The organism is Hadarchaeum sp. (SeqCode) (assembly GCF_049969415.1).
Classification (GTDB): Archaea; Hadarchaeota; Hadarchaeia; order Hadarchaeales; family Hadarchaeaceae; genus Hadarchaeum.
The window spans coordinates 1-55,177 of the sequence record NZ_JBMFOX010000002.1; the positions used below are offsets into that span (position 1 = coordinate 1).

General features: G+C 52.0%; 60 protein-coding genes, 2 tRNA genes and 1 pseudogene (1 of these 63 cut by a window edge). 36 read left to right on the forward strand and 27 right to left on the reverse strand.

The window, feature by feature from the left end; translation table 11 throughout:
- Positions 1 to 208 precede the first annotated feature (208 nt).
- Positions 209 to 1,105, reverse strand: a complete 897-nt coding sequence (locus ACP5PX_RS00695; RefSeq protein ID WP_428082974.1) for a DDE-type integrase/transposase/recombinase — start codon at positions 1,103 to 1,105, stop codon at positions 209 to 211.
- Positions 1,106 to 1,213: 108 nt separating this feature from the next.
- On the opposite strand from ACP5PX_RS00695, the gene ACP5PX_RS00700 reads away from it, so the two are divergent.
- Positions 1,214 to 1,948, forward strand: a complete 735-nt coding sequence (locus tag ACP5PX_RS00700) for an ABC transporter ATP-binding protein (RefSeq protein WP_428082976.1) — start codon at positions 1,214 to 1,216, stop codon at positions 1,946 to 1,948.
- Between the two features lie 22 nt (positions 1,949 to 1,970).
- Positions 1,971 to 2,678: an ABC transporter permease gene (locus ACP5PX_RS00705; protein ID WP_428082978.1), complete on the forward strand. Its 708-nt coding sequence runs from the start codon at positions 1,971 to 1,973 to the stop codon at positions 2,676 to 2,678.
- 68 nt (positions 2,679 to 2,746) lie between these two features.
- On the opposite strand, the gene ACP5PX_RS00710 is transcribed toward ACP5PX_RS00705, so the two are convergent.
- Positions 2,747 to 2,992, reverse strand: coding sequence for a glutaredoxin family protein (locus ACP5PX_RS00710; RefSeq protein WP_428082980.1), 246 nt, complete (start codon positions 2,990 to 2,992; stop codon positions 2,747 to 2,749).
- A gap of 248 nt (positions 2,993 to 3,240) precedes the next feature.
- Here ACP5PX_RS00710 and ACP5PX_RS00715 point away from each other — a divergent pair, with 248 nt between their 5' ends.
- The 4 genes from ACP5PX_RS00715 (at position 3,241) to ACP5PX_RS00730 (ending at position 6,291) form a co-directional block, all read left to right on the forward strand.
- Complete coding sequence (locus ACP5PX_RS00715; RefSeq protein WP_428082982.1) at positions 3,241 to 3,483, forward strand: ferredoxin; 243 nt, start codon at positions 3,241 to 3,243, stop codon at positions 3,481 to 3,483.
- A gap of 113 nt (positions 3,484 to 3,596) precedes the next feature.
- Entirely contained in the window at positions 3,597 to 5,108 is a 1,512-nt protein-coding gene (locus ACP5PX_RS00720; protein ID WP_428082984.1) for a homocysteine biosynthesis protein, read from the forward strand.
- Position 5,109: 1 nt separating this feature from the next.
- Positions 5,110 to 5,511 (forward strand): 4Fe-4S binding protein, encoded by a 402-nt coding sequence (locus ACP5PX_RS00725; RefSeq protein ID WP_428082985.1) that lies wholly within the window; start codon positions 5,110 to 5,112, stop codon positions 5,509 to 5,511.
- Positions 5,512 to 6,291, forward strand: coding sequence for a UPF0280 family protein (locus tag ACP5PX_RS00730; protein WP_428082987.1), 780 nt, complete (start codon positions 5,512 to 5,514; stop codon positions 6,289 to 6,291).
- 86 nt (positions 6,292 to 6,377) lie between these two features.
- On the opposite strand, the gene ACP5PX_RS00735 is transcribed toward ACP5PX_RS00730, so the two are convergent.
- Positions 6,378 to 6,974, reverse strand: coding sequence for a DUF169 domain-containing protein (locus ACP5PX_RS00735; RefSeq protein ID WP_428082989.1), 597 nt, complete (start codon positions 6,972 to 6,974; stop codon positions 6,378 to 6,380).
- A gap of 201 nt (positions 6,975 to 7,175) precedes the next feature.
- On the opposite strand from ACP5PX_RS00735, the gene ACP5PX_RS00740 reads away from it, so the two are divergent.
- From ACP5PX_RS00740 to ACP5PX_RS00755, 4 genes are all read left to right on the forward strand, one after another.
- A tRNA-Cys gene (locus ACP5PX_RS00740) sits at positions 7,176 to 7,249 on the forward strand.
- Positions 7,250 to 7,354: 105 nt separating this feature from the next.
- Positions 7,355 to 8,563 carry an O-phospho-L-seryl-tRNA:Cys-tRNA synthase gene (gene pscS, locus ACP5PX_RS00745; RefSeq protein ID WP_428082991.1) on the forward strand — a complete coding sequence of 403 codons (1,209 nt, stop codon included), beginning with the start codon at positions 7,355 to 7,357 and terminating at the stop codon, positions 8,561 to 8,563.
- Positions 8,564 to 8,617: 54 nt separating this feature from the next.
- Positions 8,618 to 9,493 (forward strand): HesA/MoeB/ThiF family protein, encoded by an 876-nt coding sequence (locus tag ACP5PX_RS00750; RefSeq protein WP_428082993.1) that lies wholly within the window; start codon positions 8,618 to 8,620, stop codon positions 9,491 to 9,493.
- Positions 9,474 to 9,719, forward strand: a complete 246-nt coding sequence (locus ACP5PX_RS00755; RefSeq protein WP_428082995.1) for a sulfurtransferase TusA family protein — start codon at positions 9,474 to 9,476, stop codon at positions 9,717 to 9,719. The genes ACP5PX_RS00750 and ACP5PX_RS00755 overlap by 20 nt, the downstream gene beginning before the upstream one ends.
- Here the strand turns inward: ACP5PX_RS00755 and ACP5PX_RS00760 are convergent.
- A complete protein-coding gene (locus ACP5PX_RS00760; RefSeq protein ID WP_428082998.1) occupies positions 9,697 to 10,128 on the reverse strand; it encodes a Mov34/MPN/PAD-1 family protein in 432 nt (143 codons plus the stop codon). The genes ACP5PX_RS00755 and ACP5PX_RS00760 overlap by 23 nt on opposite strands.
- A gap of 4 nt (positions 10,129 to 10,132) precedes the next feature.
- Positions 10,133 to 10,777 carry a PD-(D/E)XK nuclease family protein gene (locus ACP5PX_RS00765; protein WP_428083000.1) on the reverse strand — a complete coding sequence of 215 codons (645 nt, stop codon included), beginning with the start codon at positions 10,775 to 10,777 and terminating at the stop codon, positions 10,133 to 10,135.
- A 116-nt stretch (positions 10,778 to 10,893) separates the two neighbouring features.
- Here ACP5PX_RS00765 and ACP5PX_RS00770 point away from each other — a divergent pair, with 116 nt between their 5' ends.
- On the forward strand, positions 10,894 to 11,022 hold the full coding sequence (locus tag ACP5PX_RS00770) for a hypothetical protein (protein ID WP_428083002.1): 129 nt from the start codon (positions 10,894 to 10,896) through the stop codon (positions 11,020 to 11,022).
- A 247-nt stretch (positions 11,023 to 11,269) separates the two neighbouring features.
- On the opposite strand, the gene ACP5PX_RS00775 is transcribed toward ACP5PX_RS00770, so the two are convergent.
- On the reverse strand, positions 11,270 to 11,563 hold the full coding sequence (locus ACP5PX_RS00775) for a Dam-replacing domain protein (RefSeq protein WP_428083198.1): 294 nt from the start codon (positions 11,561 to 11,563) through the stop codon (positions 11,270 to 11,272).
- A 21-nt stretch (positions 11,564 to 11,584) separates the two neighbouring features.
- Positions 11,585 to 12,069 (reverse strand): annotated as a pseudogene (locus ACP5PX_RS00780) (DpnI domain-containing protein); the annotation flags it as partial.
- 143 nt (positions 12,070 to 12,212) lie between these two features.
- Between ACP5PX_RS00780 and ACP5PX_RS00785 the strand changes: the two are divergent.
- Positions 12,213 to 13,877 carry an ATP-dependent DNA ligase gene (locus tag ACP5PX_RS00785; RefSeq protein ID WP_428083004.1) on the forward strand — a complete coding sequence of 555 codons (1,665 nt, stop codon included), beginning with the start codon at positions 12,213 to 12,215 and terminating at the stop codon, positions 13,875 to 13,877.
- 3 nt (positions 13,878 to 13,880) lie between these two features.
- Here ACP5PX_RS00785 and udp read toward each other — a convergent pair whose 3' ends face one another.
- Entirely contained in the window at positions 13,881 to 14,642 is a 762-nt protein-coding gene (udp, locus tag ACP5PX_RS00790; RefSeq protein ID WP_428083006.1) for a uridine phosphorylase, read from the reverse strand.
- Between the two features lie 51 nt (positions 14,643 to 14,693).
- Complete coding sequence (locus ACP5PX_RS00795; RefSeq protein WP_428083008.1) at positions 14,694 to 15,524, reverse strand: DMT family transporter; 831 nt, start codon at positions 15,522 to 15,524, stop codon at positions 14,694 to 14,696.
- A gap of 742 nt (positions 15,525 to 16,266) precedes the next feature.
- Here ACP5PX_RS00795 and ACP5PX_RS00800 point away from each other — a divergent pair.
- The 8 genes from ACP5PX_RS00800 to ACP5PX_RS00835 all read left to right on the forward strand — a co-directional run bounded on the left by ACP5PX_RS00800 (position 16,267) and on the right by ACP5PX_RS00835 (position 23,830).
- Positions 16,267 to 16,674: a hypothetical protein gene (locus ACP5PX_RS00800; protein ID WP_428083010.1), complete on the forward strand. Its 408-nt coding sequence runs from the start codon at positions 16,267 to 16,269 to the stop codon at positions 16,672 to 16,674.
- Positions 16,675 to 16,789: 115 nt separating this feature from the next.
- Entirely contained in the window at positions 16,790 to 17,974 is a 1,185-nt protein-coding gene (locus ACP5PX_RS00805) for an NEW3 domain-containing protein (RefSeq protein WP_428083012.1), read from the forward strand.
- A 4-nt stretch (positions 17,975 to 17,978) separates the two neighbouring features.
- Entirely contained in the window at positions 17,979 to 18,911 is a 933-nt protein-coding gene (locus tag ACP5PX_RS00810) for an ABC transporter ATP-binding protein (protein WP_428083014.1), read from the forward strand.
- On the forward strand, positions 18,908 to 19,783 hold the full coding sequence (locus ACP5PX_RS00815; RefSeq protein ID WP_428083016.1) for an ABC transporter permease: 876 nt from the start codon (positions 18,908 to 18,910) through the stop codon (positions 19,781 to 19,783). Before ACP5PX_RS00810 ends, ACP5PX_RS00815 begins: the two co-directional genes overlap by 4 nt.
- A gap of 157 nt (positions 19,784 to 19,940) precedes the next feature.
- The gene (locus ACP5PX_RS00820) at positions 19,941 to 22,286 is read left to right on the forward strand and encodes a xanthine dehydrogenase family protein molybdopterin-binding subunit (RefSeq protein WP_428083018.1); all 2,346 of its coding nucleotides are present in this window, start codon (positions 19,941 to 19,943) and stop codon (positions 22,284 to 22,286) included.
- A 1-nt stretch (position 22,287) separates the two neighbouring features.
- The gene (locus tag ACP5PX_RS00825; protein ID WP_428083020.1) at positions 22,288 to 23,124 is read left to right on the forward strand and encodes an FAD binding domain-containing protein; all 837 of its coding nucleotides are present in this window, start codon (positions 22,288 to 22,290) and stop codon (positions 23,122 to 23,124) included.
- A gap of 5 nt (positions 23,125 to 23,129) precedes the next feature.
- Positions 23,130 to 23,606: a (2Fe-2S)-binding protein gene (locus ACP5PX_RS00830; protein WP_428083022.1), complete on the forward strand. Its 477-nt coding sequence runs from the start codon at positions 23,130 to 23,132 to the stop codon at positions 23,604 to 23,606.
- 5 nt (positions 23,607 to 23,611) lie between these two features.
- Positions 23,612 to 23,830 carry a hypothetical protein gene (locus ACP5PX_RS00835; RefSeq protein ID WP_428083024.1) on the forward strand — a complete coding sequence of 73 codons (219 nt, stop codon included), beginning with the start codon at positions 23,612 to 23,614 and terminating at the stop codon, positions 23,828 to 23,830.
- A gap of 13 nt (positions 23,831 to 23,843) precedes the next feature.
- On the opposite strand, the gene ACP5PX_RS00840 is transcribed toward ACP5PX_RS00835, so the two are convergent.
- On the reverse strand, positions 23,844 to 24,896 hold the full coding sequence (locus ACP5PX_RS00840) for an ornithine carbamoyltransferase (RefSeq protein ID WP_428083026.1): 1,053 nt from the start codon (positions 24,894 to 24,896) through the stop codon (positions 23,844 to 23,846).
- A 105-nt stretch (positions 24,897 to 25,001) separates the two neighbouring features.
- On the opposite strand from ACP5PX_RS00840, the gene ACP5PX_RS00845 reads away from it, so the two are divergent.
- Entirely contained in the window at positions 25,002 to 27,431 is a 2,430-nt protein-coding gene (locus ACP5PX_RS00845) for a DNA-directed DNA polymerase (RefSeq protein WP_428083028.1), read from the forward strand.
- Here the strand turns inward: ACP5PX_RS00845 and ACP5PX_RS00850 are convergent.
- The gene (locus ACP5PX_RS00850) at positions 27,421 to 27,825 is read right to left on the reverse strand and encodes a Tfx family DNA-binding protein (RefSeq protein WP_428083029.1); all 405 of its coding nucleotides are present in this window, start codon (positions 27,823 to 27,825) and stop codon (positions 27,421 to 27,423) included. The two genes, ACP5PX_RS00845 and ACP5PX_RS00850, sit on opposite strands and share 11 nt — an antisense overlap.
- Before the next feature lie 55 nt (positions 27,826 to 27,880).
- On the opposite strand from ACP5PX_RS00850, the gene map reads away from it, so the two are divergent.
- Positions 27,881 to 28,774, forward strand: a complete 894-nt coding sequence (gene map, locus ACP5PX_RS00855) for a type II methionyl aminopeptidase (RefSeq protein ID WP_428083031.1) — start codon at positions 27,881 to 27,883, stop codon at positions 28,772 to 28,774.
- A gap of 11 nt (positions 28,775 to 28,785) precedes the next feature.
- On the opposite strand, the gene ACP5PX_RS00860 is transcribed toward map, so the two are convergent.
- From ACP5PX_RS00860 to ACP5PX_RS00870, 3 genes are read right to left on the reverse strand one after another with little or no spacing between them, the layout of a single operon-like run.
- On the reverse strand, positions 28,786 to 29,367 hold the full coding sequence (locus ACP5PX_RS00860; protein ID WP_428083033.1) for a DUF116 domain-containing protein: 582 nt from the start codon (positions 29,365 to 29,367) through the stop codon (positions 28,786 to 28,788).
- 42 nt (positions 29,368 to 29,409) lie between these two features.
- The gene (locus ACP5PX_RS00865) at positions 29,410 to 30,090 is read right to left on the reverse strand and encodes a fibrillarin-like rRNA/tRNA 2'-O-methyltransferase (RefSeq protein ID WP_428083035.1); all 681 of its coding nucleotides are present in this window, start codon (positions 30,088 to 30,090) and stop codon (positions 29,410 to 29,412) included.
- Entirely contained in the window at positions 30,087 to 31,238 is a 1,152-nt protein-coding gene (locus ACP5PX_RS00870; RefSeq protein WP_428083037.1) for a C/D box methylation guide ribonucleoprotein complex aNOP56 subunit, read from the reverse strand. The genes ACP5PX_RS00865 and ACP5PX_RS00870 overlap by 4 nt, the downstream gene beginning before the upstream one ends.
- Before the next feature lie 257 nt (positions 31,239 to 31,495).
- On the opposite strand from ACP5PX_RS00870, the gene gap reads away from it, so the two are divergent.
- The gene (gene gap, locus ACP5PX_RS00875; RefSeq protein WP_428083039.1) at positions 31,496 to 32,518 is read left to right on the forward strand and encodes a type I glyceraldehyde-3-phosphate dehydrogenase; all 1,023 of its coding nucleotides are present in this window, start codon (positions 31,496 to 31,498) and stop codon (positions 32,516 to 32,518) included.
- A gap of 53 nt (positions 32,519 to 32,571) precedes the next feature.
- Entirely contained in the window at positions 32,572 to 33,459 is an 888-nt protein-coding gene (gene pdxS, locus ACP5PX_RS00880; protein WP_428083041.1) for a pyridoxal 5'-phosphate synthase lyase subunit PdxS, read from the forward strand.
- Between the two features lie 18 nt (positions 33,460 to 33,477).
- On the opposite strand, the gene ACP5PX_RS00885 is transcribed toward pdxS, so the two are convergent.
- The 3 genes from ACP5PX_RS00885 to ACP5PX_RS00895 form a co-directional block, all read right to left on the reverse strand.
- Entirely contained in the window at positions 33,478 to 34,725 is a 1,248-nt protein-coding gene (locus tag ACP5PX_RS00885; RefSeq protein WP_428083043.1) for an SLC13 family permease, read from the reverse strand.
- Between the two features lie 99 nt (positions 34,726 to 34,824).
- Positions 34,825 to 35,349, reverse strand: coding sequence for an adenine phosphoribosyltransferase (gene apt, locus ACP5PX_RS00890; protein WP_428083200.1), 525 nt, complete (start codon positions 35,347 to 35,349; stop codon positions 34,825 to 34,827).
- A gap of 13 nt (positions 35,350 to 35,362) precedes the next feature.
- Positions 35,363 to 36,148: an S-methyl-5'-thioadenosine phosphorylase gene (locus tag ACP5PX_RS00895; RefSeq protein WP_428083045.1), complete on the reverse strand. Its 786-nt coding sequence runs from the start codon at positions 36,146 to 36,148 to the stop codon at positions 35,363 to 35,365.
- Positions 36,149 to 36,368: 220 nt separating this feature from the next.
- Here ACP5PX_RS00895 and ACP5PX_RS00900 point away from each other — a divergent pair, with 220 nt between their 5' ends.
- Genes ACP5PX_RS00900 through ACP5PX_RS00910 form a run of 3 tightly spaced genes read left to right on the forward strand, consistent with a single transcriptional unit; the run spans position 36,369 to position 38,753 of the window.
- A complete protein-coding gene (locus ACP5PX_RS00900; protein WP_428083047.1) occupies positions 36,369 to 36,950 on the forward strand; it encodes a PadR family transcriptional regulator in 582 nt (193 codons plus the stop codon).
- Positions 36,925 to 37,926, forward strand: coding sequence for an ATP-binding cassette domain-containing protein (locus ACP5PX_RS00905; protein WP_428083049.1), 1,002 nt, complete (start codon positions 36,925 to 36,927; stop codon positions 37,924 to 37,926). Before ACP5PX_RS00900 ends, ACP5PX_RS00905 begins: the two co-directional genes overlap by 26 nt.
- Positions 37,923 to 38,753 carry an ABC transporter permease gene (locus ACP5PX_RS00910; protein ID WP_428083051.1) on the forward strand — a complete coding sequence of 277 codons (831 nt, stop codon included), beginning with the start codon at positions 37,923 to 37,925 and terminating at the stop codon, positions 38,751 to 38,753. The genes ACP5PX_RS00905 and ACP5PX_RS00910 overlap by 4 nt, the downstream gene beginning before the upstream one ends.
- 170 nt (positions 38,754 to 38,923) lie before the next feature.
- Here the strand turns inward: ACP5PX_RS00910 and ACP5PX_RS00915 are convergent.
- A tRNA-Arg gene (locus ACP5PX_RS00915) sits at positions 38,924 to 39,000 on the reverse strand.
- Between the two features lie 85 nt (positions 39,001 to 39,085).
- Here ACP5PX_RS00915 and ACP5PX_RS00920 point away from each other — a divergent pair.
- From ACP5PX_RS00920 to ACP5PX_RS00935, 4 genes are all read left to right on the forward strand, one after another.
- A complete protein-coding gene (locus ACP5PX_RS00920) occupies positions 39,086 to 40,012 on the forward strand; it encodes a S1C family serine protease (protein ID WP_428083052.1) in 927 nt (308 codons plus the stop codon).
- 5 nt (positions 40,013 to 40,017) lie between these two features.
- The gene (locus tag ACP5PX_RS00925; RefSeq protein WP_428083054.1) at positions 40,018 to 40,227 is read left to right on the forward strand and encodes a zinc finger domain-containing protein; all 210 of its coding nucleotides are present in this window, start codon (positions 40,018 to 40,020) and stop codon (positions 40,225 to 40,227) included.
- A gap of 10 nt (positions 40,228 to 40,237) precedes the next feature.
- On the forward strand, positions 40,238 to 40,495 hold the full coding sequence (locus tag ACP5PX_RS00930) for an elongation factor 1-beta (RefSeq protein ID WP_428083056.1): 258 nt from the start codon (positions 40,238 to 40,240) through the stop codon (positions 40,493 to 40,495).
- An 88-nt stretch (positions 40,496 to 40,583) separates the two neighbouring features.
- The gene (locus tag ACP5PX_RS00935; RefSeq protein ID WP_428083058.1) at positions 40,584 to 41,792 is read left to right on the forward strand and encodes an aminotransferase class V-fold PLP-dependent enzyme; all 1,209 of its coding nucleotides are present in this window, start codon (positions 40,584 to 40,586) and stop codon (positions 41,790 to 41,792) included.
- Here ACP5PX_RS00935 and ACP5PX_RS00940 read toward each other — a convergent pair.
- Together ACP5PX_RS00940 and ACP5PX_RS00945 are read right to left on the reverse strand one after the other, a co-directional pair.
- Complete coding sequence (locus tag ACP5PX_RS00940) at positions 41,787 to 42,815, reverse strand: histone deacetylase family protein (protein WP_428083060.1); 1,029 nt, start codon at positions 42,813 to 42,815, stop codon at positions 41,787 to 41,789. The two genes, ACP5PX_RS00935 and ACP5PX_RS00940, sit on opposite strands and share 6 nt — an antisense overlap.
- A gap of 3 nt (positions 42,816 to 42,818) precedes the next feature.
- Positions 42,819 to 43,496 carry a diphthine--ammonia ligase gene (locus ACP5PX_RS00945; protein ID WP_428083062.1) on the reverse strand — a complete coding sequence of 226 codons (678 nt, stop codon included), beginning with the start codon at positions 43,494 to 43,496 and terminating at the stop codon, positions 42,819 to 42,821.
- A gap of 73 nt (positions 43,497 to 43,569) precedes the next feature.
- Here ACP5PX_RS00945 and ACP5PX_RS00950 point away from each other — a divergent pair, with 73 nt between their 5' ends.
- Positions 43,570 to 43,926, forward strand: a complete 357-nt coding sequence (locus ACP5PX_RS00950) for a hypothetical protein (RefSeq protein WP_428083064.1) — start codon at positions 43,570 to 43,572, stop codon at positions 43,924 to 43,926.
- A 15-nt stretch (positions 43,927 to 43,941) separates the two neighbouring features.
- Here the strand turns inward: ACP5PX_RS00950 and ACP5PX_RS00955 are convergent, their stop codons facing one another.
- On the reverse strand, positions 43,942 to 45,852 hold the full coding sequence (locus ACP5PX_RS00955; RefSeq protein ID WP_428083066.1) for a U32 family peptidase: 1,911 nt from the start codon (positions 45,850 to 45,852) through the stop codon (positions 43,942 to 43,944).
- Positions 45,853 to 45,887: 35 nt separating this feature from the next.
- Between ACP5PX_RS00955 and ACP5PX_RS00960 the strand changes: the two genes are divergently transcribed.
- Entirely contained in the window at positions 45,888 to 46,808 is a 921-nt protein-coding gene (locus ACP5PX_RS00960; RefSeq protein WP_428083068.1) for an EamA family transporter, read from the forward strand.
- 3 nt (positions 46,809 to 46,811) lie between these two features.
- Here ACP5PX_RS00960 and ACP5PX_RS00965 read toward each other — a convergent pair whose 3' ends face one another.
- On the reverse strand, positions 46,812 to 47,465 hold the full coding sequence (locus tag ACP5PX_RS00965; protein ID WP_428083202.1) for an adenylate kinase: 654 nt from the start codon (positions 47,463 to 47,465) through the stop codon (positions 46,812 to 46,814).
- 64 nt (positions 47,466 to 47,529) lie between these two features.
- On the opposite strand from ACP5PX_RS00965, the gene ACP5PX_RS00970 reads away from it, so the two are divergent.
- Entirely contained in the window at positions 47,530 to 48,006 is a 477-nt protein-coding gene (locus ACP5PX_RS00970) for a Holliday junction resolvase-like protein (RefSeq protein WP_428083070.1), read from the forward strand.
- 14 nt (positions 48,007 to 48,020) lie between these two features.
- Here the strand turns inward: ACP5PX_RS00970 and ACP5PX_RS00975 are convergent, their stop codons facing one another.
- Both ACP5PX_RS00975 and ACP5PX_RS00980 read right to left on the reverse strand, forming a co-directional pair.
- On the reverse strand, positions 48,021 to 49,247 hold the full coding sequence (locus tag ACP5PX_RS00975) for a tripartite tricarboxylate transporter permease (protein ID WP_428083072.1): 1,227 nt from the start codon (positions 49,245 to 49,247) through the stop codon (positions 48,021 to 48,023).
- A complete protein-coding gene (locus tag ACP5PX_RS00980; RefSeq protein ID WP_428083074.1) occupies positions 49,248 to 49,913 on the reverse strand; it encodes an OB-fold nucleic acid binding domain-containing protein in 666 nt (221 codons plus the stop codon).
- A gap of 107 nt (positions 49,914 to 50,020) precedes the next feature.
- Between ACP5PX_RS00980 and ACP5PX_RS00985 the strand changes: the two genes are divergently transcribed.
- Entirely contained in the window at positions 50,021 to 50,632 is a 612-nt protein-coding gene (locus ACP5PX_RS00985) for a proteasome subunit beta (RefSeq protein WP_428083075.1), read from the forward strand.
- Between the two features lie 17 nt (positions 50,633 to 50,649).
- On the opposite strand, the gene ACP5PX_RS00990 is transcribed toward ACP5PX_RS00985, so the two are convergent.
- Positions 50,650 to 51,621 (reverse strand): sugar phosphate isomerase/epimerase family protein, encoded by a 972-nt coding sequence (locus tag ACP5PX_RS00990; protein ID WP_428083077.1) that lies wholly within the window; start codon positions 51,619 to 51,621, stop codon positions 50,650 to 50,652.
- 74 nt (positions 51,622 to 51,695) lie between these two features.
- Entirely contained in the window at positions 51,696 to 52,277 is a 582-nt protein-coding gene (locus ACP5PX_RS00995) for a hypothetical protein (protein ID WP_428083079.1), read from the reverse strand.
- A 90-nt stretch (positions 52,278 to 52,367) separates the two neighbouring features.
- Between ACP5PX_RS00995 and ACP5PX_RS01000 the strand changes: the two genes are divergently transcribed.
- Positions 52,368 to 53,606: a threonine synthase gene (locus ACP5PX_RS01000; protein WP_428083081.1), complete on the forward strand. Its 1,239-nt coding sequence runs from the start codon at positions 52,368 to 52,370 to the stop codon at positions 53,604 to 53,606.
- 121 nt (positions 53,607 to 53,727) lie between these two features.
- On the opposite strand, the gene ACP5PX_RS01005 is transcribed toward ACP5PX_RS01000, so the two are convergent.
- Positions 53,728 to 55,177, reverse strand: the 3' portion of a protein-coding gene (locus tag ACP5PX_RS01005) for a DEAD/DEAH box helicase (protein WP_428083083.1). It continues 1,388 nt past the right edge of the window; 1,450 of the gene's 2,838 nt are visible here — the last part of the coding sequence; its start codon lies beyond the right edge, outside the window; its stop codon occupies positions 53,728 to 53,730.

Genomic DNA, 55,177 nt, shown 5'->3' on the forward strand with positions numbered 1-55,177 from the left:
GGATTAAAATGGAAAAGGGTCAGGCGGATCTCCTTCGAAATTTTGACTTCGCCGAGATTTTCACGTTGAAAGAGCCCCTCACCTCACGACCGTCGTGAGAAGTAGACCCCCGATTTCTGTACCCCAAAAACTCGTCTGAGGGGTAGGACAAGCCTCGTGAGATACTCACAGCTAGGGCTGGCGGGCAGCTCTGTGCTATCGCTGGCGCTTACCGTGCGGCGATGGAGATCAAGTCCGCGAGCCTGTCCCTGCCCAGCCCCGGCCAAACGCCGGCCCGGTGGGCTGGAGTTTCCCTGTTTCCGTGGCGCACGAAGTTCACTATCGCCCGGTAAAGGCGGACGAAAGCTTGGGCCGAGCGGAAGCTCTTGAAGCTGCGCATGACCTTGTACCGCTGCTTGAGGTCTCCGTTTCGGCGCTCGATCGGGTTGTTGTTGAACCGAAGGCCGAACTGTTTGCACGCAATCGGCACGCCGTGCACGAGCCTTGCTATCCGGTAGAAATATCGGTTGAAGGCGCACTTGATCGCGCCCCACTTGTCGCTGACGAAGGTCACGAGCCTTCGTTCCTTGGGCGGCTTTTCGCGCTCGCGCTCGAAAACCCCGCGTATCTGGCCCCCGAGGCGCTTTTTCAGGCGCGCGAAGAACCCGTCGTAGGCTTCAAGGTCCCTCCTCTCCGACAGCACGGCCTCCGGGCAGTAGCCCGTCCGGGAGTCGACCGTGTGTATGACGCAGTGCCTGCGCCCGCGGACCTCGACGAAGACCTCATCCACGTGCATGCGCCCCTTGATCTCAGGCTTCTGCTTGCGCTCGAACCGCTCGATGAGCTCCGAGTACTCCTTCACCCAGCTGAGCATCGCGTGGTCGCTTGGCCGATACCCGAAGTGCTGCCAGAGGAAGTCCCTGATCTTGCTGAGCGACAGCCCCTCCACGTACAGGTGCAGTGCCTGCACGATCACTTCCTTAGGGTAGTGCTTGCCCTCGAAGCCGTCGCGCTCGACGAAATACCGATTGCAGTCCTTGCACCGGTATCCCTGGCTGGTTCTGTACTTGCCTTTGTACTTGCCCGCCTTCTTCACCCGCTCCGAACCACAGTCTGGACACTTCAATTCGCTTCACTCCTGACCCCCCTCCTCAGTCCAGCCCCGAAGATAATTGGCCCTGTCAGGTCAAAAATTTGAAGGAAAACCTTAAACGGAAAAAAATAGCATATTAGTATGTACTATCTCGAAGTGAAAAATTTAACGAAGAAATACGGTAATGTTACAGCGTTATCCAATTTTTCCTTAGAGATAAAAAAAGGCGAGCTGGTTTGTGTTATAGGACAATCCGGATGTGGTAAGTCCACATTATTAGGGTGTATATCGGGGATAAAAAGTATCGACGGGGGGTCAATAAAATTTGAGGGCGGACTTAAAAAACCAAAAATAGCGGCCGTGTTTCAAGAGGACCGGTTACTCCCTTGGTACACGGCAGAAAAAAATATTGAGCTGGCTGTGGAACAGTTTTATACCGACCCTGAAGAAAAAAGGAAGAGAATTGAAAAGGTATTGGATTTGGTGCGTTTGAAGGGCGCCAAACATAAGTATCCTTTGGAGCTATCCGGTGGTATGAGACAACGTATTTCAATAGCTAGGGCGTTGGCAATAGATCCCGATTTGCTTCTTATGGATGAACCATTTAGTAGTTTGGACGAGATAACCGCAGAACATCTGAGAATTGAACTCGAAAGGATATGGCGGGAAACCAAGAAGACCATTATCTTCATAACGCATGATATAAGCGAGGCCGTTTGTTTGGGCGACAGAATAATCGTAATGACAGGAGCGCCGGGGAGAAACTTCGGTGAAATTAAGGTCAATCTCAGACGTCCCCGCAACAAAACTTCAGAAGCATTTTTCTCGGTCTTAAAAAAGGCCACGAGGATGCTTGCCGATGCCTCCAAAGCTTAAAGGTACAGAAATTTTTAAGAGGTTGTTAATCGGGCTGGCCATCGTGGTGGCAGTATGGTACCTACTTTCTTTTTTGAACCCAGTGGTGCCACCACCTCACACTATTTTGAGTTATATGCTTGAAATTGAAAAAATTGGAACTCACTTCTTTACCACTCTTTATCGCATAGGATCTGCCTTTGCGCTTTCAGTTTTAATTGGCTTGTTTCTTGGAATGGCTATGGGGAGGTTTAAGACGGTTGAAGCCTTGCTGGGATCCTTTGTGGGCTTTGTTTTAACAATCCCAGCGACAATCTGGGCTTTTTTAGCTTTTATCTTGTTTGGGGTAACAACGTGGTCGGTGATTTTCGTCGCCATGATAACCACTTTTCCAATAGTGGCTTTTAGCATTACCGAGGGTATCAAAAGCAGGGACGTGCGCTACGATGAAATGGCCGATGTTTTTGGATTCAGCAGATGGAAGAAAATCAGGCGGGTCTTTTTGCCCTACCTGTTTCCCTACATCATCGGTTCGGCAAGATCGGCTTTCGGAGTAGGCGTGAAGTTGATCATAATCGCGGAATTGATAGGTACAACAGTTGGTGCGGGCCTACAGCTCCTTTATTACTACGGTATGGGAATGTTTGTTTATGTATACAGCTATGCAATACTTTTGATAGCCATCTACGTTGTTTTCGATTTAGTTATTTTCGGTGCCATTGAACGTTACGCTACGCGATGGAAAAGATAAGTTTGTGCTACCAATCTTATATCCATTAAATGACATCGGCCTGTGGAGCATCAATTGATTTTAAAAGGTTAGAGTTTAAGCATCCTTCTAATCGCCTCTCGGTTGAACCCGACGATTATTTCTCCGTTGATATCCAGCACCGGTACACCCATTTGACCTGATTTCTCCACCATTTCCACCGCAGCGGCTCTGTCGCTAGCGACGTTTTTCTCGATAAATTCAACGCCGTGTTCTCGCAGGAAATTTTTGGCCATAGTACAGTAGGGACAGGTCGGAGTGGTATAGATTTTAACCACAGTTTTTTTCTCCACCATGTTATACCCCAATATCAAATTTCATTTCAGCTATATTAACACTTTGCAACATCGGAGTTCAGACGGATGCCTCCAACTGTAGGTCAATTGGCGTGCAACCCGAGCCGTTGATTTTTAGCCGTGCGTTTCAAGTTCTGGTGATTTAAACTAAAATTTGATGGCTTGTTTCGAGATGAGCTTTCTCCGGTGGAATTGGCGGCAGGAAAGGGTAAAATTATTGGGATAGAAGAATTGAATGGTGACGGTTGATGTCAGCATTAGCGGTTCGCGTGGATCGGGATAGCTGCATTGGTTGTGGTGCATGTTGGATCTCTTGTCCGGATGTGTTCGAGCAAAACCAAGAAGACGGTCACAGCCAGATAGTTAAGCAGTATCGAGTGGGAAACCACCTCAGTGAAGGAATAATCCCCCCTGATTTGGAGGGTTGTGCTAGAAGCGCTGAGGAATCATGTCCCGTGCAGATTATTCACCTGACTCAAAGTGAGCGGTAAAAGAGCAAGAACTCATGCCCTCTGCTCGGCCGCTGCTCTATTATTCCTAGTAGTAATTATCTAACAGAAAGATATAAATACCAGTAATTATTAATTTCTTTCAATTTAAGGTGATGAATCTGGAGAAAACGGTGGTCAGAAAATCGGTGGCGGAAATAAACGAAAAAATCAAGCGTGGTGGTGCCGTTGTAGTGACCGCCGAGGAGATGGTTGAGATCGTTAGGGAAAAGGGACCCATCGATGCCGCCAAGGAGGTCGATGTTGTCACTACAGGTACCTTCGGGGCCATGTGCAGTTCAGGCGCTTGGTTGAACTTCGGCCACTCCGACCCGCCGATAAAAATGCAGCGCGTCTGGATAAACGATGTTGAGGCCTACACGGGCGTCGCTGCCGTTGATGCCTACATCGGGGCCACGCAGCTGAGTGAGACCAAAGGCATGGACTACGGCGGTGGTCATGTCATTGAGGATTTAGTCCGAGGAAAAGAGGTCGAGGTTAGGGCCACCGCTTACGGCACCGACTGCTACCCGCGGACCCAAATCGAGACCCAAGTTACCATAGAGGATTTGAATCAGGCGGTGCTCTGTAACCCCAGAAACGCTTATCAGAAGTACACAGCTGCCACCAACTCCAGAAGTGAGACCATTTACACCTATATGGGCACGCTTCTCCCGAGATACGGTAATGTTACCTATTCCGGGGCGGGGGAGCTAAGCCCGCTGAATAAAGATCCCAATTATGAGACCATCGGAATCGGCACGCGTATCTTTCTTTGCGGTGCCCAGGGGTACATTTTCTGGGAAGGCACCCAGCACAACCCCACCAAGGCTCTAGGCACGATCATGACGGTTGGTAACCTTAGGGAGATGAACGCGCGCTACCTGCGCGGCGCAAGTATCAACAGATATGGGACCTCCCTCTACGTGGGGCTTGGCATTCCGATTCCGATAATAAATGAACGCGTGGCTAAAACCGCAGGAACTGGTGACGACGAGATTAAGACCAATATCGTCGATTACGGCGTCCCTAGGCGAGACCGCCCCGTGGTCAGGGAAGTTACCTATGCCGAACTGAAATCGGGTAAGGTAAGGATTGGGGATCGAGATGTTCCGGTTAGCCCGCTGAGCAGCCTCAAGCGCGCGAGGGAAATTGCCAACGTTTTGAAAAAGTGGATTGTCGAGAAGAGATTTTTCCTCTCGGAGCCGGTTGAGAGATTGTCCACCGACAGGATATTTAAGCCGATGAAACAGTTGGCTGTGGTCTCCTTCGCCAAGGATCTAATGGTGAAAACCGTGGTGACGGCCAAACCCAGCGACACAATTGTCAGCGCAGCCAAGTTAATTGCTGAAAGAGGGTTTGATCATCTACCCATAGTTGACGATGAAGGGAAGCTCGTGGGAATAGTGACATCCTGGGACATTGCCGTGGCCGTGGCTACAAAGAAAAAGAAACTTTCCGAGATCATGACGACGAAGGTCATCACAGCTAGGGAAGACGAACCCGTAGAGCTAGTGGCCAGAAAACTGGAGAAGTACGGCATCTCAGGAGTCCCGGTTGTCGGATCAAAGGGTGAGCTTAAAGGGATAATCACCAGCGATGATTTATCCAAGTTGCTGAGGCGATAGAATGGCGCGAAAAATTTTGTTGAACTATTCGGTGGAAAAAGTCAAGGAGCCGATTTTGTCTGAGGTAATCAGGGAAACAGGTTTGGCCCTTAACATCCTTTACGCCGAGTTCGGGGCAAAGGGCGGAGAAATCCTCATTTCCGTCGAGGCTCCGGATCCGGACGTGGAACGGGCCGTTGAACTCTTCAGAAAGAAGGGTTTGGAAGTAAAGGAGATCAAACGCGCGATTCGCCTCGACCGTGAATCCTGCATCGACTGTGGGGCCTGCTTGTCCCTCTGTCCAAGCGGAGCGCTCTACCAAGACAAGGACAACACCGTCCTGCTTGATGAGGACAAATGCGTTTACTGCGAACTCTGCGTACCGGCCTGCCCGGTAAGGGCGCTGGAGCTGTCGAAGTTCTAGGTGGTCCTCACGTTTGAACGGACGTGGTCCTTCAAGGAGACCCACCTACGGATAAAGTGTGACTTCGATCAGGCAATAGATGCCGCCATTTCCGCCGCGCTCAGGGCCCGCATAGAAATCGAGCGTTTGATTCTGACATGTCCTGAGTTCCGCTGGTCTCTTGAACCCGTGAAACTGGAAGGAAACCATCCACGAGTCATCGAGCTGATGTTGCTGGCTAGCGAGTTGGCTAGTGTTGGGCCTTTTGCAGCCGTTGCTGGGGCGATTTCGCAGGTCGCGGCCGAGGCAGCTCTGGCCGCCGGCGCTAAAAATGTGCTGGTCGACAACGGCGGTGATATCTCGATCTTTGGCGACAAGGAATTTCGCGTCGGGATTTTTGCAGGTGCAGCGGCCGGGTCGGGAAAGCTGGGTTTTCTGGTCAAAAAAGAGGAGCTGCCTATAGGGATATGCGCCAGTTCCGGCACCGTGGGGCATTCGCTGAGCTTCGGTTGGGCCGACGTGGCCGTCGCCGTCGCCGATGACGCCGCCTTGGCCGACGCCGCCGCGACCTCGATAGGCAATGCGGTCTGCGGTGACGATGTTGAGCAATCCATTAAATCGGGTTTGGAAAGGGCCAAGAATATACCGGAAATTAGGGGATGCTTGATAATTAGGGATAAGCATGTTGGAGCTTGGGGAAAATTGCCCGAACTCATAAGCATTGGCGAATCGCGCGAGCTCCTAACCACCCTGCAAAAATACCGGGTTTATAGAAGCGACGTTGAACAGATTGTTGGATGAAGTTCGGATGGTTTAGCTGAATTTAGAAAGAGTTACCAAATGATGGTGAGAAAAAAGTTAGCCTGCATTGGCCTAACCCTTCTTGATTAAACCGGTATAGCCAAACTATCTACCAGCTTTAAAAAGTCGGCAAAGGGCAAACCTAGCGCCAGCTCGTTTGGCGAATAACCGGCCAGTTCCCTAGCGCCACCGCAGAGGAGCGTCAGATTGGGCCTGTGCTCCATAAACGGTATGGCCACGGCCTCTCCAGCAATTGCCCCGCCGTGGCAGGTCATGCTCGCCTCAAGAGGCTTCTTCAGGCTTTTAGTGAGCGCCTGCACCACCAGCATGGCATGGGCAGGATCGGTTATGACAACAACGACGTCGGGTTCGATTTCGATTTTCTCCAGCGGCGCGACCACGATGGACTTCGTCTTTGCTGGTTTGACGCGGGGATAAAGATCCACATATTGAGGCTCCCTGTAACCGAGGATTACCCGTGTGCTAAAGTTGCTGAGGTCGTCCGCGCCAATGACATGGATTTCACCGGTGTAGGCGGTTTTTCTCACCAGTTCACAGAAAAGAGAAGGGACGGAGGGCCTGTTGCCTGCGATCGGCCTTTCCGAGATGTGTATGGCAACGGGGCTGGTATTGATCTGAAACGCCTCTTTAAAATTCCGGGACAGCGAGGCATAATTCCTCAACTTTAATCACCTCACTGATTTTGTTGGGCGAGCATTTATACAACACCGGTTTTGATATCAAAATCTATAAATATAACGATGTTATAATAATTTAAAAACCAGCGGTAAAGGTTTACCAGCGAAACGGCTTCCATGGAAAATCAAAAACCGCTGGACGATGGGCGGTACAGAAAATTGGAAAAGCTTGGCTTGAACCGGCGGGCCAGGGTGGCCGATTGGCTAGGCAGTGGGCTGCAGACCCACCTAAGCAGGTTCAATTCCTGCCCCTGGCTCCACGAAGTTGGCTGAGCAGGAACAATGCTGATGGGTGAACGTTAATATTTGCTGAGTTGATATGATAAAGAAGAGCAGGTAGATCAGAGGGATGGTGAAAATAAATTATGCCCAAGATACCAAAGGACCGGCTTGAAATTTACCGGGAGCTGAAGCGCGATTTCAGCGAGGATAAATTCATCAATTTGCATCCGATTCAGCGCGGCGGCGTGCTGTCTCCGGAGGCCAGAAGAGCCATCATTGAATTTGCCGACGGTTATTCCACCTGCGACTGGTGCCCGCCCAAGACGGCGAGGCTCGACATGATTCAGCGGCCGCCGATTGCCCAGTTCATGCAGGATCTCGCCGAATTTTTGGGAATGGACGTGGCCCGTGTCGTGACCCGGTGCCGCGAGGCGCAGTTCATCGCCTTCACCATGCTCGGCAATCCTGGAGACTATGTGATCTTGGACAGCCTCGCCCACTATTCCACCTACACCGCCGCCGAGCTGGCGCGGCTCCGGATAAAGGAGGTACCTCACGGTGGTTATCCTGAATTTAGGCTTAAGCTAGACGCATATGCGGACAAGATTGAGGAGGTCAGGAGGGAGACAGGGAAGTTGCCGGCGGCAGTTTTGCTCACGCATGTGGATTACCTTTACGGCAACCTCAATGATGCCGCGGTGGTCGGAAAAATTTGCAAGGAATATGGCGTCCCCTTCATCCTGAATGCCGCCTACAGCGCCGGAGTGATGAATGTCGACGGGAAAAAGTTAGGCGCCGACATCATCACCTCCAGCGGACACAAGTCTTGGGCGGCCAGCGCCCCGACGGGAATTCTAGCCGCGACAGAGGAGATGGGCGAGAAACTGTTCGCCCGCTCCAGAATAGTTGGTGATTGGAGCCAGCGGAAGTTCAGCTTCAAGGAGTACGCGCTGCTTGGCTGCACGGTGATGGGTGCTCCACTGATGACCCTGATCGCCTCGTTCCCCCACGTGGTCGAGCGCGTGGAGAGGTGGCCCCAAGAGGTGGAGAACACCAGATACTTGGTCGAACAGCTGGAGAGGATCGAGGGCACCCGCCAGATTGGTGTCAGGCCGAAGGAGCACACGCTGACGCATATGGAGTCGGATGGATTTTACCGGGTTTCACAGACCCACAAGCGGAAGGGCTACTTCCTCTATGAGGAGCTCAGACGCCGTGGCATCGTCGGCATCCAGCCCGGTCTGACCAGGCACTTCAAGTTCAACACCTACGGGCTTCCGCGGGAAAAGGTGGAGAGAGTTGCTCAGGCCTTTCTAGAGATAGCCGAGGAACAGAAACTGAAGGCCAGTTGAGAACTGGTCTTGAAGGTTAAATATACCCGTCGTGATGGGTAATTGGTGTCTTGTGTGGAGAAGACCAACCGTGATTCGAAACAGCCCGGTGGAAGAATTTTCTTTGGATTGACGCAGGACCAGCTCGTGCGCTACAGCCGTCAGCTGATCCTTAAGGAGGTTGGCGGAAAGGGTCAGAAGAAGCTGATGCATTCCAAGGTGCTTATCATCGGCGCCGGTGGTCTGGGGTCCCCAGCTGCCCTGTACTTGGCCGCGGCTGGTGTGGGCAGGATTGGAATAGTCGATTCCGACAAGGTTGACCTCAGCAACCTGCAGCGACAGATCATCCATTCAAAGGGTTTCATCGGCAAGCCCAAAGCAGCCTCGGCGAAAAATGCCATTCTCGCGCTGAACCCTGAGGTGGAGGTTGTCACCTTTGAACAGCGCCTTACTCCGGAAAACGCCCTCGACATCATAGGCGGCTGGGACTTTGTGGTCGACGGCAGCGATAATTTTCCGACCAAGTTCCTCGTCAACGATGCCTGCGTGCTCAAGGGTGTGCCGTTCTCGCACGCCGGCGTCCTCAGGTTCATCGGGATGACGATGACCGTTCTGCCGCGGAAGGGTCCTTGCTACCGTTGCCTCGTCAAGGAAGCGCCTCCTCCCGGAGCGGTGCCCACCTGTCAGGAGGCCGGAGTGCTGGGGACGGTGCCGGGCGTCATGGGAACTATTCAGGCGACCGAGGCCATCAAATTCCTACTCGGCGTGGGTAGTCTCCTCATCGGCCGGGTTCTCTACTTCGACGCGCTTAGCCTGAGGTTCGACCAATTTGAGCTGAAGAGAAATCCAAAATGCCCGTCCTGCGGGGACAGACCGCTCATCAGAGACCTATCTCAGGTCGACTACGGAACCGCCTGCAGGGTGAGATCAGATGTCCAAGGTGAAGGTTGATCGCACCATCGACATCCGGGGTGAGGTCTGCCCCTACACCTTCGTTAAGTCTAAGCTGGCCCTCGAGGAGCTGAATGGTGGGCAGGTGCTGGAGATATTTTTGGATCATGATCCTGCGGTGGAGAATGTTCCCCGCAGTTTGGAGTCGGACGGGCACAGGATTCTCGCTGTGGAGAAGATTGAAGGAGGCTGGAGGATTCTGGTCAGGAAGGTCCAGTCTCGATAACCTCTAGCTCAACGTCGCAAACCTTACCTTCCTGCATCGTAAACGCCTTTATCTCCGAGATCGCATCCTTGCTCATTCCTATGATTACCCACACTAGGTGGCCCCAGAACTTCATGAACGCAGCGTCCCGGGCGCTGACGTAGGCATGGAGGTTGGGATGGGAGTGATAAACGCCGATGAGCTGCAGCCCGCGTTTTTCTGCGCCCCTATAGACTTCATAGACAAACTGCGGGTCCGCCTCGAAGGCTACTGGAGAGTCGAGCGTGTTCTTGGCCTTGACCACCTCCCTGACATCAAACACCCCCTTTGCCGAAGTCCCGACTAACAGGCCGACGCACTCGTAAGGATAGGCCTCCCGCGCATGGGCCTCGATTTTTTTGAGATCCGATGATTTTATCTTTAGTTTCATCGTCTCACTCAGAAAGAACCCTGCCCACCTGTTCCAGCCAGAGACACATCTCGCAGTCCTCGCTCCGTGGAGGTGGCCTTTCCAGTTCCAAAATTTTCCTTGCCTTGGCCAGTACCGGCAGCACCCGGCTGGAATCGGTTTTCGCCGGGACCGCCGTGATTTTAAAAGGGAAGCAGCTCTCCGAGATATTTCCCGGCTCGGGCGTGAAATAGAGAAGGAAACCACCCATCACCGGCCCGTAGCCGTTGTGCTCGAGCAGATAGGCGTAGCCGTCGAGCTGCATCTGATAGTAGCGCGGTATCTCTCGCGGGGGTCGGCCGGTCTTGTAGTCGATAATGTGATAACCTTTATCCGGACTCTGCACCAGGGCGTCCAATTTTCCTCTCAAGGTGATGCCGCTAGCGGGGTCAGTCGCCGTTAGCGTTTTGTTGATATCCAAGAATTTGCCCTTGACCGGAAACCAGTTGGGCAGATTGGATTTTCCGATGAACTGCTTCATGAAACCCTTGATCACCGAGTCCATCTGGCTGGTTATGCCGGCGACAATTGCCGGTGCCGGACCGATGCGCTCGGCCAGCCAGAAGCAGAGGGGGCAGTCGAGCACAGACTGGAGTTCGGTGACGCTGATTTCCGTTCTCATTAAGATCATAGAACATTTTGGCGGTAGTGCTTAAAAATAAGGACAAGCCCGGGTTAAAATTGAGAAGTTTCCTTGTTTGAGGGCAGCTTGCCCTTTAAACGGATTTTGATCCATAATTTACTGAAGTGCCGACATGCTCCGTCTGCGGCCGGAACTTTCCCGAGGAGAAGATGTGTTACTGCAGCGAATGTGGTAGGAGGTATTGTGAGGACTGCGCTGTTGAGGGGCCGTCGATGTTGGCGCTGGGCGTCTGACCCGACTGTGAGGAGAGCTGGCAGGCAGAAGATGATATGGACGAAGAATGATTGAATTTTACTCCGAAATTTTTAATTTTTATTCGTGCATAAAGTGCTTTATTCCTTGATAGTCCTTCGGTAAAATTCTCCGGAAATTTTGGCCAATTAGGTTGTTTAGTTATTTTCTTATTCTGCTAGGGCGAAATGAGGCTCTGCACGCTTAAAGTTCGGCAGATTTTTGCAGGGCAATAGTATTCTTGACGGGTTAACTTCCTGAAGGCCTATCGGGAGGAAAATCCCTGACCCGGTAAATTCCCTTCCCCAGGAACTCAATTATGCCTTGATCTCGCAGAATCTGCAACTGTTGACGGATTTTTGGCCGGACGTTTTTGTTGGCGGGATGAAGCCTGGCTAGCTTTTCCTCGAACGCGTAGATGTCAGCCAAGGTGAAAATCTCACGATTAAGGTTTCTTATTCCGGCGAGCACGTCTGACAGCCAGCCGCGGGAGCGGACTGGACGGTCCTTCAGAAAGATGAATCTTTTCCAGTTTTCTCTCACGATGATTTTAGGTATTTCAACTCCGTTTTCGATTATAAAAATTCTGGCGTCTGGAGGCAGGTTGTCCAACAAAATGTTGGAGCCGACCCAGCCGTGTCTTCTTGCCCTAGCGCTAAGGGGTTTTCTCTTTTCGATTATTGATTCAGAAATGAAGTGTTTGGGTACAGCGAAGAGGTTGGAAATGACCAAGGCATTGGGATTATAGTGCAGAAATAAGTTCGGGATGGTCCCCGCGTAGATTGCCTTAATTTTGGGGTCATACGCCGAATTCATTACCCGTTGGCCAAAAGGATGGCTCTGGCTCTTCAGCTGGTAGATTCTTCACAACGGGGACAAACAAAATCGATTACTCTTTTTCCCGCCGGTGTGGGTTGTAAATTTTCCGAAGGACAGGCGAGACAATACAGGTTTTCACCCGCCCAACTTTCAGTTAGTATTTTAGCGCGTTGTGAGGGGCTTTTGTAACCCTTGACCAGATCAGATCTTAGTTCTAAGTTCAACCCCATCCCAAAATCAGTGAGCCAGCGGGATCTAAAGATCTTTCGAGTTAGCTACATTATTATTTTTTTTCAAAATGTGGATTGTTGGGTTTTAATGCGGTTGAATCAGGTTGATATATTTTTTCCAGTCTCCAAAATTTAGTTCGATGTTGTTCCTAGCGCTGGCTGAGGTCTGTGAGAAAATTAGCGCCGCCGCCAAGCGCAGCGAGATGATCACACTGGTCACTGATTTCTTGAAAAGTTTGAGTCTCGCGGAGCTGGAGACGGCCTCCTGTATGCTCTTGGGCCGCCCCTTCCCGAACACGAGCCAGTTGCGATTGGATGTGAGCTGGGCAACTCTCGTCGATATCATCCTTCGGATAACAGGTGCTGGCGGCAGCGAGTTAGCCGCTGCTTTCAGCCGGACCGGTGACATCGGTGCCGCGACGGAAATTCTCTTTGAGTCGCGAACTAAGCGCCAGCAGATCTTTGCGCTGAAACCTCTGCATATCGCGGAAGTGAATGAAGTGTTGAAAAAGGTTGCTAGCTTTAGTGGTCCCGGAGCGAGGAAGAAGAAGGAGCGGTTGCTCGAGGGGCTCTTGAATCGATGCAACCCGCTTGAGGCCAAGTACCTCGTCAAGATTGTCACGGGTGAGATGCGCACCGGTTTTAAGGAGGGACTGATGGAGCTGGCCGTGGCTCGGGCCTTCCGGGTCCCCGTCGGCTTGGTGCGGAGGGCAGTGATGTTTGTGGGCGATATTGCGATCGTCGCCGGAATTGCAGCCAAGTCCGGTGAGGATGGTCTGAAAATAGTTGGCCCAACCCCGATGAGACCCATCAGCCCTATGCTTGCCCAAGTCGCCCGAGATATCGATGAAGCGATTGAGATACACGGAGGAACCACAATCCTTGAGTACAAGCTCGATGGTGCCAGGGTCCAAGTGCACAAGCGGGAAAATGAGGTCAGAATATTCAGCCGCCGCGTGAGCGATGTAACCGGCAGCCTTCCGGAGATAAAAAATCTGGTCCATCGGGAGCTTCAAGCCACCGAGGCAATTGTGGAAGGAGAGGTCATCGCGGTGGCCAAAGATGGCTATCCACTACCGTTCCAATCGCTGTTGCAACGCTTCAGGCGAGAAAGGGAAGTGGAGAAGATGTCTAGAGAGATTCCGGTCAGGCTGTATCTTTTTGACTTGCTCTACCTCGACGGACTAAGCTTCGTGGACCAGCCCTGCGAGGAGCGCCGGAGGAGGTTGAGAGAGATAGCCGGCAACATCGAACTGACCGAGCAGCTGAGAACTTCCAGAGCAGATCTGGGTAAGGATTTCTTGGTGCGGGCCTTGAGGGCAGGGCATGAGGGGCTGATGGCAAAGAAACCGGGCAGTCAGTATGTCCCCGGCGTTAGGGGAAAGCTCTGGCTCAAGATAAAACCCATTCTTGAACCCCTTGATCTTGTGGTAGTTGGCGCTGAGTTTGGTTACGGGAGAAGACATCAGTGGCTCTCCGATTACTACTTGGCAGCGCGTGATGAGAACACTGGAAATTTTGAGATCGTTGGAAAGACCTTCAAAGGTCTGAGCGACGATGAGATCAAGGAAATGACCCGGGAATTGCAGAATCTTGTGGTCAGGCTGGAAGGGAGGAGGGTCTGGGTTCTGCCGAGGATAGTAGTTGAGATCGCCTACAATGAGATACAGCGCAGCTCCAAGTATCCCTGCGGCATGGCGCTTCGGTTTGCTAGGATAATTAGGCTGCGCCCTGACAAGTCGCCCATGGAAGCCGACACCATTCAAAGAGTTCAAGAAATTTTTGAGAAGCAGGTCAAGAGAATTTAGGCCTCATGGTTTCTTTTCGTTTTGTCTTGCCAAGATTTTCACGGCGCCAATGGCAACTTTTATCGCATTCTCGACCGCAGGCAGGGGGCGGACAACTTTTCCCACTGGACCGATTATCGCCAGCACGCCGCCGCTGCGCCACCCGTTTACTCCGGCTACGGTGAAAATAGTTGCACATTCCATCTCGGTCGCTATCACCCTCGCGCGTCGCCAGAGCCCCCAGAGCTCCTCCGCTTGTTTGGACAGAGGGACACGACCGGGCTCCTCTGCATAAAATGCGTCCTTGGAGACCACCACCCCTAGGCGATATCTTACCCCCAGTTCCTTCGCCGAGGCAACCAGAGCGTTGGTGACCTCAAGGTCCGCCACTGCAGGATAGCTGAGAGGTACATACTGCTGAGAAGTCCCCTCCTCCCTGACGGCGGCTTGGGCGATGACGATATCTCCCACCTTCACATTTTTGCCTAGAGCTCCAGCTGTACCGACCCTGATGAATGTGTCCGCTCCGCATTTAGCCAGTTCTTCGACGGCGATGGCAGCCGAGGGGCCACCGATTCCCGTCGATGTCACGCTGGTGGGTGTTTCGTCGACTTTGCCGGTGAAGGTGCGGAATTCCCGGTTGTAGGCAATTTCTTTGGTCTCATCAAAATGCTTTGCAATCAACTCCGCCCTTGCTGGGTCGCCAGGGAGCAGAACGTACCGAGCCACCTCTCCTGGTCCGACGCCGATGTGATATTCCTTTCCACTCATCAAGCGTTTCTGCATCTGAACCACTTTTACATTACTCAGCCAGATTTAAAGCGCCTGATTGTCAGTTCAGACGGCGGCCAGAATCACCCCGAGCAAGACAACTATCATCCCCACGGCGGCCCTGAGATACGGTTTCTCCCCAATGATGAGGATGCTGAGAAGGAAACCAAAAGGAATGACGGCGGAGGAAAAAGGCGACAGAGAACTCACCTTCTCCACCTCTAAGGCGAACATGAAAAGAAAGGTGGCCAAATGGCTGAAAAAAGTTGAAGCAAGGGTGAGCGCTAGGATGTTTTTACTTAGTTTCTGGCCTTTCCATGATCTCTTGAGCAGGGAAATTAAGTTGAGTAGCGCCGCCGCTGCAACCACCGAGATCCAGATAAACGCGAGGACATTTATCTCCAAGTTGATTGCCATTTTTCTCAGCACGAGGTCCAGACCCCAGAGAATCGCCGATACCATTGATAGCGGCACCGCGAAGCGCCACTGGTCGGTCTCCTTTTCCCTCGGCATGAAAAGGAGAGACCCGCCGACGACAAGTGCTAGGGAAAGCGGCAGCAGCGGGTTGATTTCTTCACCAATTAGGAAAATGGCGAACAGAGCGGTCCAGACCGGGGAGGCGTTGCCGATGGTGATGACCTTGTGCGCCGGAGCGCGCTTCATACAGTAAAATAGTATCAGGAGAGCAACCGCAAGCCCAAACAGTCCAGCAGTTACGGCGAGGAGCGTCGGCCAAGTGCCAGCGGTTTTTGGCCTTAGCAGTAAAAAGACAGGAAGCAGTGCCAACGCCACCGAGGAAAAACGGATGGCGCTGAAGGTTATCGGGTCTAACTCCTTCATGACCAGCTTGCCCAGAACCTGTCCCATCGCCCAGAAGAAGGCAGCCGCCAACGCCAAGGTGATCGGTATGAGCTCCGTAGTCCCAACAACCTAGTAGCTGATGAAAGTAAAAAAAGATTATTACAGCCAACGGGCGTTGTCAACTGTCTTAAATTTCATTTGACAAAAAATCTGCCGGAAATCATTAGCCAGATTTGCGGATGTACGGCTGATTTAGGTTAAAAAGTTTTATTTTTCCATCGTTTTCCCGTTCAACTCGGCCAGCCTTACCACTATGCCAAGCAACCGTTCACTTGCCTTCTTCGGCAAAACGTTCGTACCAGCCAGCGATTATTTGCTCGGCAGGTTTCTCCCTCAAACGTATCATCTCAAAGTCTCTATCTTCACTAGCAACCTCAAATTAATAATACCCCTTCGAATCCGTGGTTGCTAGTAGCCCGGACAGCCCGCCCAACCGAGTAGTGACTTCAGATGGGGTATTACCGGCGCTGTCCTCAATATAACCGATTACTTTTGTTTTTGGGTTGTTGGCGGTGTGGTCGATGAGGGAGTGGACTGAGTCGGTTGGAAAGGGGTTTGAGTCGGCGAGTTGGAACACAGCCCGACATCAAAAATGGTCAATACCTACAACAACAACGATGCCCACAATCGCGAGCGTTAAAACCATCTTTAAGTTTATCCTTTCACCAGCATCTGATGATCAACTTTTGGCTTTACTCTTTATAAGTCTTGTTTGAATTTGCTAAAAAGATAAACGTATTTAGCAGGTGTTGGTAATTTTAGCTTGGGTTTGGATTTTATGCCGCAAGAAGCTGGAACACTGCCACCGCCTCCTCCGGCTTCCGCGCCCTCGAAGAACTTCGTGACCATCGTCATCGGCCTGTCCTTGGTTGCCATTGGCGCCATATTGATCAACCACGGCATGAATGCGGTGCAGACCGAGATTGCGCTGATAGTTGGTGTGGGGCTGATAGCGGCCGGCGGACTCTTGGTTTTCGCGGGCGCCAGCCGCGTGTGTCAGCGAGCCTGGGTCAACCTAGGCATGCTCATCGTTGGGATATGCCTTCTGGTCGCTAGCGGGACGCAGCTTTCCTCCAACTGGAGCAAGGCAGTATACGGCATTGTTTTGACCGTCGTGGGCATCGCCATGATAGTGGCCGGAGTCGAAATCGCGAAAAACGGCTGGGAAAAATACGCGAAAAAGTAGATTTGTGGCCTAGTTTGTCCAAAAGTTGACAATGTTTTTATTATAAAACCTGCGTAGCCTGAATCTTCCAGATAAAAACTTAAATATAATGTTTATACCAAGTAATGAAAAGGTGGTGGGTCTGAAAATATCCTTTAGAGTGCCGGTGATTTTGGTATCGGCGCTAATTCTTATCCTAGCTTTAAGCTCAACATCCGTTGCTACCTCAGAAGGGGTTAAGATCACAACATCTTTCCCTAGGATCGAGGTCAATCCTGGCCAGAACATCCAACTGACGGTGAACGTAAACAATCTCAGCGCTGATTATCAGACGCTCAGCCTGCAGGTCGCGGCTCCGGAGGGTTGGCAGGCGAACTTGAAGAGTGGCGGTTACTTGGTCAAGATGGTTACATTAGCGCCTTTTGAAAATCAACCCATCTCTCTTACGATAACCCAGCCCACAGGGGTGAGCCTTGGTTCCTACACAGTGGTGATTAATGCGTTGGATAGTTCGGGCAACATAATCGATTCGCTGAGCATCGTAGTTGATGTAGCCGAGGTTTCACCGCTGGGCCTTACCCTCAGCACCACCAGCCCATCTATCGAGGGGCCGGCGGGGAAGAGCTTTCAGTTCTCGGTTGATCTGGTGAATGAAACCGGGGAGGAGCGGGACATCGACCTCTCCTACATTGCACCGGCCAACTGGACCGTTACCTTTTCTCCTGGGTATGAGTCGACGCTTATACGCACGATTCACATGAAAGCCGGGGCGAGACAGACCTTGAGGATAACCGTTACTCCGGCGTCGACCGCCGATGCGGGTGAGTATCCAATCACGGTTTTGGCAACGTCGGGCGCCTACAGTCAGTCCTTGGATCTAAAGGCGATAATTACCGGAACTTACACCATGGACCTGTCCACCTCTGATGGTCTCTTGAATCTGAGCGCTCCGCAGGGGGAGGTTAGCACCGTTACCCTAGTGGTCAGCAACACGGGCTCGGGGACGCTGGAGAAGATGGGCTTTAGGTCCAGCGGCCCCAGCGGCTGGGAGATAAAGTTCGATCCCGATCAGATTTCGTCTATTCTTCCCGGCTCCTCGGCTCAGGTGGTGGTGAGCATAAAGCCTCCCGCTGACGCGATACCTGGTGACTACAGCCTCCGGATTACCGCATCCACCAGCGGCAGCAACTCGGTCTCCAAAACCATTGAACTCAGGGTCACCGTTTTGGGCTCGATAGTCTGGGGAATCGTGGGTTTGGTCATAATCATCATCGTCGTGTTGGGGTTGGTCTTCATATTCTGGCGCTTGGGCAGAAGGTAGTCATATGGACCAGACCTTGGCCATAGAGACCCACGACCTGACCAAGAGGTACAATGACTTTGTCGCGGTTGACCGGTTGAACCTGTCGATTAGAGCAGGTGAACTCTTCGGGCTGTTGGGACCCAACGGGGCCGGCAAGACCACAACCGTGCTGATGCTGCTGGGACTCACCGAGCCGTCGGCCGGGACCTGCCGGGTCTTCGCTCACGACCCGTTCAGGGAACCGCTGAAGGTCAAGAGCATCACTGGTTATCTGGCCGAGAGGACGGGCCTCTACGAGGATTTGACTCCGGAACAGAATCTAAGGTACATCACCAAGCTGAACCGGATACCGGAGGAGGAAGCGCGCAAGCGCATCCAGGAAGCCTTGACAAGCGTTGGGGCCACCGGTTATGCTGATGTCAAAGTGGGGAAGCTGTCTCGTGGGATGAGGCAGAGGGTGGGCATCGCGGGGGTGCTGGTCAAGAAACCTAAGGTGGCCATCTTCGACGAGCCGACCCAGGGGCTCGACCCGGAGGGGAAAAATGAGTTGCTTGAGTTAATGAAGCGCATCAGCAAGGAGGGGGGGACAACCGTGCTTCTGCTCTCCCACATGCTCGCGGATGTCCAGCACACCTGTGACCGCATCGGTATAATGCTTAGAGGCAAAATGTTTGCGCTTGGCACCATCGAGGAGCTGAGGACGATGACTAAGGAGGACTGGGTGATCGACATCGAGGCCGACGACATCCCTCCGAAGCTCGTCCACGACCTGTCCTCGCTGCACGGCGTAAAGGGTGTCGATCGGTCTGGCAAGGTTATCACGGTCAGGTCGGAGAAGGACATTAGGCAGGCCATCATGGAGGTCTTTCTAAGCAACAGGGCTGTTCCCATCAGTCTGCGGGCGCGGGAGAGGTCTCTTGAGGAGATTTATCTGGGTTATCTGGGGGAGAGATGATGGTCGGGACCCGCGAGATCTTCATCAAGGAGCTTTCCGATAACCTAGGAAGCAAGAGGTTCTGGTTGCTGTTTTTCATCATCTACGCGCTGGGTATTTTCATGACCTACGGAGCGGTTCAGAACTTGGGGCTGCAGAGGACCTTGGGTGAAAACGTGTTTCTGCAGCTCTTCGTCATCGGCGCGCAGGGGCTGCCCTCGTTCCTCTGGGTGGTCATCTACATCGCCCCGCTGTTGGGCTTCATCTTCACTTTCGACACGATTAACCGGGAGATCTCCAGTGGCACGCTGGGCAATGTCCTTTCCCAGCCCGTGCACCGGGATTCCGTGATCAACGCCAAGTTTCTGGCGGGCGTGGCTACCATCGCCATCACCCTAGTCGGCGTGATCTTCATTGAGATTGGTTTTGCCATTCGGGCTTGGAGTACCCTGCCGACCTTTGAGGAGATAGGCCGAATCCTGATCTTCCTCCTCGTCAGTGTCGTTTACCTCTCCATCTGGGTCTCCCTGGGACTACTGTTTTCGGTGATCTTCAGAAGGGAGGGGACCTCGGCGCTGGCTTCGGTTGCCGTCTGGCTTTTCTTCAGCTTTTTCATCTACATGATCGCCTCCCCGCTCAACAGCCTAACGCTGCTGTACTTTTCACCGAACTACATCTTCCTTGAAGCCGCCTACGTGCTGCTCAGCCCCACCGTGAGAATCCTAGGCCCAGTGTCGATTGAGAAGTTGTACGGGATGATCGCCACCCCGCTGCCGTTGGACCAGAGCTTGCTGCTGGTCTGGTCGCACATAACGACCCTGGTCGCGGTTACGTTTATCATCTTCGCCTTTTCCTATGTGAAGTTCATGAGGCAGGAGATCAGGGCCATCTAGTCGATAATTTTTAAATTAGATTCCGCCCCGTGCTGAACGATTGAATTTGAGGAATCATGGCTCGAAGAACGTCACCAAAAAAGTTTTTAGGAGGAAGTTATGGTTAAGAAACGGGAGAAAAGTAAAATTTAGGAGGAAAAATTAAAAAGGTGAAAATTTGGCAACCCGATACTATACTGTAGGCAAACCGTCTATCAGGAAGGACGCGATTCCCAAGGCCACGGGGCAGGAGAAATTCACCTGTGATGTGGTTGTCCCAGGAATGCTTTATGGCAGAATTCTGAGAAGCCCCTACCCGCATGCTAGGGTGAAGAGGATTGACACCAGCAGGGCCGAGGGAATGGGTGCGGTCTGTATCACCTTCGAAGACGTTCCCAAGGTGAAGTACAATGAACGGATTGTGAGCGTTCCATCAGCAACCTTTAAGGACCGGACAGTGCTCACCAATAAGCCCCTCCACGTGGGCGAGGCAATCGCGGCCGTTGCTGCAGAGACGGAGGAAAAGGCCGAAAAAGCGCTTAGAGCGATTGAAGTGGAGTATGAGGTTCTGGAGCCTGTGTTTGATCCGATTGCAGCAATGAAACCGGGAAAGCCGAGCTTGCACGATTCGATAATCATCCAGGACAAGGTTGTTGAGATAAAGAACAACATCGCCGCGAAAGTGGAAATATCCGAAGGCGACGTTGAGAAGGGTTTCCGTGAGGCGGACATCGTCATCGAGGGAACGGCCAAGACCAGCAGGGTTTATCACGCCCAGCTGGAGACTAAGTCGGCCGTCGTTGTTCCGGAGCCAAACGGCGGCGTGACCATCTGGACGACAACTCAAACCATCCACAACTGTCGGATACTCATCGGCGAGATATTCGGAATACCGTTGAACAAGGTAAACGTCAAGAAGATATCGCTGGGCGGATCTTTCGGCTCTAGCATTCAGATGAACTCGGTGCTCCCCATTACTGTGGCCCTAGCCCTGAAGGCCAAGAAACCGATTAAGATGTGCACCACCCGTGAAGAGGATATGTACGATCACTGCCGATACCCAATGATTCTAAAGTACAAACTTGGGGCCAAAAAGGACGGCAAGCTCGTGGCCGGAGAGATGGAGGTCATCGTTGATATCGGAGCCCACAACATTCAGGCCTATCCTCTCTTGGGCTGCACCGCTGGATGGCTCGTCTCTCTCTATAAGATGCCGAACCTGAAATTCAGCGGCAAGGCCGTCTATACCAACAAGGCACCGGCCTGCGCGATGCAAGGCTTTGGAAATCCCCAGGTGAACTTCATCGCACAAACGATGATGAACGAGGTGGCGGAGAAACTGGGCTTGGACCCCATCGAAGTTGAGCTCAAGAACTACGTTGGTCTCGGCGATGTCTTCTGGGGACAGGGTCCGACGGTTAGGTCGGTGATTAGAAGTTGTGGAGTTGAGGAGCTGATCAAAAAAGGGTCTGAAATGATCGGATGGAAAAACCGAGGCAGGCCAGAGGACAAGAAGGGAGACATCGTTAGAGGCATCGGCATGGCGCGCGGTTTCCACACCTCAAGCGCCGGTGGGCCGATGGCCGGTGAGGCGGTCGACTTTTCCGGTGCAATGATCAAGATAAACGAGGACGGGACGGTTGACGTCATTGCCTCGCTTCAGGACATGGGCGGAGGCGCGCTTGAGGCCGGCTTAAAGATAGTGGCCGAGACGCTCGGCGTGCCCTTGGATTGCGTGGAGCTGGCGCCTACGGACACCTGCACCTCGGTTTATGACGTTTGCCTGCATGCCACCAGAGGAGTCTATGCCGGCGGGGGAGCTTTGAAAAAGGTCGCCGAACAGGTGAGACAGAAACTGCTGGAATTCGCGTCGAGGATTCTGGAAGTTTACCCCCACGCGTTGAGGATTCGGCCCGATGAAAATATCAAGCAAGGAATAGTCTACGCCGAGGGAATCCCTGGAAAGGAGATAACCGTCAAAGAGGTGGCTGCGACCGCCAGAAACAAGAACTGGGGAACGATAGCCGCCGTTGACAGCCTCAGACAGGGCCAGTGTCCTCCAGCTTACACCGTCTACTTCGTTGAGGTCGAGGTCAACAAGCGGACCGGAGAGGTGAAACCGGTGCGTGCGGTTATAGGAGCTGACTGCGGGACGGTCATCGATCCGATCTATGCGGTGGCCCAGATTCACGGAAGCTTCTACCGTGGCCTCAGCTATGTGCTCTGTGAGGATACCAAGTACAACCGGAAGACCGGAGAGCTGACCAATAAGGGCCTCTTATCAGGTTACAACATACTGAAGGCCGAGGACATGCCCAACCCGGACGACATTCAGGTGTTCTTCGCCCACACCTACGAGGACACGGGACCTTTTGGAGCTAAGGGGATTGGAGAGGCTGCAATAAACCCCGTTCCTGCGGTGGTTGCCAACGCGATTTACAACGCAATCGGAGTTTGGATCCGGGAGATGCCGATAACGCCGGAAAAGGTTCTAAAGGCCCTGAGGGAAAAGGGAGGGAATTAGAATGGTGAACACGAGAATATTGGTGAATGAATTCGAATACTTTGAGCCAAAGACAGTTGCCGAAGCGGTGGACTTGCTCGCCAGATACGGAAAGGACGCCAAGATACTCGCCGGCGGCACCAACCTGCTTGTCGACATGAAATTGGAAAAGGTCGGCCCCAAGTACCTGATTTACACGGGTAAAATACCGGAGCTGCGTTCGATAAAAAGGGTCGGTTCCGAGGTGGTCGTCGGCGCCAACGTCACCTTTTTTGAGATGATGCGGGCACCTGAGCTCAAGGACTGTTTCATGATCCGAGAGGCTTTTGAGAGCGTGCAGCTTGAAATCAGGAGAATGGGCACAATTGGGGGGAACGTCTGTAACGCGGCCCCCACCGCCAGCGCCGCGCCCCCGCTGCTAGCGCTTGAGGCGAAGGTGAAGCTCGTCAGCAAGCGGGGCTCTAGGGTGGTGCCGCTGGAAGAGGTTTTCGTCGGTGACAGGAGGACCTCGCTGGCTCCGGATGAGTTGCTCACTGAGATACACATACCGCTGCCGAACAGCAGTTACGGTGCCGCCTTTGGCGAGATAAAGAGAAAGATAAAGTTCGCTATGGTAATCGGCCGCCAAGGAAACGTTTGCAATTACAGCAGAATAGCGATGGGTGGGGACATAGAGAAGCCCACAAGGGTGAGAAATGCCGAAAGCCTGCTCGTGGGCAAGAGCTTGGACGGGAACACAGTTAAGGCAGCTTGCGCGGCGGCGGTGGCAGAAATCGACCCTGAGAACTGGTACGTCAGGGAAATAGCGGAATACCTGTTTCAGAAGGTGCTTCAGGAGGCTTGGGCAAGAGCGAGGTGATTGCTGTGGAAGAGAGAAAGATTAAGGTGAAAGTTAACGGAAAGGAATGCGAACTGTCCGTGAGACCGAATGAGCTGCTTCTCAACGTGTTGAGAAACAAGCTGGGGCTGTGCGGAACTAAATACGGTTGTGGAACTGGAGACTGCGGAGCCTGCACCGTTTTGGTCAACAACGAGCCGAGACTTTCCTGCCTCACCTTGGCCGTGACTGTGGATGGTGCTGAGATAACCACCATTGAGGGTCTAGCGACGGACGGAAAGCTGCACCCGATTCAAGAGGCCTTTGTGAAGAACGGTGCTATCCAGTGCGGGTTCTGCATTCCTGGCATAATAATAATGGCTAAAGCCCTGTTGGACGAGAACCCCAACCCCACCGACGAGGATATAAAGAAGGCATTGAAGGGACACCTCTGCAGGTGCACGGGATACATCAATATCATCAAGGCGATTAAGGCAGCTGCCCTTGAGATTTCAAAAGCATAAGAAATATGAGCAAGATCAAAGTTTTTGAGGGAGGGCACTTAGTTCAGGAGCTGACGATAGAAGAGGCTTTGGAGCTAATAAAACAGAGATTTTTCGAGGGCCAGTCCGTCATCATTGACGGGGTCTACGTGGACGCCTCTGATATTGAAAAGGTCAAGGAGAAGCTCTCCAAAGCGAAGGAGGGCATCTCCTTTTTCCCTTTGATCGGCGGCGGAAAATTCTAGCCGGAATTTTAGCTCAAGGCATTACCATTGCCATTACTGCTTTTTGCACATGTAATCTGTTTTCGGCCTCTTCAAAGTAAAGCGAGCGCTTGTAGGTATCGAGGACTTCGTCGGTGACTTCCTGACCTCGATCGGCCGGACCACAGTGCATGTAGTATGCTTTGTTAGTCTTGTCCAGCAGTTCCATCGTGGTTATCCAGTTCTTGAACTTAGCTTGATAGGCCGAAGCTCCTTCCTTATCAACAGTATTATTATAGGGCGGTACAAACTGCTTCGGCGACCAAGCCTTGGGATAGACGAAGTCGGCCCCCTCAAAGGCCTCCTCCATATTATAGCAGATTTCGAAGCTACCACCATATTTTTCCACGTTTTTCTTGCAGTCCTCGATGACGCTGTCCTCGAGTTCGAAGCCCTTTGGATGTGCCAGCACTACATCCATCCCCATTTGGGTGGCGATTAGGACCTCGTTCTGGGGGACGGCGAGCGGCTTTAAGCCTCCAGAGTAGGCATAGGACACGACGAACTTCTTGCCCTCCAGTTTCGGCTCTACAGCTCTCGCCGCCTGTATGTCGGCCAGAGCTTGGAAGGGATGATACATGTCGTCCTCCATGTTCAACACAGGGATGTCTGCCCACTTGGCGAACTCCTGTATCACTCGGTGGCCGCGCCCGATAATCCACTTGGCAGCGTCGCCGTAGATCCTGATGGCGATGGTGTCACCGTACCGACTCAGAACCCTAGCCACGTCGGATATTGCCTCCGTGGCGTAGGGGACCATGTCCTCAGGCAATGTGGGAGTGTAAAGGTCCTGAGGGCTGAGGAAATGCGCGTGTCCTCCGAGCTGGTAAATTCCTGCCTCGAATGAGTTGCGCGTGCGGAGCGATCGGTTGTAGAAAATCATAAAGAGAGTCCTGCCGGGCAGATAGTTCGTAGGGGTCCTTTTTCTGAATTTTTTCTTTAGATCGTCCGCAGCGTCGAGAATTTTTTTGATTTCCGCCTGCGTGAAATCTTGCGTGTTAATAAAATCCTTTCCCTTCATGGAGCCAACATATTTAGGAACTGGCATTCGAATCACTGAAAATACCAGCTCATTCCATAATTTAAACTTTTTTGGAAAGGCGGGTTTTCTGAAAAGTCTTTATCTCTGGCCTCTCAGATTTCAGTGGTGTCGATGAGGGGATTGCTGCTGGATATTGACTTTGCCGAGGAAGAGGAGAGACCTAACATAAGACTATTTGTAAAAACCGGGACAGAAACAGTGGTGGCAGTTGACACCACGTTTGAGGAATATTTTTACGTGGTTTCAGATCATCCGGATAAAACCAGCAAGCTGATTGAAAAAATTGAACTGGAGGAAGATGGTGTACGGGTACGGCCGAAATATGTCGAGATAGTCAAGCGGACCTTTCTGGGTTGCGAGGTTGAAGCGATAAGGGTTTCTTTTTACCAGCCCAAGGATGCAGCCAAACTAAGGCACAAAATTCGAGAGTTGCCAGGAGTTAAAGAGATATATGAGTTCGATTTGCCCACGACGAGACGTTATCTGATTGATCGTGGACTAACTCCAATGGCGGGCATTGAGATAACCGGTACGGTTGAAGTTAAGGACGGCGTTAAGACGATAGAGATGGAAAAGCCACCACGGCCAGCGCAAGTGGAGGAGCCCAAGCTGAATATAATGAGTTTTGACATTGAGGTTTACAACCCCACCGGCAGCGTCAGGCCCGACAAGGACCCGATAATAATGATTAGCTTAGCCGACAACCGCGGCTTGAGAAAGGTCATCACTTGGAAAGATTTTGATAACAAACCAGATTACGTTGAGGTGGTCGGCAGTGAGCGTGAGGTGATAAAGAGGTTTGTGGATTTGGTGAAGGAGCGAGATGTCGACATTCTGCTGGGATATAATACGGACCTTTTTGATCTGCCCTACATTCGCAGCCGGGCCAAGCAGTTGAAGGTGAAGCTGGATTTGGGCCGCGATGGTTCCGAGTTGGTTGTGCGCAAACGTAGATTCGCGACCGCCTCCAAGATTCGTGGTCGCATTCATGTTGATGTTTTTGCCATGGTTGATTTTCTGGCTACCATCGGCTCGATCAAGTTGATCCATTATTCACTGGGTGATGTTTACCGCCACTTTTCCGGCAAGGAAAAGCCGGACTTTGAGTTCTCCGATATGGTTAATGCTTGGGAGAAAGGAGGTGATGCAGGTCGGAGATTTCTGGAGTACTCCATGTCAGATGCGGACGCCGCGCTGGAGGTCGGCTTGGAACTGCTGCCGCTTTTCCTCGGTCTGACCCGTGTTGTGGGGCAGACGCTTTTCGATGTCCAGAGAATGACCCCCGGGCAGCTAGTAGAGTGGTTGCTGATCGCCGAGGCACACCGAATCGGCGAGCTGGTACCGCCGCGGCCCGTTGGGGAGGAGTTTGAGGAAAGAGTGGAAGAGACGTTTGCGGGAGCATACGTGATGGAACCGGTGAAAGGGCTTCACGAGGACCTGGTGGTTTTTGATTTTCGGTCCTTGTACCCTTCGATAATTGTAACCCACAATATTGATCCCTCCACACTGAACTGTAAGGACTGCCGGCCGGGCGAGCGAGAGCAGGTTCCAAGGCTTGATTACTACTTCTGCAAGCGGAGGAGGGGCTTCATTCCGACCATTCTGCAACGAATCATCGAAGAGAGAACCAAACTGAAGGCCGAACTTAAAAAAATCGGTCGAGATTCCAAGGAGTATCGGGTCCTTGACGCTCGGCAGTGGGCGATGAAGATAGTTGCCAATTCCTTTTATGGCATGCTCGGCTATCCGCGGGCTAGGTGGTATTCCAAGCAGTGCGCGGAAAGCGTGACCAGCTTCGGCAGGTATTATATTCAGAGGACGATTGAGATGGCGCGTGAGTTTGGCCTTGAGGTAATCTACGGAGATACCGACAGCCTGCACTGTAAGTTAAAAGGCAAAACGCGGGATGAGGCCATGCTCTTCCTCAAGAAGGCCAACGAGAGTTTGCCCGGGATCATGGAGCTGGAGTTAGAGGGCTTTTACCCCCGCGGTATTTTCATTACCAAGAAGCGCTACGCCATGATTGATGATGAGGGCCGCATGGTCGTTAAGGGTCTGGAGTTCGTCCGCAGGGACTGGGCGGCGATAGCCAAGAGAACACAGGAGGAGGTGTTGAAAGCAATTCTGCTTGATGGTTCGCCCAAGAAGGCGGCGGAGATTATCAGGAAAATCACTCGTGATGTTTATGAAGGCCGTGTTAACATCGAGGATTTGATCATCTACACTCAGCTGAAGATGCCCATTGAGAGCTACAAGGCAATCGGTCCGCACGTGGTAGCAGCCAAGCGTCTCAGGAAACTGGGTCATGAGATTGAGCCCGGGATGATGATAGCCTACATCGAGGTCAAGGGTCCGGGGAGCATAAGCGATCGCGCGGTTCCGGTTGAGGACTTTAAGGGTAAGGAGTACGACCCAGATTACTACGTTGGGCATCAGATTTTACCCGCCGTGATGAGAATTATGGAGGTTCTCGGCTACCGCGAGGAAGATCTTAAGTTTGAGAAGGAGAGGCAGGTTGGGCTCGACCGGTTTATGAGATGATGAGTTCGCCGTTTGAGGCCAGGGCCACTTCAAAAGCCTTAGTTACCGAGCGGCCGTGGATTTTGTCCCCAGCCTCTTGCTTTACTCTAGCGATGATTTCGGCGGTGCCAAAACTCACCCTAATCTTGGCGGCATCGGCGGCTTCAAAAATTCTTTTTGGTAGCTGAAGGATGTCATCGCCTTGATTCACGGTGACGATTACCGGAGCCTTCAATCTTTCAAAAAGTTTTAAGGTCCTTTCTGCCCGCGCGATGTTCTCTTTAGCCCGGCGCTCGAGGATGCTGACATTAGCCCGGGAGGTGTTAAGCCTGCGGGCTATCTCTGCTTGAGTGAGTCCTCTCAATCTGAGTTCAAGAACCCTCTGCTGGGCCTCAGTCAGGAAGGTATCCTCCATGTACCCCAAGTTTTAATTGGTACCGCGCATTAAACAACTTTCGTCTGGTGGTATTGTGTTGAATCCAGAGGAGCTGGAAAAGTATCGAAAGGCGGGAAAGTTGCTAGCTGAAGTTCGCGAACAGGTGCGGCCGCTGGTCAAGCCAGGGGTCAGCCTGCTTGAGATAGCTGAGAACGCCGAGAAGCTTATTGTTGAGAGAGGGGCCAAGCCGGCCTTTCCCTGCAACGTTTCGGTTAACGAGATTGCAGCCCACTACAGCCCTCCTGCCGACGATGAGACGGTGATTAAACCGGGAGACATGGTTAAGGTCGATATCGGAGCTCACGTCGACGGTTACATCGCCGATACCGCCTTCACCGTGGCTACCGGAGAAAAAGCAGAAATGGTTCAGGTAGTGGAGAAGGCGCTTGAAGCCGCGATCGCCGTGGTTAAACCCGGGATTGATGTTGGAGAAATCGGCAGGGTTGTCGAGGAGACGGCAACGGCGGCGGGATTTAAGTCTATTCGTAACCTTACCGGGCACAGCTTGGCCCGGTGGGACCTCCATTCGGGTCTTACCATTCCTAATGTCAAGGAAACTACTGGAGTGGTTCTAAAAGCGGGCGATGTTCTGGCCATTGAGCCTTTTATCACGGACGGTGCCGGATTTGTTGAGGATAAAAAGAGCCTTTACATCTTCAGATATCTGCGTGACGTTCCCACCCGGTTGCGGATGTCTCGTGAGCTATTGAGGGATGTAAAGCGGGATTACAACGGACTTCCCTTTGCCGAAAGGTGGCTGGCGAAGCGCATGTCAAAGCTCCGTCTAGAGCTGACCCTTAGGGAGTTGGTAGGAAACGGCGCCTTCTGGCCCTATTATGTCTTAGCTGAGCGGGCCAATGGCAAGGTGGCGCAGGCGGAGCACACGGTAATAGTTACCGAAACCAGCTGCGAAGTGACGACGCGTTGAGTCCGGGAAGTTTACAATATTTCCTCCAGAGTTTGTAGGGAGAACTTAGTTTCGGCGCAGCCGTTTTTGGTCAGAAACACGGCTTGGGCAGGAAGATCTTTATTTTTAAGAAATTCTTTTGCCTGTTTCAACTCTTGGCTGCAGGCGATGCCCACCACGCCGTCATAGGGATTTCTTTCCAGTATCTGCGGGATGCAGGTTCCCCCCGGCAAAATGTATACGTCATACCCTTTGTTTTGACCTAATGTCACGGCTTTGTTTATCAGGCAGTCCGGGGAACACCGGGCACAGTAATAAGATGGTATCTCTGCATCAAAACGCGCCTGGCATCTGCTGTCCATGTATTTTCTGGCACAGTGGGGCAAGAAAAGCGCCCTGTTCCGGCTTTCTTGAAATCTTTCCCTTTCTTGGATATTGTGCAAATGAACATCGATCAGATCCTCAATTAACGTGGAAACGTCAGCGATGTTCAGACCTCCTATTTCGGGGACCTTCAGTTCCTCGGCCAAACGCCTGACGGTTCCCGCAATTCTTCTGTGCAGGTTCTTTTGGTAGGCTATCTTGGCCAGAGTTTCGTAGAAAGCTTGTGGCATCCGGGACAGGTCGAATCTGAAGTGATAAGGCATGTCCCCTATTTACCTCCTCAGGATGAACATGGCATGGTCCTTTTCGTAAGGGTCAAGAACCTTGGCGTCGATGATTTCCATTTCCTTCTCCAGTTTTTCCATTTCATTCCTGAATATCTCACGAGGTTCCTTGGTCACGTCGATGCTTCGGGCCTTTAGGGACAGCATGGCGTAGCCACCTTTGGGCAGGAAAATTTTGGCGTTGGCCAGCAGGATTTCGGTTTGGTCCGGTTGAGCGATGTCCTGGTAAATGACATCGACTTTTTTGACAAGTGAGCTGTAGCTTTGAGGCAGCCGGGCATCGGCCAGTATGGGCAGCATGTTTTTTCTCTTCGTGCAGACGGCGAGCAGGTCCCTTATCGGCCGTGAGGAGACTTCTACACAATAAACGCAGCCATCTGACCCCACGATGTCGGAGACGTGTGAGGAGGTCGTTCCACTTGCCGCCCCGAGGTAAAGAACGCGTTTTCCTGGGGTTATTGGGTTGACCTTGATGTTTTTGAGGATGGCGGCTGCGAGCTTGCTTCGATAGGGATCCCAGAGCCGGTATTCAATTCCATCCAGCTCAATTAACTTTTCCCCGTAGACCTGATTCCGGCGAGCGAGATTTATCGTAGCTAGCTTGCGGGTGCCGTCGTCCAGCTCTATCCAGTACACCGACTTAAAGCGCTCGTGCTCAACCGCCTTCATAGTTCTTTCCTTGCCTTTCTCTTGATATCGGAGATTCTGGCTTTAAGTTCGGCATCTAATTTATCACCAACGAATTCACCGGACATCGCGTCTACTCTCGCTGCAATGGCCACCTTTCCGGCGAGCGCGCGCGCAATCTTACCCCTCAGCTTCTTTGGAGAACCGCGGACCTCAGGATATTGGAAAATTACACCGTGTTTGGGTGGGCTCCCCTTCCTCTTCAAGGCGCGGAAAAGTGCCTTTTCGGCGCCGAGGACTTGGATGGTGCTGGCCGGCATGCGGGAAAGTTCCTGGAGACCACCGGCGATTGCTATCAGACGAGCCCCGATGGCGCTACCAACAACGGCACGTAAGTTGGGGGCGATTTGTGCCATCAGACCGTCGATATATTCAGATATCTCGTTCCTTAGGTCATAGAGTTCGAATATTTCCTTACAGGTCCTCTTTAGTGATTTCAAGTCTGTTTCGTCAAAATGCGCTCCTAGGGACTCCGCCGCGGCCCGGGTTATTTTTTCAGCTTTTTCCTCCGATATCCCGGTGGCGTTGATGACCGCTTCCTTGGTAAAGTCCTCTCGGAGGCCAATTTTGGTAATCAGCTTGAGGAAGATTTCGTGGTCCTGAACCAAGCGATCAAGCTCTGGGAAGTGGATGGAATACCACTCCCTGACCCGGACTATCAAGATGTTAGCGAACTTGTCGATGTCATCTAATAGACCGATGGACTGAATAATTAAACTGTCTCGCTGAGCCGCTTCGGTGCGGAGCTTGTGTCGGGTGAGGATGAAGTTCACCTCGCGGACAAAATCATCGAGTTTTTCAAAGCCCAGATCCTCCACTATGTCTTGAAGTTTCTCCCGCAAGATTGACCCTGCCACGTTGGGTATCAATATCTCGAATTTTGCCCTTTTGAACTCCTCCTTGAGCCTGCCGGCGAGAGACTTTGATTCCAACGTAAACTCGCGGTGTCCCTTGGTCATCAACTCGGAGATAAGCTGGCGATGTTCTTCAGTAGGGGTTCCCATCTGAACACTGGCAATTTTTCCCGCGACTTCTATCGGGTCGTGCGGGAATTTTCTAAAGGAGACTAACTTGCCCATATCGTCAAAGGCAAAGACGCCTAAGACACTTTCAGCAATATGAACCGGCATACTCCCCGTTTAAGCTTTATCACCATTCTATAATAGTTTTCAGCTCAGCCGGAAGTGTGGGGAGTTCTTTCCCAACTCGTTGCTTACTGTTCTCCGGTCAGTCCTTTAGGCCTCAGTTTCTGTTTTAGACCGATTCCTTCCAAATATCTCTCAATTTAGGGCGTTTGGTTGGGCACATATAACGATGTGTTTAAAGTTTCAAATTTTTCTAGCAACTTATTTAATTATGGCCGGAAATTTCAATGCAGGGGAGAATCATGAAGAAAGTTGGTATAAATGGGTTTGGAAGAATTGGCCGCATCTTTTTGAGAGCTGCCTTAGCTGATGAAGAGTTCATGAGGAAGTTTGAAGTGACGGTGATAAACAGTCCTTCCCCGGCAAAGACCTACGCCCACTTGCTGAAATATGATTCGGTTTTTGGCGTTTTGAAGAGAAGAGTCGAGGGCACGGAGAACTCGATTATCATCGATGGTAAGGAGATAAAGGTGCTGAACCACAAGAATCCCGCCGATATTCCTTGGGGCGATCTGGGCGTTGATTACGTGCTGGAGTCCAGCGGTAAGTTCAAGGACCGTGAGGAAATCGGCGGGCACCTGAAAACCGGTGCCCGCAAGGTGATAATTTCCGCCGCGATAAAAAATCCCGACGTCATGATAGTCCTTGGTGTCAATCACGAAATTTGCGATCCCGACAAGCACCACTTGATTTCCATGGCCTCTTGCACCACGAACTGCTTGGCTCCGATGGTGAAGGTCTTGGATGATAGATTTGGTTTGGAAAGAGGTTTCATGACGACCTGCCATGCGGTGACTAACGACCAGAGGGTCCTTGACCTTTCACACAAGGATCTGCGGCGGGCGAGATCCGCGATGACCTCGATAATACCGACCACCACAGGCGCGGCGACGGCAATAGGCAAAGTCATCCCCAAATTGGCCGGGAAACTGGATGGAATTGCGCTCAGGGTCCCTGTCGCCGATGGCTCCATAACCGATCTCACGGCTGAGCTGAAAACGGAAGTGACCGTGGAGGAAATAAATCAGGCGTTTAAGGAGGCCGCGGCAGGAGAGCTTAGGGGCATCTTGGAGTACACTGACGATCCCATCGTCTCGGCCGACATAATCGGCAATCCCCATTCCTGCGTCATAGATGGGAAAAGCACGATGGTCATGGGGAAGAGGAGCAACTTCGCTAAGGTATTTGGGTGGTATGACAACGAGTGGGGCTACTCCTGTAGGCTGGTTGACCTGTTTAAGTTTGTGGACTCCAAGGAGCGCTAGGCGAAACCCTTATATTTTTAGCTTCAGCGGATAACTGACATATTGGTGATTCTGTGGAGATAGTATTCGGCTCTGAGCGGCTCAAGAGGGGCTTCGCTAAGATGCAAAAAGGCGGGGTTATCATGGACGTTACCACTCCAGAGCAGGCCATCATCGCTGAGGAGGCGGGAGCGGTGGCCGTCATGGCGCTTCAGGCGGTTCCGGCAGACATCCGGGCTTCAGGCGGTGTGGCGCGCATGGCTGATCCCGCTATCATCGAGGCCATAATGAATGCGGTGACGATTCCCGTGATGGCCAAGTGCCGAATAGGGCATTTTGCCGAAGCTCAAGTGCTCGAGGCGTTGGGCGTGGACATGATCGACGAGAGCGAGGTCCTCACTGTGGCAGACGAGGAGGCCCACATCGACAAACGCAAGTTCAAGGTCCCGTTCGTCTGCGGCTCTCGCGATCTGGGGGAGGCCCTCCGAAGGATTAACGAGGGGGCGGCCATGATAAGGACCAAGGGTGAGGCCGGTACCGGGAACATCGTTGAGGCGGTGAGGCACATCAAGGCCACCAAACGCCAAATAGCCGAGCTGGCGGGATTGAGCCGTGACGAACTCGAGGTGAAGGCCCGTGAATATCGCGTGCCCGTGGAACTGGTTGAGGAAACCGCCAAGCTCCAGCGGCTACCAGTTGTCTGGTTCTGCGCGGGAGGGATAGCAACCCCGGCTGATGCTTCTTTGGTCATGCAGATGGGTGTCGACGGGATTTTTGTGGGCTCGGGCATCTTCAAGTCAAGCGATCCACCAAGGATGGCCAGAGCCATAGTCGAGGCGACGAGATACTACGATGATCCGGAGGTCGTTTTGGAAGCCTCCAAGAACCTGCCGCTTCCGATGAAAGGAATTGACGTCAAGATGCTAAGACCAGAGGAGAGGCTTCAGGTAAGGGGCATCTGAGGATTTTCTTCGGTGATTCTACATCCAGAGCAGCTGGAGCAACAGGTGTCCCACTAGGACTGCCGCTATTGTCGGTGCTAAACTGATCTTCAGAAAGTCCTTTATCTTCACCCGATATCCTCGTTTTTCCAGTAGTCCGGCAGCGAAGACGTTGGCCGTCGCACCCACCGGAGTGATATTCCCACCGATTCCAGTGCCGAGTAGCGTCCCGTACATCAGGGGATAAGCGAGTCCAGCCGAACCCAGCGCCAGCGCCGCGTTTTTGGCCACAGGGATCATGAGCACAGAGTAGGGGACGTTGTCGATAAACGAGGAGAGAGCAACCGAGAGCCAGACCAAGATTGCCAGGGTGAAGACGGGGTTGTTAGAGCCGAGGCCGCCTATTCCTCGGGCGAGGTCGCTGAGAATTCCAACTCTGTCAACGGCACCGATTACGATGAAAATTCCGATTACGAAGAAAAACGAGTGCCAGTCGAATTCCTTTATCATCCTTGGTATGTTTCTGAAGCCGATGAGGACCGAAACCACCCCAACAATCAGACCTATGAACCCAGGGCCCACCCTCAAATAAGAGTTCAGAGCCAAGGCGAAAATCCCGGCGAGGAAGACCAGCGTCGGCAGGTAATTCGTTTCAATTTTTTCTTCCTCGATGCTGACTTTTGTTTTCATTTTTCTGAGGTGGCAGAGGTAAAGGGTGATCAAGCCGATGATGGCAGCGATGGCCGAGATTATTCCTAGGCCCAGCCTGCCTTGGAACCAATAGAAGTCGAGGAAAGACATCCCGGCCTCGGAGGCCAGAATTATCGCCGGCGGATCGGCTATCATTGAAACCGTCGTCACCATGTTGGAGCTGATGGCGATTGAGCACAGGTATAAAAAAGGGGAGGATTTGGTCCTCTTGGCTACCTCCATAGCAATTGGGGCCATGATCAGAACCACCCCCACATTTTCCAGAAAGCTCGAGAGAAAGGCAGTTATGGCGCAAAGGGAGAGCAGGGCCATTCCCTCATTTTTCGTGTGGTGCAACACGTGCCGGGCCAGATGTTTCGGAACTCCGCTTTCCGAGAACAAGATGGAGACCATCATAAAGCCCCAGTAAATTCCAAGCACATCCCATCTGATTGCGTTCACAACTTGTTCTGGAGTCATCGCGTTGGTGGGGAGAAGAATGAGGAGAAGAATAATGGCAGAGGCAATGCTGACGTAGGCCATTTTAACCTTCCGAGATATCGCTAGCCCGTAGCAGACCACGAAGACCAGCAGCACGATTATTTTCAGCGTTGCTTCGATCAGCGGTACACCCCTTTAAAATATTCTAGCATCGCTTTAAAGCAACGTTTTTGCAGTTTGAAGATCGGAGTAGGGCTAGCCTTCAGGGGTGTCGATTTTTATCAACGAAAATATCTCGTAATTATCTCCGATGGTCTCTCTTCCTCGGAGGTAACCGAGCTCGATGAGAAATCCGATTCCCACTACCTTGCCGCCGAGCCTTTCCACGAGTTCAATGTTGGCCTTCATCGTACCTCCGGTAGCCAACAGGTCGTCAACGAGCAGGACGTTCTGTCCGGGCTCTATGGCATCCTCGTGAATTTCGATCACGTCGGCCTCATACTCCTTTTGGTACATGTAGTCCACGCATTTGGCGGGAAGCTTTCCTTTTTTTCTGATGGGAACGAAGCCCGCGCCGAGTTCGTAGGCCAGAGGGGCAGCGATGATGAAGCCCCGGGCCTCGTTGGAAACCACCACGTCAATTTTTCTGTCCTTGAAGTGATCGGCCAAAAGACGGATAGCTTCTCGGAAAGACTCTCGGTCCTTAAGTAAGGGGGTGATGTCCCAGAAGACCACGCCCTTGAACTCCGGTATTCTTCTGATTTTAGATTTAAGGTCCAGAGAACCACCTCCATTAAACGAAAGCATTTTTCAGCGCGTTCTTGCATTCACAGCTCCTTTCCCGAGGCATGATGGTTACTACTTCTGCGATCAGGCGCTTGACTTTCTCCAGATTTTCCTTCATGGTTCTCAGCACCTCTTCAGTAGTCACTGGATGTTCTTTCCACACGTCGTAGTCGGTGACGGTCGCTATTGACGCGTAGCAGATTTCGGCTTCACGGGCTAGGACACATTCTGGTACTAGGGTCATTCCGATCACATCAGCCCCCCAGCCTTGGAACATCTTGGATTCGGCCTTGGTGGAGAACCTAGGTCCCTCGATGCACACATACGTTCCCCTTGGATGGGCCTCAAGGCCGATTCTTTTCGCCGCATCCATCAGAGTTTTTCTGATTTCGGGGCACATAGGTTCGGCCACGGAAATGTGACACACCTTGTCTCCCGTGTAGAAGGATTCCTCTCGCCTAGTGGTTCTGTCGATGAATTGATCCACAAAGACGATGTCTCCGGGCCGGTATTCTTCCTTTAATGATCCCACCGCCGAAGGTGCGAGGATCCTAGTCACACCGAGCTGCTTCATTGCGAAAATGTTTGCCCGGTAATTTATGTCGGTTGGTCTGATGGTATGTTTTTTTCCGTGCCTGGGGAGAAAAGCCAACTTTCTACCGTTCAGCTCTCCTAAAGTTATGGAATCGGATGGAGAGCCATATGGTGTTTCAACTTTGACTTCTCCAACATTCTTGAGGATTTTCGGGTCGTAAAGACCGGTGCCTCCAATTATCCCGATTTCGGCCCTCATACTTACTACATTTTCGGTAGAGACCTATAAAAATAACGAGGCAATTGACGTTGTGAAAGACCATCTGAGCCGCTGCCAAGTCAGAGGGTCATGCCTAGGTATGTGATTGAGGCGACCTTAGTGAGTTACTAGCCATTGGGAATCGTGATGAGTCAAAAGCTGGTAGCGAAGACTTATATAGTCAAAATTGATATCAACTTTGATATTAAGGTGAAAAAAAATGCGAGAAGAATATTGCCCCCCTCCCTTCAGACACTGGATGCGGCACATGGCAGCAGTGCCAAAGGGGTTCCTGAGGTACCAGGTGCTGGAGCTACTGAACAAAAGACCGCTCTCAGGGTCTGAAATCATGGAGGAGGTAAAAAAGATGAGCAACGGATGCTGGCGGCCAAGCCCGGGGTCCGTGTATCCCCTCTTCGCATGGCTGAAGAAAAACGGATATGTAAAAGAAGTGCGGACGCCTGAGATTGGCATTAAACGTTATGCTCTCACCGAAAGAGGAAAGAAATTACTCGAAGATCAGAGAAGAATCAAGGCTAAGATTGGCTCTGGAAAGTTCATGCTACCACCTCTTTTTGGTTCCTTTTGGTTCGGGGTACCGCCGGAGAAAACCGGCGAAATCAGAAGGGCGACGAGGCGGCTGATTAAAACATTCTTCGACGTTAGTTTGACTTTGGAGGACCGGCACTCTGAAAAGGAAATCGAAGAAGTCGTCGAAATCTTGGACGAAGCTGCAGCCAAACTTGAAGCCGTGGAAAAAAAGCTGGAGGGAAAGGATGAAAGACGAAGTGATAAAAGCTGAGGGTCTGGCAAAGGTTTTCAACAAGGGCTTGGTGGCTGTGGACCATGTGAGCTTCAGTGTTAAGAAAGGCGAGATATTCGGTTTCTTGGGGCCAAACGGTGCCGGAAAGACGACGACTATTAACATGCTGATAACCATCCTAAAACCGACCGAAGGTACAGCTTCAGTGCTGGGGCATGACATTGTCAAAGAGGCCGACATGGTGAGGCGGGTGATAGGTGTCGTGCCCCAGGAGTACACGGCTGATGAGGATCTCACCGGCTACGAAAACATAATCCTCTGCGCCGATCTGTACGGCATCCCGCGGAAGGTTTCCAAGGAGAGGGCGAACGAACTGCTTAAGCTAGTCGAGCTAGCGCAGTTCAAGGATAAGAGGGTTGAGACCTACTCCGGAGGGATGAGGCGCAGGCTTGAGCTCGCCTGCGGACTGGTTAACCGCCCGCAGGTGCTGTTTCTTGACGAGCCCACCCTAGGTCTCGATGTTCAGACGCGGGCAACGATATGGGAGTATATCAGGCGCCTCAAAGAAGAGTTTGGCATGACCCTTTTCATGACAACCCACTACTTGGAAGAAGCAGATGCTCTCTGTGACCGTGTGGCAATAATCGACCACGGGAAGATATTGGTCACCGGGGCTCCGGGTGAGCTCAAGAAGGCGCTGGGCGGGGACGTGATAACACTGAAAATAAAGGAGAACGATGATGTGAGCAAGCTGATAAGGGAAGTGAAGCACGTGAAGGAAGTGAAAAAGGAGGACGGGAGCTACCGTGTGAAGGCCGAGTTAGGAAGAGTAACCGCACCACTGATAATTGAAAAATTGATGAAAAAGGGTTATACGGTGACCAAGCTATCATTGACGGAACCCACGCTGAACGACGTCTATCTGGAGTACACGGGCAGGTCTATGCGGGACGCCGAAGAGTCCCCGGAAACCTTCAAAACACGCAGGCTAATTATGAGGAGGGCGAGGGCATGAACGAGTATCGACCCAGCAGTCTGCGTGGCGTATGGGCCCTTACTACCAGGGAGCTCAAGAAGTGGCTGAAGGACCCGATAATTCTTACCATGACCATCATCCAGCCGGTCATCTGGATGGGCCTGCTAGGTAAGGCCATGAACCTCGGTGGAATGCTTTCCGGTCTTCCTCCGGGAGTAGGTGAACAGATAATGAGAAGCACCTTCGGGACGGCGGACTACTTCTCCTTCATGGCGGTTGGGATAATCTCGTTCACAGTGATGTTTACGACCATGTTCAGCGGTATGTCTGTAGTCTGGGACAGGCGCTTGGGCTTCTTGGACAAGGTGCTGAGCACACCGGTTTCTCGGGCAGCGATCGTATTCTCAAAAATATTGAACTCGACGCTCAGAGGCATGTTCCAGGCAACCATCATTCTGATTATCGCCGTTCTATTAGGTTTGCAGCTGGATCCAAGCTTCACGCTGCTTAACCTTCTTGGAATTTATCTCGCGATATTCCTCTTCAGCGCCGGACTTTCATCCTTGTTCATAGCCCTTTCCCTGAGATCAACGAGGCAGGAAACCCAGATGGCGATAGTGAACCTCGTAAACCTTCCCCTGATGTTCGCCAGCAACATATTTTTCCCGGCTTCAATGATGCCGGAGTGGTTGCAGGTAATAGCCCGCGTAAACCCGGTCAGCTATTTGACCGATGCCCTCAGGCAGCTGACGATTTTGCAAATGGATGTCTCGGCCCTGGCGCTTGATTTCGCCTATCTGGGAATTTTCGCAGCCGTAGTGTTCACGGTTGGCGTCGTGCTGGCTAGGAGATTTCTCACCAAATAGATGGAGATAGTCCGTTCTTCAGAAGTTTAATTAAGAAATCCTTTGTGTAAACGTACAAATATATGCATTCGACTAGTCGCGAAGGTTGGCTTGCTGGATTTTGTTGGTCTGGTTTGAGTTGTAAAACTTTTGGGACATTTTTGAAAAGACGGTAAAATCAGCTCGAAGGATGGCGGGCCCGTCGGGATTTGAACCCGAGTCCTAAGCTCCGCAGGCTCATGTCCTATCCAGGCTAGACTACGGGCCCATTACCAATTTATCTTTAACCTTTAATTTGATGAGGTAGGTTTTTAAGAGGGCGTCGGTCACATTATACCAAAGTGGGGTTTTCAATGGTCGGTTCAGCGACCTTAGATGCAATCGAGCGTGTCAGCCGAAGCGTGGTCAACATCAGCACCCTTTCTCAGATTCGGGACGTCTTCTTCAGGCCGATTCCGCTGAAGGGCATGGGATCTGGGGTTGTCATCAGATCCAGTGGCTACATCCTCACCAACAACCATGTGGTTCAAGGGGCCGACAAAATCACCGTCACCTTTCACGATGGTAGAGTGATGGAGGGCAGGGTGGTTGGTACATGTCCCAGCTTTGACGTGGCGGTGATCAAGGTGGAAGCTGAGAATTTAGAAGCGGTGGAGATAGGAGACTCCGATAAGCTCAGGGTCGGACAACCGGTTTTCGCCGTTGGAAATCCTTTCGGCTTGGCGGGAGGCCCCACCGTAACCTCCGGAGTCGTGAGCGCATTGGGACGAACGATACAAGCAGAGAGAGGCACGCTGGATAACCTCATTCAGACCGACGCGGCTATAAACCCCGGAAACAGCGGTGGCCCGCTTGTGGATGAGAACGGCAAGGTAATCGCGATTAGTACTGCGATAATCCCGTTTGCTCAGGGAATAGGCTTTGCCATTCCAATTAAGGTGGCCATTCGTTGTGCCGACGATATAATCAGGTATGGACGTGTTCGGATACCTTGGCTGGGAATAGACGGCGTGAGCATAAACGAGGCTGTTGCTTATCGATATAACATCCCAAGCGCTGTTGGTGTTCTCGTCGTTAGGGTCGTCGAGGGAAGCCCGGCCGATGTTGCCGGGATTTCGCCCGGAGACGTGATTTTGGAATTCGGGAAGAAGCCGGTGAGGACAATCGAGGAGCTGAGGCGGAAGATAATGTCCAGCAACGTCGGTGACGAGGCCCAGATTAAGATAATCCGCGACGGACAGAGTCACCAAGTTAAAATCACCCTCGGGGCAATGCCTTAGGTGAGATGTTAATTTTTATAGATGTTCCAACCAACGGATATGGCGAGACCATGACAAACGTTTGCACCTCTTGTAGTCGGGACATCCCACAGGGTGAGATCGTCGTGAAGTTTCCCTGCCCCAGCTGTGGCGAGGTCGAGATCCTGCGCTGCGCCAAGTGCCGGCGCCTCAGTAATCCCTACCGCTGCCCTAAATGTGGGTTCTCGGGGCCGTGAGGTGTTTAAGGTGGCCGAGGTCGCCGTTACCTTGCGCGTCATGCCCGAAAGCGCCGAGTTGGACTTGAACCAGCTCGAGGCTAAGATCCGGGAGCGTGTTAAGGTTCACTCAGTTTCCCGGGAGCCAATTGCCTTTGGACTGGTGGCGTTGAGGGTGGTGGCCATCGTTGAGGATGCTGCGGGAGGAACCGAGCCTCTGGAGAACGAAATCTTGGGCATCCCCGGCGTGGGCAACGTTCAGGTAACCGGCATCACGAGGCTTTTGTGAAATTTAAGCGGTCTCGAGCGGTTGTTAGGGAAAACAGATTAAGGCAGTAAGGATAATTTAGACTTGAATATGGGGTGGGGCGGAAATCTTGACCAAGAGCGTTGATGAGGTTAGGGCGGATATACCGTTTTTGCGCACGGGAATTATCTACCTGGACAATGCCGCCACCACACCCACGCCCGAGCCGGTGATTGAGGCAATGTTGAGTTACTACCACGAGTTCAGCGCAAACGTGGGTCGGGGTTTGCACCGGGCGGCCAAGCGTGCCACTGAAGAATTCGAGGCGGCCCGCGAGAAGGTTGCCCGCGTCATAGGCGCCAAGCCTGATGAAATAATCTTCACCAAGAACACGACCGAGGCCATAAACCTCGTTGCCCGCGGGCTGGGTCTGAAAAGGGACGACAAGGTAATAACGTCTTTGTTTGAGCACCACAGCAATCTTTTGCCTTGGCAGCGGCTGGAGAGGGAGCGTGGGGTGAAGCTGGAGGTGGTGGGGAGCTCCCGAGAGTGTCTGCTTAATCCCGCCGAGTTCGAGGCAGCGATTGACCGGAACACCCGCCTCATAACCACCCACCATGTTTCTAACGCAATCGGCAGCGTACAGCCGGTTGAGGAAATCGGTAAGTTGGCCCGGGATTATGGGGTCCTTTACTTAGTCGATGCCGCGCAGTCGGTAGGGCATATGCCCGTTGACGTTCGCAAGATTGGCTGTGATTTCATGGCGGCGCCCGGGCACAAAGGCCTCCTTGGTCCGCAGGGAACTGGCTTCCTTTACGCCCGTGAGGACAAGATTTCCGCGCTGGAGCCTCTTTTGACAGGAGGGGGAATCGTGGAGGATGTCGACCTGCACAGCGCCAGGCTTGTCGATCCCCCTCAGATTTTCGACGCCGGGACGCCGAACATTCCGGGCATCATCGGCTTGGGCAGGGCCTGCGAGTATGTGATGGACATTGGCATTGATAAAATTGCGGAGAGGGAGATGGAGCTTACTAGGCGCATGCTTAAGATAGCGGAAAACAGCAGAGTTGAAGTCTACGGTCCCAGAGGCTTGGAGCGGCGCGGAGGGGTGGTTAGCTTCAACATCAGCGGGCTCAGCCCTCACGAGGTGGCCTCCATGCTCGATGAACTGGCCAAGATCGCCGTTCGTTCCGGGCACCACTGCGCCCAGCCCACCTTCAGGCATCTGAGGATCAACGGCACCGCCCGCGCCTCGGTTCACTATTTCAATCTGGAGAGCGAGGTAGAAAAGTTCGTGGAGCTGGTAGGAGAGATAGCTAAGGAGTTAGGGACTTTATAGCGACCATTTCTCCGAGAGGGCCATTTTTACCTCATCGATTACTTTCAAATGATTTCTTACTTCCGGAGTAGCGAATTTTTCACCCTGCATTGCTCGAACTACATAGACAGCACCGCTGGCGAGGGCTTCTAGATCATATCCACCTTCGAGGAGAAAAACCACCCTTCCCTTACACCACTTCTCCGCTTGGTCAATCACGGTGCTGGACAGCCAACCGTAGGCTTGGGTGGATAGATGCAGTCCAGTCAGAGGATCGTCGAAGTGGGCGTCAAATCCCGCTGAAACGGCGAAGAACTCCGGCTTAAATTTTTCACAGAGCGGGATGAAGATTTCCCTCATTGCCCCCCAGTATTCCGCATCACCGCTGCCTGGCGGCATCGGTACGTTGACCTTTAGCCCACGGCCTTTGCCCTCACCAATCTCGTCGGGAAATCCGGTACCGGGGTAGAGCGTCAGCGGGTGCTGGTGCAGTGACATGTAGAGCACGCTCGGGTCATCATAAAATATCTCCTGCGTCCCGTTCCCGTGATGGGCGTCGAAGTCGAGCACAAAAAACCGTTTCAGTTTGAAGTCTCGCTTCAGGCGTTCAATCATTATCGCGACGTTGTTGAAGTAACAGAAACCTCCGCCGCGGCTTCGGCCAGCGTGGTGGCCCGGTGGCCTCACTAGGGCAAAGGCATTTTTGACCCGGCCTGACATCACGATGGTGCCGGCATCAATCGCCCCACCGGCGGCGAGCAGCGCCAGCTCAAAGGTATTTTTTTTCGTAGGGGTGTCGCCGTCGATCGGCCTTTCCATTGCACTCATTTTTTCCACGAGTGAGACGTATTCGGGGTCGTGGACCAGTTTGATGTCTTCGGGCTTGGCGGGGCGAGGCTCGATTACCCCGATTTCCGGCGTCTGCCAGAGATTGAACCTCTTCAGCCCGTTGACGATTGCCTTCAGACGTTCTGGCCTTTCCGGGTGACCTAGGCCCGGGTTATGTTCCAGATATTTTTCCGAGTAAACAAGCGCGGTTCTCATGGTTCACTTCTCCACAAATTTAGCTTCCTTGATAAGTAAATACCCATTGGTCCCCGTCCAGATCTTTTCCACATTTACGGCTTCAATTCTTTTTTTAAAAAGAGGCGCGTCTAGAACGAAGCTCTCATATTCCCCGCCCTCGCCGCTAGGATTTATCCCATACTTTTTACTCAACTTCTCCAGGTCCTCGATGGTCCCCTCGTCGATTCTCCTACCCAGCCAGCTCTGGTCAAATCCTTGGGCGGAGACGCTGGTGATAATGATTTCAAATCCTGTTTTAGTCATCTTATAAAGGATTTCAATAGGGTTGGATCCCCAGAGAGGAGAAAGGGAAACTAGGCCCAGCTCTCTGGCGATTAGGTCAATCCTGTTTTTCTGGTACGAGCTGGAGATGCTTCCGCTGACGATTCCCTCTATCTCTTTCCTCACCCCTTCGATGGCCTCTTTAAGGTCCCTGAGTTCGCTCTCTTTTTCACCGGGCGTCTGCCGGATAATCTGTTTGATCCCCATGGCCTCAGCTTGTAGCTTGGTGGCTTCGATGTTTACTGAGTGAAACATCCAAGAGTAGGGGTTCTTGGGGAACATCGTGATGAGGTATTTCACTTCCAGCCCCCTTTTGAGGGAGAGATAGGTGGCGTAAGTTGAGTCCTTTCCCCCGGTGAAGAGAACGGCGGCTTTCATCTGAGCACGACCAATCAGGTGGATTTAATTTCAACTTTAAATAGATAGGTTCAGAATTAATTTCGGTGCCCGGGTGAAGAGACCGCTGGTAGCCCTTCTGGTTCTTGTGGCTGGAGTATTTTTGATGCTGGAAGGCTCAAAACTTTACACCGTTTCATTTTTGACCGATTTAATTCTGCTCATCGGCGGTGCCGTTCTCACCATATCCTACCTACCGCTAATGGGAGACTACCTTACAAAAAAATTCGGCGGAAACTCTGTCATAACTTACCTCCCCGTTCTCGCAGTTTTAGGTGCTGGATTGATCTGGCAGTCGGGCTTTAGAATTCTGGCCTTGACGGACAGGATTATTTTTGTCGTTATTGGGGCAATCTTACTGGCCGCTTCTTTGATTTATCTCCGTGGCATCATGAAATCTGGTTCGAAATGATTCCACCGGCCAGACTTAAATTACTCCCCGGTTAAAGTGTCCCGTTGTATAACCTTTCCTTATTTTGCAGTCGTCAAATGGTTCGAAGTTCAATATTTTTCGATAGATGCGTATGAACCTATCGACGTCCTTCTCTACGTCGATATAAAAATATTTTATGTCGGCTCGGACGTAGTCGCGAGCCTTGTTGAACAAACCCAGTTGTTTCCAGTTTAGTATTTCTGTTATGCCGTGGTTGTTTCTGACCCTGAAACGTCTGCCCTGCTCGTCGATGAGTTCCTTGGCCTTCAACTTCTGCCTACTGTTCATTAATACGATGTCACCGTGGATCATCACGATGAAACGCTTGTTCTTCAGCGAGACCATTTCTCGGAAATTTAGTTCTGGAGAGATGATGGGGATGCCCGGGTAGCAGCTGAGATCGACGTCGTTGAAACAGTTGAAGGAATAATCCAAGTGGATGTCGATCCCATTCAAAAATGGCAACAGCCCCCGATTACCGACCAGCACACCTTCGGGGCCTATTTGTTTTATTTCTTCAGCGATTTCAACCAGACGTTGATCCGAGATTATTCGCGGGGTGTAGACGAAGAATCTAGATTTCTTCACCAAGTTTTTAACTTCCCTGCAATCTTCCTTGAGGACATCGTAGTAAACCACGTCAGCACCAGCTTCTTCGGCGGCTATCGCCATTTCGCGATTGTAGACCTTAGCAAAGATTTTGACAGCCGAATTGTTTTCAACTGGTTTAAAGCTGGGCAGCGTGATTTTGTTCGTTTTCAAGGTTGCTTTTACAGGTTTTATTTCATCGCCCAGTTCAAGCCTAATGTCAACAGATGAGGTTTTGTATATCAGGGAGCCGTCATCCGCTCCCCTAGTGTCTATCTCAACCTCGTCACCGGCAAAAGCCTGTTCCACCTCAACGCCGTCTTTTAAAATTCTGCCTACCTTGTATCCCCGAATTTCCTCGTTGATCCAGATGGCCACCCCATCGCCGATTTTCAGGCCGGCCCTTAGTCTCAACTTGCCGCCCTTGATACAGCCAAGAAACAGACCCCGGTTCTTCGGACTTTTTGAGTCCACGATGTTGTCGTTGAAGGCGAAGCCGGTGGTGAACCCCCTGTTGAAGACGACCATGAGGTCTTCGATGTCCTTTTTATCAACCTTGAAATTCCCCTGATAATAGGCGTCGATGTATTTGTGATAGATGCGAGCCACCGTGGCTACATAGAGCGGGCCCCTCAGCCGCCCCTCGACCTTCAGGGACTTAACGCCGGCCTCGATTATCTCGGGAAGCTTTGGCAATAGACAGAGGTCCATGGTACTCAGCGGATACTTGTTGTTGTATTTCTTCCGGCAGGGCTGGGCACACATTCCCCTGTTGCCGCTCCTGCCACCGGCGATTGAGGAGAAGAGACATTGCCCGCTGTAGCTAAAACAAAGTGCCCCGTGGACGAAGACTTCCGTGGGGAATTTTTGAGACATGGCCTTTACTTCCCCGTAGGATAGCTCCCTAGCGAGAATGACTCGGTCGATGCCCTTAGGTATCGAATAGCTGTTGACCGTTGTTGCCTGCGTGGAAAGATGGATCTCCAGACCGGGGAAGTTTTGCCTGATCAACGGGATGAGGCAATGGTCTTGGATAATGATGGCGTCAGCTCCAGCAGAATAGGCCACGTTAATCAGCTTGAAGTAGTCCTCAAGTTCATCATTTTTGACTAGGGTGTTGAATGCCACGTAAACCCTGACTTTTCTTTCGTGACAGTAATTCACGGCACTGAAGATGTTTTTCTCGTTGAAATTTTCGGCCAACATTCTGGCGTTGAATTTGCTCAGGCCGAGATAGACGGCGTCGGCTCCATTTTTTACCGCGGCCCTTAGGCACAGCTCATTGCCAGCAGGCAGAACCAGTTCCACTTTCGACATCCGAAAAGATAGTTGAACCTCTGTTTGTAAAAGGTTTGAACCAACTTAATATCGGCGCGCCGCCACTTATTTTGGAGGTCGAAATCAGGAGGGATCCGATGAACATCTCAGCAGGGGTGCCTTTTGGGTTGGTGGCGATGCTTTCTTGGGGCATAGCCGATTTCTTTGCGGCCAGAGCGATTAGAAACGTAGGAGTGTTCAAAACGCTTGTCTGGGGGCAAACTATCGGCCTGCTGGTTTTGATTTTCACCTCTTTCTTGGTCGGAGTCTTCACCCCCACTATTGACATGATTGGGATTATTTTGCTTGCCGGATTTCTTAACGTGGTCGCCTGTTTGTCTTTTTATCAGGGACTACAGGTCGGGAAGGTTTCCATAGTCAGTCCCGTTTCAGCTTCCTGGGTCGTAGTTACCGTCATTCTGAGCTTAATTTTCCTCGGAGAAACTCTTTCCTCATTGCAGGCCGCCGGCGTTGTTCTTACCATTTCTGGAATTTTTCTGATTTCTTTCAGATTGCGGGACCTCTTTGGTCTTAGGTTGAAAAACATCGCCGCCGGGGTGCAGTTTGCGGCAGTGTCGATGGTGGCCTGGGGAGTGCACTACATTTTCTTCGATATCCTTGTCGCTGGATGTGGCTGGTTCTTGCCTGTTTTAGCGGTCAAAGCTGTCACCGTGTCCTGCTTGTTGCTGTACGCAGGCTTTGCGAAGAGGGATGTCTCCTATCCGAGGAATGTAGCACCTCTGGTGATTATGGTTGGATTTTTAGAGGCCGCGGCTTTCTTGTCCTACGGAGCCGGAGTGTCCTTAGAGTTCACGGCAATCGTGGCTCCAGTTGCGGCAACTTTTCCCTTGGTGACCATTGTGCTGGCTAGGATATTTTTCAAGGAGATGATGGAGGTTAACCAGAAAATTGGTATCGGCGCGGTATTATTGGGCTTGGTTTTGCTATCAGTTTGATTTTTAGCTTACCAAATTCAGTTTTTTCAATCCTGCCACGATTTGTTCAGTAATCAACTCTGGAGGGGCATCCACGGAGTTGCAGGTGACGGTTATCACCGGTATCCTTTTCTTGTAATATTCCAGCAGAGGTTCGGTTTGTTTTTCATAAACCCGGAATCTTTCCTCGATGACCGACTCTTTATCGTCGTCCCTCTGATAAAGAGGTCCGCCGCATTTATCGCAAATTTCATCAACCTTCGGCTTTAGTACAAGGAGGTTGTAGACCGCCCCGCAATTTTTACAGACCCTTCTCGCCGAAAGCCTTTTCACGATGATCTCCTTAGGTACCGACAAGTTGATGCAGGCGTCTATTTTCACGATCTCATCTAGGGCCCTGGCCTGTTCCAGCGTTCGGGGAAAGCCGTCAAGGATGAAACCATTTTTACAGTCGGGCTGATTGATCCTTTCCCTTATCACTTCAATCACGATTTTGTCCGGAACCAGCTGACCGCTGTCCAAATATTTTTTAATTTTTTTGCCCAGCTCCGTACTTTCTTTAATTTCATTCCTGAAGATGTCTCCCGTGGAGATGGCCGGGATGTTAAATATTGATTTTAGCCTTGAGGTCTGGGTGCCTTTGCCCGATCCCGGTGCTCCCAGCATTATCAGTTTCACCCTCATCGCCCCGTCAACGTTTTTGGTTCAAGAATCTATTTGAGCACCCCTATAATAAACTGTCGTGGGAAAGGCTCTTGGAGGTTCAAAACCGTGGTTTATTGAAGGGGGTGAGCAGATCATTGAAGTAATAATTTTTATTCTGGGGCTGCTGCTGGGAATCGCCTTGGCTTTCATCTACTTAAGGGGACAGCTGGCGATTCGGTTTGAGCGCTGGAAGTCAGAATTTGAGGAAAGGATCAGACAGGAGGTCCTCGAGAGAAGCCGCGCCGTGCTCAAGGGAAAGATAGCCGAACAGCTCGCCCCGCTGTTGCCCATGTTCAAGTATGAACCCGCCGACGCAAGATTTCTGGGTTCCCCTGTGGATTATGTGGTTTTCGAGGGTTACAAGGAGGGAGAACCAAAAGGGGTGGTCTTCGTTGACATCAAGACGGGCAAGAGCGCCGATCTCACGCCGCTACAGCGGAAATTAAAGCAGGTGATTGAACAGGGAAGGGTGCACTGGGAGACCATTCATCTGGGTGGCTTAGAAAGCGAATAATTTTTTGGTGGTGCTTAGAGGCCGAGGATGTCCAAAGCGCTGCCTTTTACACCAGCAAAGAAGAGGATGCAGGGTACCATGAGCACTCCCATGGCGTGGGTCCTTTTGACCTTTGATACGGCGGGCAAAATCCCGATGGCCGTGGCGGTGGCGAGCACCAGAATTCCCATCACTCCGGAGCAGTGAATGGTGAGTGCGAGTATGAATACCATGACGGTGATACCGAGGCCACGATAGGGAAAACGGTCTATGTATCTTGCGGCAAGCTTCCCCAGCTGGAGCTGCAGGTTTGCTGCGATTCCTCCAGCAAGTAAAACCGCGCCGATGATTAGTAGCGGGGTGATGGTCCCTGTATCCATGATCTTCTCGACGGCAACCGCGGCCCCGCTTCTGGCCCTCCCGATGGCGAAGATGGCAACGAAGGAGAAAACTGCCTTGGAGACGTTCACGCTGCTCACTGATATTAGAAATTCTTCGTTGCCTTTGGAACGTACAGCCAGCTGGGCCAGCACGGTTCCCTGTGACGGACCGATGCTCGGCACGATTCCGGTCAAAATTCCTGCAGCGGCTCCCGCACACACGGGTTTTAATCCCGTTTTGATATTCACCGGTTCATCTTCAGTATGCTGTTCCGGAAGAGAGCTGCAGTTGAAGATGCTGGGCAACAGCACGCTAACTCCGAAAAGGCCGGAAAGCAGGGGCAGCAGAGAGGAGTCTGCAGGCATCAGTCCGGTGTCCAGTGAAAAAAGACCGAGTAATCCAGACATCAAAAAGATCGCCGCGGCCCAGACAATTTTCCTCAAGGAGCGCTCTAGAAAAATCATTATTCCGGCGACAGCGAGAAGCAACCAGTGCATCTGGGGCCTGATGGCGGCATAAATCGGTCCGATGACGGGCATGAGTGGCAAGGCCAGAGCCGCGGACAGCAACACTCCACCTAGGCACCCGGTTGTTGTGAGCCTTATTGCCTGATACCCCCTACCCTCAAGAAGAAGCCGGTGTGCGGGCAGCACGGACAACTCGTTGCCTTCTTCCGGGGCCGCCAAAAAGGTTGCCGGAATGTAGCTGATGAAAGCGTTCGTGATCGACATGGCGACTATCAGAGCCGCCATCTCCGCCGAGGCACCGGTGGAAAGAGCGATTAGAATCGGAGCTAGGTTATTGACGTGAAGGCCCGGAATCAGACCGGTCAGGGTCCCTAGAGCCACACCCGCCAAGACGTGGGCGAGCGTTTCCAGCATCTAGGCATCCTCGATCACATGCAAATGCGAGGCGCTAGTTAACTTCAGCTCGACTTTTCCGTTGTAGAGCTGCACCCAGCCGTCCACTCGGACGGTATCACCGACGTGCACTTCGGGCAAGCCATCTTCGACAATCCAAGACGGAATGAAGACCTGTATCAGGTTACCGTCATCTTGTAGCGTCAGCACCAGATTTCCGCTCCCAACGATTTCACGCTTGGAGATTACACCTTGGACCTTGGCTGGAGAGCCGGCGTTTGCCTCGGTGATTTCGGACAACGCCACCGGCGCTGTATGCACGACTTTGATGTCTTCAGCTTCCTCTGGAATAACTTCAAACTCCCCTTGGTAGAGGGCGACCTCCCCCGTTATCTCCACGTTGTCCAGCAGCTCAATTAAGTCCTCAAGTTGGGCACGGGTTCGGGAGAAAATCGGCACGTTGACGAGGCTGCCGGACTTATCCTTCACCTTCAAAAAGAGGTGCCCCGCCTCATGTTCCCGATAGTCGATGACCTGTCCCGACACGGAGACCCTAAGACCGATGAAGCTCTCGTTCAGGCTAGCGATTGGCGTGATTCTAGGCCTGTTCGAGATCGCGGCCGCATATATGGCGGCCAAGCCCACCAAGGAACATATCAGGCTCAGCTTAGCCATGTTTCTTGCCATGTTTTACCCAGCGGTGCTTTGCGGGATGGTTTTTAATAAGTGAAAAAGCCGAGCAGCGGGGAGACGATAATTATTATAACCTGTGGGTTTAGTTAATTTTGATCTTCATGTTTGGGTTCACCGGTACCGTAGTTGGTCTGAGATGCAAGGAAGGCATAGCGCTGGCATCGGACACCCGCGGTACTTCATATTACCTTGTGGTCAGCAAGAGGGTTCCTAAGTTGTTTAAGCTTGACGATTTCATCGGTGCCGCGATTGCGGGAAATTCTGGAGATATTCAGAGCTTTGTGAGCCTGCTCCGGGCCGAGGCCAACCTCTATCGGTTGAATCAAGGCCGCCACATCACGACAAAGGGCTTGGTGCAGGTGGCATCGAACCTCCTCTTCGGCAGGCGGGCTTTTCCCTACATTGTCGCCGGCATTATCTCCGGCATAGACCCAGAGGGACCCAACCTGTATTTCCTTGACCCGGTGGGCGGGAAGATTGAGGAGGAGAAGTTTGCCAGCGCTGGAACGGGGTCGACGATTGCCTACGGGGTCCTCGAGCAAATGTACCGAGAGGACATGTCGTTGGAGGAATGTGCTAAGCTGGCGGCGCAGTCGATAAAAACGGCCATCGAGAGAGACGCAGCCACGGGTGAAAAAACAGTGGTGGCGATCATCGATAAAAATGGTTACCGGGAACTCTCTGACGAGGAGATCGCTAATTTACTCAGATAATCAAGATTTTTAGGCAGCTAGCCAAAGATGGGGAGCAAGTAGTCAGTTTCCTTGCGGAGAATCTCCTTATAATTTATCGCCTGTTCGATGCTTTTGACCTCCGTTTCCACGACGACGGTCTCTGCCCTTTTTATCTTAGCCAGCCTCGCATAGCGCTCGAGGTTGTAATGTTTTAGTAACCCCCATTCCAGATGCAATGGCGGTCGTAGGGTCATTTCTCCGGGAACGTAGTCGCTCAAATGAAGCTCCTTGATGTAATCGGGCGGTATTGGTTCAAGAGCGCTTTCCGGTTGTGGTGGCGTTTGGTGGGTAAATTCGGCATTGGTCAGCCAATTTCCTATATCGAAGTTGAAGTAGATAGGGAGGTCCTGTTCCCTGAGCTTTTTCACCAGTTTGAGACATTCATCGATTTCGCTGCAGATGCCTTCAAAGGCAGTGTTGTTCTCCAAGTGAAGGGCCAAACCTAGCTCCCGGGAAAACTTTCCGAGTTCCACTAGGCTATTGATTAAGGCGTTGTGTACCATCTCTCGATAATTATCAGTCCTGTTTTCTGCAGGGACGTTTCCTGGACGCAGATTTACGTATTTAGCCTCGACATCGGCGGCCAGTTGGATGTGTTTTTTCTGGATTTCTGTTGCGGCTTCCCTGTCTTCTTCCCGGAGCGAGCCGATGCCACCGTTGGCGAAAGAGTGGGGCAGGTTTACGGACAAGGTTATTCCGTTTGAGTTGGCGAGTTCTTTGATCCGTTTCCTTTTTTCAGGGTAAAAGTCCAAGTAGGCGTCGGTGGCGTCAAGTTCGATTTCAAGGTGTGGCATCCCGAGATCGGTGATGATTTTAATCTGCCGTTCAACGTTCAAAGTGGCCTTTTTAAAAACTTCAGGTTTAATCGATTTTAGGTCTAGGTTCCCCTTTATGAAGGCGAGCCTTTCCCTTTCGTCGAGGTGTTCTATCAGGAGACAGTTCTTGAAATTTCGGCCGAGGTTAACCATTTTTATCCCAGTATAAACTATTGCGTTGCTTTTTACGCTTTACGGGGTTATCAGAAAAGAGTCTATTCCAGCTTTTATTCCAAGGCCTTACGTCCCAGCTCCGTCGGTTTGAGTCGGGAATCCAAGTATTCCAGTATCTGGAGCCTTCTTATCTGGCCCTTGGCAACGATTAGTGGCATGCCGGCAGCGGAAGCCGCTCGATCTATCGATGCCCCCTTATCCAGAGCTTTCATTATCGTTCGCCCGGCTTCGCCCACCAGAATTTCGTCGGCTATCCTCCTCTTCACCGCCGGGTCTATGTTGGGCCTAGCGTCCATTATCCTGGTGAGAAGCTCGAAGCCCTCCACATCGCCGTATTTGCTGCGAAGCACCTTTTGAGAGATGGTCGAGCCAGCAATGGCTCCCCGAAGGCTCTCCAGGTCCCTGATGAATTGGAAGAGCTCTTGGTAGCGTCTCAGCTTGCCCTCTTCGCTGAGCCCAAGGGCGTTACGCAACGATTCGTTAGCTTCCCTCAGCACCCTCAGCTCTTCGCGTTGGGCCTCGATTTCCTGTTGTAACTTGCGCTGGCGTGCCCCGCCACCGGAGTAAAGTATCCAGCCCAGAAGAATTAGGATGATTGCGACCAGAAATATTTCAATCCAGATATCAACTGTCATCCCATCTCCCATACAGGTTTGAGTGTCGGGGCATTTAAAACTACAGGGCACTTCATTATCTTAGGGTGCAAAGGGGGCGGAGGTGAAATATTGCCCTTTTCAGAGCTCAGATGTCTCCGGTGTGGAAAGGTGCATCGGCCAGCTAAGAATCTCTACGTCTGCGAGAAGTGCGGCGGGAAGCTTGAGGTGATTTATGATTATCAGGTTATTGCAGAGAGTGTCAGCAAAAAGGAGCTGGTCAAAAGAAAGGGAGGGGTTTGGAAATATTTTGAGTTGTTGCCTTTGATGAATAGAAAAAACATCGTCTCGCTTGGAGAGGGAGGCACGCCGCTGATTCTGGCGAAAAATCTGGCAAAGGAGCTGAAGATGAAGCAGCTGTACCTAAAGGATGAGACTAGGAACCCGACCTCCTCGTTCAAGGATCGGCCCATGAGTGTGGGGGTGTCGAAGGCGGTGGAGTTTGGTGCCCGCGCGGTGGTCTGCGCTTCAAGCGGCAATGCTGCCATAGCTCTCTCCGCATATGCGGCCAAGGCGGGGATCAAATGTCACGCCTTTGTTCCCGCTGGTGCCCCGGAGAGCAAAGTGGCCCAGTTGCTGATGCACGGAGCCCACGTCGTCCAGCCCCAGGCGACCGGAGAAGGGGACCCGACCTATAGACTCATGTGTGAGGCTTGGAGAAAGTTCGGCTGGCATCCGATACCTAGTGGGGGGGCCTTTAACCCCTACCAACCTGAGGGCTCGAAGACGATTTCCTATGAAGTTTGCGAACAACTGGATTGGCAAGCACCTGACTGGGTAATTGTTCCCACCGGTGCCGGCACGCTTCTTTCCGGTACTGCTAAGGGCTATTTTGAGTTCGAAGAGATGGGGCTGATAAAAGAAGTGCCTAGGCTCGTCGCGGTTCAGGCAGAAGGCTGTGCACCCATCGTCAAGGCGTTCAGGGAAGGCACACTGCCTTATGAGATACCTACGTGGCCCAATCCGAAGACAGTTGCGGGCGGGTTGGTCGATCCCTATCCTTGGGACGCCGACACGGCAATCCCTGCGATTAAGCGTTCAAATGGTACTGCCGAGGCCGTCAGCGACGCAGAAATACTAGAAGCTGTTAAGCGCTTGGCTAGAAGCGAGGGAATCTTCGCCGAGCCCTCCGGCGCTGCAGGTTTGGCGGGATTGATTAGATTACTGGACAAAGGCGTCATCTCCTCGTCTGACGTGGTCGTGGTTGAGATCACGGGCGGAGGTCTCAAGGACGTGGCCACAGCATTGAAGGTGGTTGAGAAACCGATAACGATAGAGCCAAAGCTGGAACAGTTGGAAAATCTGTTGTAAAAGATTTGGGATTAGACGCAGGATTTGAAATCAGTTCCATATCTTAAGGAGCATGAGACCGCCCTTTCTTTTTCTCGTGTGCGGAGGTGTATCGTCCTCTTCCGAGTAGCTGAAATGCCGTTCAGGCGTCCCAAAAGCGCCTGGTGCGGGAATAAATTCTTTCCGCTTGGAGTATGGCTCGGTAAAATTTTTCATCCGATGGGTTGTTGCGGAGAATTCTGGTCGCCGTCTGCGGCCCGATGCCACGGCCGGAGAGAGCGATTATCGCCCGTTTACCATAGGTCAGGACCAAGTTCGCGGCTTGAAAAGCCTTCTTCAATAGGCGTTCCTCCTCCTTGTTGAGCTTTTTTCCAGCAGCTTGCTTTCTTATTGCCGATAAAACCAAATTGCTCTCTCTTGGCAGCACGGTGATCAGCTTGGCCCCGCACTTCTTGCAGACGGGCGGATCCTGAACGCGGCCGACGCGGGTGGTAGCAGACCAGCCATTGCAGTTAAGGCAGTAAAGCCTGACGACCTGCTGGTCCAAGCGACGCATTAGCGCACGGACAATCTCACGTTCCGCTCGCTTGGGTAGGATTAATTCACCACCCGAGATTTCGTTCAGAACGGGCCAAGCCAACGGTGTCGGGCTTTCGCCGCTAAACGTGGAAATCCTGATTTTTCCGGATTGCAGCAGCCTGAATATTTCCACTGTTTTCTCGGCGTCCAATTTCTCGATCATCGTCTCCTTTAGGGCTTCTTCATAAATTGGCGTGCCTTCAAAATGTTTCACTAGACGGCGTAGGTTTATCTGGCCTAGTTCCGCGTCCCTCTTTATTGCCCCGAATCTCTTCGCTACCTGCACCAGACGCCAGCGGAAAATGGAGCTGTCTTTTAAGGTTATTTTCAGGAGTGGCAACAGGTAATCCGGTTTCAGTTCCGTGATAATATTCTTAACGAGATTTGGATCGGCTTCAATCGGCAACTTGAAGGCGATTCGGTAGGGGTCAACTTTAACCGCGACGCTCGCCCCAATTCTAGCCGTCAGCAAGGCCGCAATCACCAGCGCCAGGGTCTGATTGACGAGGCTGCCGAAGCAGGCGTGCAGGACCAAGAAATTCTCGCTGGTTTCAATAAGTAGCAAATCATGGCAGGGGACCGCTCCTGAGGTGACCTGCTCGCTGACCTGTTCCACCAACCAACCCGCCGCTGGTTCGTTTACGGGATATTCTCGGCAAAGTGTTGCGACTATCTCTTCGAAGTTTTTACCCTCCTTGAGAAGTTGGGAGATTTTTGATCGGAGCGAACCGACCTCAAAAGCGACTTCAAATGGAACCGGGATTAGTTCTCCCTCCCAAGCAGGGATGGCTCCGAGAAGGTCGTTGCTGGGCTCAACTAGAACCTGTCTCCGTTCATCGTCAATCTCGATTATCCTCCAGACTTCGCCCTTCATTATGAAATTTAAATCCTGAACACCACAGGAGGCGACGAATTCCTCATCTAAGGAACCAACGGTTTTTCTGGAGGCGATGTCCTTTATAGTGTAGCGCCGGGTGTCCGGTATCATCGACAAATTGGTGAAATAATAAGAA

What these genes read in the sequence shown, in the direction of transcription:
- ACP5PX_RS00900 (WP_428083047.1), top strand. Translation starts at nt 36,369, where the DNA reads ATGCGAGAAGAATATTGCCCCCCTCCCTTCAGACACTGGATGCGGCAC.
- ACP5PX_RS00990 (WP_428083077.1), bottom strand. Translation starts at nt 51,621, where the DNA reads ATGGTTAACCTCGGCCGAAATTTCAAGAACTGTCTCCTGATAGAACAC.
- ACP5PX_RS00920 (WP_428083052.1), top strand. Translation starts at nt 39,086, where the DNA reads ATGGTCGGTTCAGCGACCTTAGATGCAATCGAGCGTGTCAGCCGAAGC.
- ACP5PX_RS00760 (WP_428082998.1), bottom strand. Translation starts at nt 10,128, where the DNA reads ATGAAACTAAAGATAAAATCATCGGATCTCAAAAAAATCGAGGCCCAT.
- ACP5PX_RS00925 (WP_428083054.1), top strand. Translation starts at nt 40,018, where the DNA reads ATGTTAATTTTTATAGATGTTCCAACCAACGGATATGGCGAGACCATG.
- ACP5PX_RS00980 (WP_428083074.1), bottom strand. Translation starts at nt 49,913, where the DNA reads ATGGCAAGAAACATGGCTAAGCTGAGCCTGATATGTTCCTTGGTGGGC.
- udp (WP_428083006.1), bottom strand. Translation starts at nt 14,642, where the DNA reads ATGCAGAAACGCTTGATGAGTGGAAAGGAATATCACATCGGCGTCGGA.
- ACP5PX_RS00905 (WP_428083049.1), top strand. Translation starts at nt 36,925, where the DNA reads ATGAAAGACGAAGTGATAAAAGCTGAGGGTCTGGCAAAGGTTTTCAAC.
- gap (WP_428083039.1), top strand. Translation starts at nt 31,496, where the DNA reads ATGAAGAAAGTTGGTATAAATGGGTTTGGAAGAATTGGCCGCATCTTT.
- ACP5PX_RS00700 (WP_428082976.1), top strand. Translation starts at nt 1,214, where the DNA reads ATGTACTATCTCGAAGTGAAAAATTTAACGAAGAAATACGGTAATGTT.
- ACP5PX_RS00865 (WP_428083035.1), bottom strand. Translation starts at nt 30,090, where the DNA reads ATGAAGGCGGTTGAGCACGAGCGCTTTAAGTCGGTGTACTGGATAGAG.
- ACP5PX_RS00755 (WP_428082995.1), top strand. Translation starts at nt 9,474, where the DNA reads ATGTCCAAGGTGAAGGTTGATCGCACCATCGACATCCGGGGTGAGGTC.
- ACP5PX_RS00895 (WP_428083045.1), bottom strand. Translation starts at nt 36,148, where the DNA reads ATGAGGGCCGAAATCGGGATAATTGGAGGCACCGGTCTTTACGACCCG.
- ACP5PX_RS00835 (WP_428083024.1), top strand. Translation starts at nt 23,612, where the DNA reads ATGAGCAAGATCAAAGTTTTTGAGGGAGGGCACTTAGTTCAGGAGCTG.
- ACP5PX_RS00710 (WP_428082980.1), bottom strand. Translation starts at nt 2,992, where the DNA reads ATGGTGGAGAAAAAAACTGTGGTTAAAATCTATACCACTCCGACCTGT.
- ACP5PX_RS00975 (WP_428083072.1), bottom strand. Translation starts at nt 49,247, where the DNA reads ATGCTGGAAACGCTCGCCCACGTCTTGGCGGGTGTGGCTCTAGGGACC.
- ACP5PX_RS00810 (WP_428083014.1), top strand. Translation starts at nt 17,979, where the DNA reads ATGGACCAGACCTTGGCCATAGAGACCCACGACCTGACCAAGAGGTAC.
- ACP5PX_RS00845 (WP_428083028.1), top strand. Translation starts at nt 25,002, where the DNA reads ATGAGGGGATTGCTGCTGGATATTGACTTTGCCGAGGAAGAGGAGAGA.
- ACP5PX_RS00720 (WP_428082984.1), top strand. Translation starts at nt 3,597, where the DNA reads ATGAATCTGGAGAAAACGGTGGTCAGAAAATCGGTGGCGGAAATAAAC.
- ACP5PX_RS00985 (WP_428083075.1), top strand. Translation starts at nt 50,021, where the DNA reads ATGTTTGGGTTCACCGGTACCGTAGTTGGTCTGAGATGCAAGGAAGGC.
- pscS (WP_428082991.1), top strand. Translation starts at nt 7,355, where the DNA reads ATGCCCAAGATACCAAAGGACCGGCTTGAAATTTACCGGGAGCTGAAG.
- ACP5PX_RS00725 (WP_428082985.1), top strand. Translation starts at nt 5,110, where the DNA reads ATGGCGCGAAAAATTTTGTTGAACTATTCGGTGGAAAAAGTCAAGGAG.
- ACP5PX_RS00860 (WP_428083033.1), bottom strand. Translation starts at nt 29,367, where the DNA reads ATGCCACAAGCTTTCTACGAAACTCTGGCCAAGATAGCCTACCAAAAG.
- ACP5PX_RS00850 (WP_428083029.1), bottom strand. Translation starts at nt 27,825, where the DNA reads ATGGAGGATACCTTCCTGACTGAGGCCCAGCAGAGGGTTCTTGAACTC.
- ACP5PX_RS00995 (WP_428083079.1), bottom strand. Translation starts at nt 52,277, where the DNA reads ATGACAGTTGATATCTGGATTGAAATATTTCTGGTCGCAATCATCCTA.
- ACP5PX_RS00840 (WP_428083026.1), bottom strand. Translation starts at nt 24,896, where the DNA reads ATGCCAGTTCCTAAATATGTTGGCTCCATGAAGGGAAAGGATTTTATT.
- ACP5PX_RS00910 (WP_428083051.1), top strand. Translation starts at nt 37,923, where the DNA reads ATGAACGAGTATCGACCCAGCAGTCTGCGTGGCGTATGGGCCCTTACT.
- ACP5PX_RS00945 (WP_428083062.1), bottom strand. Translation starts at nt 43,496, where the DNA reads ATGAAAGCCGCCGTTCTCTTCACCGGGGGAAAGGACTCAACTTACGCC.
- ACP5PX_RS00715 (WP_428082982.1), top strand. Translation starts at nt 3,241, where the DNA reads ATGTCAGCATTAGCGGTTCGCGTGGATCGGGATAGCTGCATTGGTTGT.
- ACP5PX_RS00815 (WP_428083016.1), top strand. Translation starts at nt 18,908, where the DNA reads ATGATGGTCGGGACCCGCGAGATCTTCATCAAGGAGCTTTCCGATAAC.
- ACP5PX_RS00800 (WP_428083010.1), top strand. Translation starts at nt 16,267, where the DNA reads ATGCCGCAAGAAGCTGGAACACTGCCACCGCCTCCTCCGGCTTCCGCG.
- ACP5PX_RS00765 (WP_428083000.1), bottom strand. Translation starts at nt 10,777, where the DNA reads ATGATCTTAATGAGAACGGAAATCAGCGTCACCGAACTCCAGTCTGTG.
- ACP5PX_RS00955 (WP_428083066.1), bottom strand. Translation starts at nt 45,852, where the DNA reads ATGTCGAAAGTGGAACTGGTTCTGCCTGCTGGCAATGAGCTGTGCCTA.
- ACP5PX_RS00870 (WP_428083037.1), bottom strand. Translation starts at nt 31,238, where the DNA reads ATGCCGGTTCATATTGCTGAAAGTGTCTTAGGCGTCTTTGCCTTTGAC.
- ACP5PX_RS00940 (WP_428083060.1), bottom strand. Translation starts at nt 42,815, where the DNA reads ATGAGAACCGCGCTTGTTTACTCGGAAAAATATCTGGAACATAACCCG.
- ACP5PX_RS00825 (WP_428083020.1), top strand. Translation starts at nt 22,288, where the DNA reads ATGGTGAACACGAGAATATTGGTGAATGAATTCGAATACTTTGAGCCA.